The sequence below is a fragment of the Geotalea sp. SG265 genome (assembly GCF_022808985.1).
Lineage (GTDB): Bacteria > Desulfobacterota > Desulfuromonadia > Geobacterales > Geobacteraceae > Geotalea.
On the sequence record NZ_JAKZFT010000017.1, the window covers coordinates 1 to 57,671 of the forward strand.

Annotated in this window: 52 protein-coding genes and 1 tRNA gene (1 of these 53 running past the window's edge); 14 read left to right on the plus strand and 39 right to left on the minus strand. The window is 54.5% G+C overall.

All coding sequences use genetic code 11. The annotated features are described in order from the left end of the window. Window positions 1-64 precede the first annotated feature (64 nt). From ML541_RS16020 to ML541_RS16035, 4 genes are all read right to left on the minus strand, one after another. Entirely contained in the window at window positions 65-1,201 is a 1,137-nt protein-coding gene (locus tag ML541_RS16020) for a hypothetical protein (protein WP_243374400.1), read from the minus strand. A gap of 13 nt (window positions 1,202-1,214) precedes the next feature. Beyond that, entirely contained in the window at window positions 1,215-2,408 is a 1,194-nt protein-coding gene (locus ML541_RS16025) for a hypothetical protein (protein WP_243374401.1), read from the minus strand. Window positions 2,409-2,504: 96 nt separating this feature from the next. After that, on the minus strand, window positions 2,505-2,840 hold the full coding sequence (locus ML541_RS16030) for a hypothetical protein (protein ID WP_243374402.1): 336 nt from the start codon (window positions 2,838-2,840) through the stop codon (window positions 2,505-2,507). Between the two features lie 2 nt (window positions 2,841-2,842). Continuing rightward, window positions 2,843-6,562: an RHS repeat-associated core domain-containing protein gene (locus tag ML541_RS16035; RefSeq protein ID WP_243374403.1), complete on the minus strand. Its 3,720-nt coding sequence runs from the start codon at window positions 6,560-6,562 to the stop codon at window positions 2,843-2,845. 596 nt (window positions 6,563-7,158) lie between these two features. Between ML541_RS16035 and ML541_RS16040 the strand changes: the two genes are divergently transcribed. The 5 genes from ML541_RS16040 (at window position 7,159) to ML541_RS16060 (ending at window position 11,508) form a co-directional block, all read left to right on the plus strand. After that, the gene (locus tag ML541_RS16040) at window positions 7,159-7,428 is read left to right on the plus strand and encodes a DNA polymerase III subunit beta (RefSeq protein ID WP_243374404.1); all 270 of its coding nucleotides are present in this window, start codon (window positions 7,159-7,161) and stop codon (window positions 7,426-7,428) included. Window positions 7,429-8,316: 888 nt separating this feature from the next. Continuing rightward, complete coding sequence (locus ML541_RS16045) at window positions 8,317-8,520, plus strand: hypothetical protein (RefSeq protein WP_243374405.1); 204 nt, start codon at window positions 8,317-8,319, stop codon at window positions 8,518-8,520. A gap of 63 nt (window positions 8,521-8,583) precedes the next feature. Beyond that, entirely contained in the window at window positions 8,584-9,426 is an 843-nt protein-coding gene (locus tag ML541_RS16050; RefSeq protein WP_243374406.1) for an integrase domain-containing protein, read from the plus strand. Window positions 9,427-9,626: 200 nt separating this feature from the next. After that, complete coding sequence (locus tag ML541_RS16055; RefSeq protein WP_243374407.1) at window positions 9,627-9,917, plus strand: helix-turn-helix domain-containing protein; 291 nt, start codon at window positions 9,627-9,629, stop codon at window positions 9,915-9,917. Between the two features lie 79 nt (window positions 9,918-9,996). Further along, complete coding sequence (locus ML541_RS16060; protein WP_243374408.1) at window positions 9,997-11,508, plus strand: DUF3596 domain-containing protein; 1,512 nt, start codon at window positions 9,997-9,999, stop codon at window positions 11,506-11,508. A gap of 12 nt (window positions 11,509-11,520) precedes the next feature. On the opposite strand, the gene ML541_RS16065 is transcribed toward ML541_RS16060, so the two are convergent. The 9 genes from ML541_RS16065 to miaB all read right to left on the minus strand — a co-directional run bounded on the left by ML541_RS16065 (window position 11,521) and on the right by miaB (window position 20,426). Beyond that, window positions 11,521-11,595, minus strand: a tRNA-Gly gene (locus ML541_RS16065). A gap of 17 nt (window positions 11,596-11,612) precedes the next feature. Beyond that, window positions 11,613-12,956, minus strand: a complete 1,344-nt coding sequence (locus tag ML541_RS16070; RefSeq protein ID WP_243374410.1) for a CCA tRNA nucleotidyltransferase — start codon at window positions 12,954-12,956, stop codon at window positions 11,613-11,615. Window positions 12,957-13,041: 85 nt separating this feature from the next. Continuing rightward, a complete protein-coding gene (gene flgM, locus ML541_RS16075; protein ID WP_243374412.1) occupies window positions 13,042-13,356 on the minus strand; it encodes a flagellar biosynthesis anti-sigma factor FlgM in 315 nt (104 codons plus the stop codon). Window positions 13,357-13,441: 85 nt separating this feature from the next. After that, window positions 13,442-14,086 (minus strand): HAD-IA family hydrolase, encoded by a 645-nt coding sequence (locus tag ML541_RS16080; protein WP_243374415.1) that lies wholly within the window; start codon window positions 14,084-14,086, stop codon window positions 13,442-13,444. Window positions 14,087-14,130: 44 nt separating this feature from the next. Beyond that, complete coding sequence (gene guaA, locus ML541_RS16085; RefSeq protein WP_243374417.1) at window positions 14,131-15,693, minus strand: glutamine-hydrolyzing GMP synthase; 1,563 nt, start codon at window positions 15,691-15,693, stop codon at window positions 14,131-14,133. A gap of 173 nt (window positions 15,694-15,866) precedes the next feature. After that, window positions 15,867-17,336, minus strand: a complete 1,470-nt coding sequence (gene guaB / locus ML541_RS16090) for an IMP dehydrogenase (protein ID WP_243374419.1) — start codon at window positions 17,334-17,336, stop codon at window positions 15,867-15,869. 109 nt (window positions 17,337-17,445) lie between these two features. Further along, window positions 17,446-18,516 (minus strand): M42 family metallopeptidase, encoded by a 1,071-nt coding sequence (locus ML541_RS16095; protein ID WP_243374421.1) that lies wholly within the window; start codon window positions 18,514-18,516, stop codon window positions 17,446-17,448. Between the two features lie 50 nt (window positions 18,517-18,566). Beyond that, window positions 18,567-19,064 (minus strand): bifunctional nuclease family protein, encoded by a 498-nt coding sequence (locus ML541_RS16100; protein WP_243374423.1) that lies wholly within the window; start codon window positions 19,062-19,064, stop codon window positions 18,567-18,569. 39 nt (window positions 19,065-19,103) lie between these two features. Then, window positions 19,104-20,426: a tRNA (N6-isopentenyl adenosine(37)-C2)-methylthiotransferase MiaB gene (gene miaB / locus ML541_RS16105; protein ID WP_243374425.1), complete on the minus strand. Its 1,323-nt coding sequence runs from the start codon at window positions 20,424-20,426 to the stop codon at window positions 19,104-19,106. 300 nt (window positions 20,427-20,726) lie between these two features. Here miaB and ML541_RS16110 point away from each other — a divergent pair, with 300 nt between their 5' ends. The 4 genes from ML541_RS16110 (at window position 20,727) to rpsT (ending at window position 25,228) form a co-directional block, all read left to right on the plus strand. After that, window positions 20,727-22,433: a DUF3373 domain-containing protein gene (locus ML541_RS16110; RefSeq protein ID WP_243374427.1), complete on the plus strand. Its 1,707-nt coding sequence runs from the start codon at window positions 20,727-20,729 to the stop codon at window positions 22,431-22,433. 112 nt (window positions 22,434-22,545) lie between these two features. Continuing rightward, window positions 22,546-22,872, plus strand: coding sequence for a hypothetical protein (locus ML541_RS16115; protein ID WP_243374429.1), 327 nt, complete (start codon window positions 22,546-22,548; stop codon window positions 22,870-22,872). A 135-nt stretch (window positions 22,873-23,007) separates the two neighbouring features. Next, a complete protein-coding gene (locus tag ML541_RS16120) occupies window positions 23,008-24,372 on the plus strand; it encodes a multiheme c-type cytochrome (protein ID WP_347710812.1) in 1,365 nt (454 codons plus the stop codon). 592 nt (window positions 24,373-24,964) lie between these two features. Beyond that, a complete protein-coding gene (gene rpsT / locus ML541_RS16125; protein ID WP_243374433.1) occupies window positions 24,965-25,228 on the plus strand; it encodes a 30S ribosomal protein S20 in 264 nt (87 codons plus the stop codon). Window positions 25,229-25,300: 72 nt separating this feature from the next. Here rpsT and holA read toward each other — a convergent pair whose 3' ends face one another. The 21 genes from holA to rnc form a co-directional block, all read right to left on the minus strand. After that, on the minus strand, window positions 25,301-26,293 hold the full coding sequence (holA, locus tag ML541_RS16130; RefSeq protein ID WP_243374435.1) for a DNA polymerase III subunit delta: 993 nt from the start codon (window positions 26,291-26,293) through the stop codon (window positions 25,301-25,303). A gap of 8 nt (window positions 26,294-26,301) precedes the next feature. After that, a complete protein-coding gene (locus ML541_RS16135) occupies window positions 26,302-26,814 on the minus strand; it encodes an LptE family protein (RefSeq protein ID WP_243374437.1) in 513 nt (170 codons plus the stop codon). A 10-nt stretch (window positions 26,815-26,824) separates the two neighbouring features. Continuing rightward, window positions 26,825-29,299 carry a leucine--tRNA ligase gene (leuS, locus tag ML541_RS16140; RefSeq protein ID WP_243374440.1) on the minus strand — a complete coding sequence of 825 codons (2,475 nt, stop codon included), beginning with the start codon at window positions 29,297-29,299 and terminating at the stop codon, window positions 26,825-26,827. 131 nt (window positions 29,300-29,430) lie between these two features. Further along, the gene (locus ML541_RS16145; RefSeq protein ID WP_243374442.1) at window positions 29,431-31,587 is read right to left on the minus strand and encodes a cytochrome c3 family protein; all 2,157 of its coding nucleotides are present in this window, start codon (window positions 31,585-31,587) and stop codon (window positions 29,431-29,433) included. A gap of 51 nt (window positions 31,588-31,638) precedes the next feature. Next, window positions 31,639-32,016 (minus strand): response regulator, encoded by a 378-nt coding sequence (locus ML541_RS16150; protein ID WP_243374443.1) that lies wholly within the window; start codon window positions 32,014-32,016, stop codon window positions 31,639-31,641. A 75-nt stretch (window positions 32,017-32,091) separates the two neighbouring features. Continuing rightward, entirely contained in the window at window positions 32,092-32,913 is an 822-nt protein-coding gene (locus tag ML541_RS16155) for a GAF domain-containing protein (RefSeq protein WP_243374448.1), read from the minus strand. A 27-nt stretch (window positions 32,914-32,940) separates the two neighbouring features. Then, complete coding sequence (locus ML541_RS16160; RefSeq protein ID WP_243374449.1) at window positions 32,941-34,008, minus strand: chemotaxis response regulator protein-glutamate methylesterase; 1,068 nt, start codon at window positions 34,006-34,008, stop codon at window positions 32,941-32,943. Then, window positions 34,005-34,880, minus strand: coding sequence for a protein-glutamate O-methyltransferase CheR (locus ML541_RS16165; protein WP_243374450.1), 876 nt, complete (start codon window positions 34,878-34,880; stop codon window positions 34,005-34,007). The genes ML541_RS16160 and ML541_RS16165 overlap by 4 nt, the downstream gene beginning before the upstream one ends. Continuing rightward, window positions 34,880-36,895, minus strand: coding sequence for a HEAT repeat domain-containing protein (locus ML541_RS16170; RefSeq protein ID WP_243374451.1), 2,016 nt, complete (start codon window positions 36,893-36,895; stop codon window positions 34,880-34,882). The genes ML541_RS16165 and ML541_RS16170 overlap by 1 nt, the downstream gene beginning before the upstream one ends. 30 nt (window positions 36,896-36,925) lie before the next feature. After that, a complete protein-coding gene (locus ML541_RS16175; RefSeq protein ID WP_243374452.1) occupies window positions 36,926-37,915 on the minus strand; it encodes a response regulator in 990 nt (329 codons plus the stop codon). A gap of 27 nt (window positions 37,916-37,942) precedes the next feature. Further along, window positions 37,943-38,425, minus strand: a complete 483-nt coding sequence (locus ML541_RS16180) for a chemotaxis protein CheW (RefSeq protein ID WP_243374453.1) — start codon at window positions 38,423-38,425, stop codon at window positions 37,943-37,945. 48 nt (window positions 38,426-38,473) lie between these two features. Beyond that, the gene (locus ML541_RS16185; RefSeq protein ID WP_243374454.1) at window positions 38,474-38,848 is read right to left on the minus strand and encodes a response regulator; all 375 of its coding nucleotides are present in this window, start codon (window positions 38,846-38,848) and stop codon (window positions 38,474-38,476) included. 16 nt (window positions 38,849-38,864) lie between these two features. Continuing rightward, window positions 38,865-39,797, minus strand: a complete 933-nt coding sequence (locus ML541_RS16190) for a chemotaxis protein CheW (protein WP_243374456.1) — start codon at window positions 39,795-39,797, stop codon at window positions 38,865-38,867. A 14-nt stretch (window positions 39,798-39,811) separates the two neighbouring features. Further along, window positions 39,812-40,612, minus strand: a complete 801-nt coding sequence (locus ML541_RS16195; protein ID WP_243374458.1) for an AAA family ATPase — start codon at window positions 40,610-40,612, stop codon at window positions 39,812-39,814. Continuing rightward, window positions 40,612-42,651 (minus strand): chemotaxis protein CheA, encoded by a 2,040-nt coding sequence (locus ML541_RS16200; protein WP_243374460.1) that lies wholly within the window; start codon window positions 42,649-42,651, stop codon window positions 40,612-40,614. Before ML541_RS16200 ends, ML541_RS16195 begins: the two co-directional genes overlap by 1 nt. Before the next feature lie 50 nt (window positions 42,652-42,701). Next, a complete protein-coding gene (locus ML541_RS16205) occupies window positions 42,702-43,067 on the minus strand; it encodes a response regulator (protein WP_012647241.1) in 366 nt (121 codons plus the stop codon). Next, on the minus strand, window positions 43,064-44,782 hold the full coding sequence (locus ML541_RS16210) for a response regulator (RefSeq protein WP_243374462.1): 1,719 nt from the start codon (window positions 44,780-44,782) through the stop codon (window positions 43,064-43,066). Before ML541_RS16210 ends, ML541_RS16205 begins: the two co-directional genes overlap by 4 nt. Before the next feature lie 78 nt (window positions 44,783-44,860). After that, complete coding sequence (der, locus tag ML541_RS16215; RefSeq protein ID WP_243374465.1) at window positions 44,861-46,186, minus strand: ribosome biogenesis GTPase Der; 1,326 nt, start codon at window positions 46,184-46,186, stop codon at window positions 44,861-44,863. Next, the gene (gene era / locus ML541_RS16220; RefSeq protein WP_243374466.1) at window positions 46,183-47,076 is read right to left on the minus strand and encodes a GTPase Era; all 894 of its coding nucleotides are present in this window, start codon (window positions 47,074-47,076) and stop codon (window positions 46,183-46,185) included. The genes der and era overlap by 4 nt, the downstream gene beginning before the upstream one ends. Before the next feature lie 56 nt (window positions 47,077-47,132). Continuing rightward, window positions 47,133-48,206 (minus strand): radical SAM protein, encoded by a 1,074-nt coding sequence (locus ML541_RS16225; RefSeq protein WP_243374470.1) that lies wholly within the window; start codon window positions 48,204-48,206, stop codon window positions 47,133-47,135. Continuing rightward, window positions 48,203-48,919 (minus strand): ribonuclease III, encoded by a 717-nt coding sequence (rnc, locus tag ML541_RS16230; RefSeq protein ID WP_243374471.1) that lies wholly within the window; start codon window positions 48,917-48,919, stop codon window positions 48,203-48,205. The genes ML541_RS16225 and rnc overlap by 4 nt, the downstream gene beginning before the upstream one ends. 157 nt (window positions 48,920-49,076) lie before the next feature. On the opposite strand from rnc, the gene tmk reads away from it, so the two are divergent. Genes tmk through metG form a run of 4 tightly spaced genes read left to right on the plus strand, consistent with a single transcriptional unit; the run spans window position 49,077 to window position 53,219 of the window. Next, window positions 49,077-49,721, plus strand: coding sequence for a dTMP kinase (gene tmk / locus ML541_RS16235; RefSeq protein WP_243374472.1), 645 nt, complete (start codon window positions 49,077-49,079; stop codon window positions 49,719-49,721). A 3-nt stretch (window positions 49,722-49,724) separates the two neighbouring features. Further along, window positions 49,725-50,687 carry a DNA polymerase III subunit delta' gene (gene holB, locus ML541_RS16240; protein ID WP_243374475.1) on the plus strand — a complete coding sequence of 321 codons (963 nt, stop codon included), beginning with the start codon at window positions 49,725-49,727 and terminating at the stop codon, window positions 50,685-50,687. A gap of 52 nt (window positions 50,688-50,739) precedes the next feature. Beyond that, window positions 50,740-51,693 (plus strand): stage 0 sporulation family protein, encoded by a 954-nt coding sequence (locus tag ML541_RS16245; RefSeq protein WP_243374476.1) that lies wholly within the window; start codon window positions 50,740-50,742, stop codon window positions 51,691-51,693. Further along, entirely contained in the window at window positions 51,690-53,219 is a 1,530-nt protein-coding gene (metG, locus tag ML541_RS16250; RefSeq protein ID WP_243374477.1) for a methionine--tRNA ligase, read from the plus strand. The genes ML541_RS16245 and metG overlap by 4 nt, the downstream gene beginning before the upstream one ends. Window positions 53,220-53,246: 27 nt before the next feature. On the opposite strand, the gene ML541_RS16255 is transcribed toward metG, so the two are convergent. Continuing rightward, the gene (locus ML541_RS16255; protein ID WP_243374478.1) at window positions 53,247-53,843 is read right to left on the minus strand and encodes a YdcF family protein; all 597 of its coding nucleotides are present in this window, start codon (window positions 53,841-53,843) and stop codon (window positions 53,247-53,249) included. Between the two features lie 104 nt (window positions 53,844-53,947). On the opposite strand from ML541_RS16255, the gene rpmB reads away from it, so the two are divergent. After that, complete coding sequence (gene rpmB, locus ML541_RS16260; RefSeq protein WP_012647230.1) at window positions 53,948-54,139, plus strand: 50S ribosomal protein L28; 192 nt, start codon at window positions 53,948-53,950, stop codon at window positions 54,137-54,139. 124 nt (window positions 54,140-54,263) lie between these two features. Here the strand turns inward: rpmB and ML541_RS16265 are convergent, their stop codons facing one another. The 4 genes from ML541_RS16265 to gmk form a co-directional block, all read right to left on the minus strand. Continuing rightward, window positions 54,264-54,647, minus strand: a complete 384-nt coding sequence (locus tag ML541_RS16265) for a RidA family protein (protein WP_243374480.1) — start codon at window positions 54,645-54,647, stop codon at window positions 54,264-54,266. Window positions 54,648-54,778: 131 nt separating this feature from the next. Then, on the minus strand, window positions 54,779-56,929 hold the full coding sequence (locus ML541_RS16270) for a bifunctional (p)ppGpp synthetase/guanosine-3',5'-bis(diphosphate) 3'-pyrophosphohydrolase (protein WP_243374482.1): 2,151 nt from the start codon (window positions 56,927-56,929) through the stop codon (window positions 54,779-54,781). A gap of 143 nt (window positions 56,930-57,072) precedes the next feature. After that, complete coding sequence (rpoZ, locus tag ML541_RS16275; protein WP_243374483.1) at window positions 57,073-57,282, minus strand: DNA-directed RNA polymerase subunit omega; 210 nt, start codon at window positions 57,280-57,282, stop codon at window positions 57,073-57,075. 135 nt (window positions 57,283-57,417) lie between these two features. Then, window positions 57,418-57,671 carry the final stretch of a guanylate kinase gene (gene gmk / locus ML541_RS16280; protein ID WP_243374485.1) on the minus strand. It continues 355 nt past the right edge of the window, so 254 of the gene's 609 nt are visible here — the last part of the coding sequence; the start codon falls outside the window, past its right edge; the stop codon is at window positions 57,418-57,420.

Genomic DNA, 57,671 nt, shown 5'->3' on the forward strand with positions numbered 1-57,671 from the left:
TCAGATTGTTCTTCAAACCCGCGCATACTTTTTCTCCAGCAATATCAAAGAATTATGCGCAGCATCATAACATAAAACTGTACCTACTGGGGCTCAAATAGTAATAGTTTTTCAAAGACCTGATATACTGAACTTCTTTCAATGTCGGCAGGCCTTCGGGGGCAGGAAGGTCGTATTCGACAACCAAGGTGCGGGTCTCAGCGTTGTAGTCCAAGTCCCATTCCTTCGGGAAGTAATCTGGGTAAATGGAATTGCTGAGAACGGAGTCACAGTAATCGAGGACAGCGCCCTGGTCCTTTGCCAGATAATCCTGATAATTTTTGTCTATGGCTGCATTAGTCAATTTTTGCTGCTCGTAAAACTTTTCCCTTCGCTGTTCCCACTCTTTCACTGCTTTTTCATGCTCAGCCCGAAGGTTTTCGCAGCTTTTCTCCCAGTAGGTTCTTCTGTTTTCGTTTTCGATTTTTATCCTTTCAACTGTTCTCGCCCAGTCTGCACGTGTTGTGGCATTTCGGCTTTCAATTTGTCCCTTCCTAGCCTCCCATTTCATAAGCTCATTAGCATCCTCCTCGTCAAGCTTCTTACACTCAGTAGTATATGCCGCATAGTCGCGTATGAAGAGTTCCTCTGCAACTTTAACCTTGCTGGCCTTGCGCGAAGTGAAAAACCGATCCAGAAAGCCAAAGGTTGGCTGATACTTTTCAGCACTTTCTTTCGGAGGGGCAGGTCTAATTGCTGGCTTTGGTTTAGGCGGAACTTCCGATGGGTGCGGCTCAGCTGGTGTAGGTTGGCTTTCGGGTGCTGGTATGAGTATAAGTTTCGGAGGAAGCTCGTTAAAGGAGCTTTTATCTTTGAGTTTGTTCCAATCTATGGCGTCATTTATGTAAAGGGTATGGTTGAGGACGTTTTTTAAAGCCTCTATGGTCTTCTTAGCTTCAGTGTCTCTTTCAAGGGCTTCTTCTGCCCTTTCTTCCTTATATCGCTGTGCCTCTTCTTTTTCGGCCGCTCGTTGCATCGCAGCGCTCTGCCGCTCTTGAGCGCGAAGGTCTGCTTGTAGTTTACGTTGCCACTGCTCATCCCATTGCTGTTTCTGATACGCCGCCTTCTGCTCGACGACATATGGGTCTGAACCGCGGATATTTCGATACTTGCCCAATCCTTCGTGAGTTACTTCTACTTCCCACATCATTCGGTATGCCATGGTATCCTTCCGGCTATTTAATAGTCAATCCATCAGTAGTTACCGTTCCATCTGTAATGCTCAAAGAACCGTCCAAAACAGTATCCCCAACAATCGTTGAATAGGTGCTATCAAACCCGCCTTGCAACGTGACAGAGATAGGTAGATTGCAGCTTAAGGTTTCAGTATAACTGATAGCCCAAAGGTTGAGAGTTGCTCCGCCTGCTGCGGCGTTATAGGCGCTTTGAATGCTCGAATAGTAATTGTTGGTGCCATCATTAATTTTAACCTGATGGGTGGCATCGTAATCAAAGGCTGCGGTTACGGTGGTGTCGGTATTCAGGGTCAGCAGACAATCCCCTGTCCCGCTGCATGCTCCGTTGGCCCAACCGGTGAATAATGAGTACGCGGAAGGCGCCGGGTGCAGTGTTACCTGTGTTCCTGTCGAGAACTGAGCATCGCAGCTGGTGTTACAGGCGATTCCCGCGGGCGTACTGGTGACAGTGCCGCTCCCTGTGCCGGAGAAAGCTATACTCAAGGTGTTGTTGGTCGGCTGTGATACGTCCACGAACTGGAAATACCGCCCTGCCAAAGAATAGACGTTCCCGTATTCGGTGGTAACGCTAAGGTAATGGGTGCCATCATCCTTCGATATACCGGAACCGAAATCCTTGACGTTCCCTGCCTGAAAGTCCCTGTAGTCGATGCGAATCTTGCCGTCGGCAAAAAGCACGACTTCGAAATCGTTCAAGAGAGTGCTTCCCTCGTCGGTGAAGGTCTCCGTCTGCCACTCGATGACCACACGTTCCGGATTGCTCTTATGTTGGATAAAAACCCCGCCAGCGGCATAGGATGACAGGTCGCTGTTCCAAGCAGAGATGACCGGTCCTTTCCCGGCTAAGGGCAAGCTGAAGGAATAGGCTGAACCGGCATAGCCAAACCAGATATTGCCGTTCGTGTCTACGGCAATCTGGCTGTATGGTTGGCGGTAGAAGGTGAACCCCGAGAATGAGGCTGGGAGGGTGTAGGTCAGGTAGGCATCGTCGCCGAATACGGCATCGTAATCGGCGGTGGGAGCCTGCGGCAGCACGGCATCGGTGCCGTCCCATGCTTCTGAGGAGGTGACTTCGGTTAACTGGTATATGCCATCTGTGGCGGCAAAGGCAAGGTCAGCGACTGTCAGAACCGAACAAAGGATCAATGCCACAACCCCAAAAATACTCTTCATGTTATTCCTCACCGAATTTGATGACATATGGAATCGCTGATTACGCCATGCGTAGGCTTTCACAACAAAACCAACTCGATATTTTTTTAAAAAAATCTATAAATCATTATCGACCATCGAATAAATATCAACCAAGCTTCGCTTCTCTAACCCTATTAACTTTTTACCTTTTCGCCTAGCGAGGTTTAACAAACATGACCTAAGTTCTTGTTCAAATGTTTGCTGACTTCTTTCAAAGGAGCTGGTTCCATTTGTTAAAAATTGTTTTCCAAATATCAATTGATAACCATTCTTATCCCAAAATTTGAAGTCGGTTGACAGAATATCTAAAAACTCTTCAATTAAAATCTTGAGATTGATTTCATCGTTTATCAACTTAATATCACCAGTCTCAATTTCTAACACAAAAACAGGGAATAGGATTGGACTCATGGCTACCACCCTCCTTCCCATGGCCTGTGTTTTCCAATTCCCGGTCTTCTATGAAAATGGGGTAAATTTCTGCCAGCTCCCGGATAATTACCTCTCGGGAGTCTATGCCAACCTGTCCTAAAGTCATCTGACCACTTCTTTTCAAACCCTTTTGCATTAGGCATCCATCGCCAGCCAGTAAAGGCAGGCCCTACAGTTAGGCATACCAAGGAACCTCCAATCGCGGCTCCTCCTATGGCATTCTCACATGGATCATTATGAGGGTTCACATGGCAGCGAGTAACGGGGTTTGTGTCATTTATCCCGCCACCCGGAGTTCTCGGGTCTAAACCTTCGGGGTCAGTCCAATTTTGGGGGTCATTGTCGGTGTAATTATAAACATTTACCCCGCCTTCAAAACCAATGGGGTCTTTTTGGATAAATCTGCCTTCTACCGGATCATAGTACCTTGCCCTGTAGTAGAAAAGCCCTGTCTCTGGGTCTCTTTCCCTAGATGTGTATTGATAGTTGTTCTGGAAGCTCGTCGTGGGTCGCGTATTGCCGAACGAATCATAGGTGTAGCGCTGGACAACGTTCCTGCTGACGTCGGTGATGGCGGTAACGCTGCCAAGGCCGTCGGCGTGATAAAAGTAGAACTGGCCGTTTCTTTCCAAAACCAACGGCTCATCATTGCCGGGGCCATGGATGTAACGGTTCGTGGTGGTTGTGGTGCCATCATTTGTGATTTCGATGGCAATGTCTTCGTCATCGTAGACATAGGTGGTCGTGGTGGTCTTGGTGACACCATCGATAATGCTGGTGAGGCTCTTCTCGATTCTCCTGCCGAACGGGTCGTATTTGAAGGTGATGGTCCGCTTCTCTGTTCCCTTGATGCGCTCCATCTTGGCCAGTCGGTTCTCGTAATCCCAGCTTAGCGTCCAGTTCTTGTCAGGGTTAGCGGTCGTTCTCGTTAGCTGGTTGCCGTTGTTATCGTAGGTGTAGGTGTACTGCCGCCCTTTGGTCATACGGTTGGCTGCGTCGTGCTGGTAACTCGTGTCTCGTGGACCGGGGCCGCTGAGACGATTCCCCACGGCATCATAGGTGAAGTTTTCCGCTCCCCTGGGAGTGACCGCCTGGAGGATGCGGTAGGTGCTGTCGTAGGTGTAGGTTTCACTGCTGGTGCCGGTCTTGGCGGTGCGGTTGCCGACGTTGTCGAGGGTGTAACCGGCGCTGGTGACAACTGAGCTGTCGGAGCGGAGGTGAGTGAGGCCGGTAAGCCTCCCGCTATCGTCGTAGCTGTAGGTGGCGGTTATCTGGTTAGGGTAGGCGAGCGAGGTTCTTCGGTTGTTCAGGTCGTAACCGAAGGTGAAGAGTCCGGCAGGGGTGGTCATGGTGGCCAAGCTGCTGCCGTCGTCATAAGTATAGTTGATGATACGCTCGTTGGCGGTACCCGGCTGTAGGGCCAGCTTGGTTCGATTGCCGTTACCGTCGTAGTCGTAATTTATAGAGTAACCGCGATTATCCGTTGCAGTTTTAATGCGGTTTGCGCCGTCATAAGTAAAGGTGTAGGAAATATTGGCATTGGTGGCTGTCAAGATGTTGTTCCGGCTGTCGTAAGTGTAGCTTTCCGTGGTGGTATCGGGATAAGTCTTTTGAGTGAGTCTTTGCAGGTTATCGTAGGTATAGCTGGTTGTGGCGTTGTTGGCATCGGTCTTCGAGGATGGACTTGGCGTTACACCGTAAGCAAAGCTGGTTGTCTTGGTGAGCGGATCGGCTTCTGTTGTCAGTCGCCCAAGCTTGTCGTAAGTCCAGCTTGTCTTCTGGGTCTTGGCATCGGTAAGTGCAGTCAACTGATCAACGCCGGTACAGGCAGGGCACCCGGCAATGCCATAGGTGAAGCTGGTAATGTTATTCAGGGCATCCTTGACGCTGGTAAGCTGCTCCTGGAAATCGTAGGTATATGTCGTGACCTTGTTATTGGCATCGGTCTGGGTGGCCGGATTGCCGTTCTTGTCGTAGGTGTAGGTGGTGACCTTGTTGAGCGGATCGGTGACAGTGGCCAGTCTGTTCCTGCTGTCATAGGTATAGGTCGTGACCTTGTTGGCGGCATCGGTCATGGTGAGGATATTGCCGTCTGCGTCATAGGTGAACTGGATGATCCCAGTAGTCGGCAGGGTTATGGAGGTCAGATTATTGGTTGCGGCGTCATAGGCGAGCGTCGTCACCTTGTTCCGTGCATCGGTGATGGTGGTAAGATTCCCTTTGCTGTCGTAGCCATACTGGGTGAGTGCTCCACTCGGGTCTGTGGTGGTGAGGAGGTTCCCCTTAGCATCGTAGGTATTGGTGGTGTTCCCCGGTGCGCCGGTTATGGTTAGTACCTGGTTTAAGCTGTTGTAGGTGTAGGTGGTAGTCTGGTTGAGCGGGTCTTTCAGGGTCAGGATGTTTCCCTTGGCATCGTAAGTATAGGTGGTGGTGCCGATGCCCGGTTCGGTTTTGGTGAGCATGTTCCCCTGGTTGTCGTAGGTGTAGCTGGTGGTGTTATTGAGAGGGTCGGTCTTGCTCTTGATGGTTTCGGTCAGGGTGTCGTAGACGTAGGTCCAGCCGTTGCCGTCCTTTTCGGTGAAGACGAGCTGTTTCGGTGGAAGCACGATGACCGGGTATGGATCAGGTATCTTGCCGGTGTTGGCGGCTGGAGCAGGGAAACCGTAACTGCGGCTCTTTCCGACCGGGTCGGTTGTGGAAGACATACGGTTGTTGGTGTCGTAGCTGTAGCTGACGCCGTTATTCTCCGGGTCGGCTTTAGTGGCCATGAGGCCGTTGGTGCCGTAGGTGTAGACCCATTGGCCGGTATCCGGATGGGTAACGCTGGTCAGGCTGCCGCTGGTGTAGGTGAAGGTGTAGACGTTATTCTTCGGATCTGTGACGGTGTAGAGCTTACCGTTGCCGTCGTATGCAAAGGTGGCGATTCGCCCGTTCGGGTCGGTGACGCTGGCCAGTTTGCCGCTGGTGTAGGTAAGGGTGAGCGTGTTGCCGTTGCAGTCAACGATAGTTGTGGCCGTTCCAGCAGTGTCGAAGTTGCGCTTTAGGCCATCCTTCTCGGTGATAGTGAAGGTGTTGTCGCCATTCTTGGCCAGGGTTGAGAAATCTCCTCTTGGCGAGATGTAGGTGCCGTTGTAGTTGTTGTAGATACGGCGCGTTCCCTGATACCAGAAGACCTTGCTGTTTCCAGCCCCGTTTTGCAGGGACATTTCATAACTATGGCTCCAACCGTTGCCGATAGCGCTCGGGGCAAACTGGATGCTGCGGTAATAAAGGGAAACATTGAGGGCAAGCGGTTGGGTGCTTTTGGTGGCGAAGAGTTCCTGCCCATGGGAAAGACGACCACTCTGCATGTTGACGGTGGAGTTGCCGCACTGCTCCATGGGCGGCCTGTTGGCATCGCCGCCTTTACAATCAGGAGTCGGAGGGAGAACAAAGCCTTCCTTGAACACATCGGTATAAACCTGTCCGGTCGCGTAGCTTGACATGCTTTTGCCATCAATGGTGCCGTTGTAGTAACTGTTGATCGCGACAATGTGCGTCCCTTCCTTGTTACGGAAAACCTTGTATCCGGCACTTTTCCAATAATTTATAAGCGATGCCGGAGACATCTGATCATCGCCGTATGATGCCTCCGATGTGACTGTGGGGTCACTGCACTGGACCATGGTATCGACATAATGAGTTATTGTGTTGTCATTCATGCCTTCAGGGACACATTGGTCTGCAACCATTTCTATGCCGAAAGAGGTGACACCCCCAAAAGAATTGCAGGCGGTGGCTGCTAGGCAACTAGAAGACTGAAAAACGGTCAGGACAAAAAGAGCAGGCCATACAATCCAATAGCAGGCAGAATTAAATATTCTTCTCAGCATTTATTTTGACTCCTTGAATAATTCGCAAGGTGGCGTGCCACAACTGGCACAAATTACAGAGAGGTGTAAAAAAATTTTACAGGTGTAAAAATTTTTTACACCTAATTGATTTTATTACATAAATTTGTGCCAATATATTAGGTTTGGGAGGAGCTTTTCAACTTGTTTATGAATATAATCATCTAATGAGGAAGGTTTGGACTGCGGAAGAAAGTTAGAAACGGGGGAATATTCAATAATTGAGAAAATGGAGATTCTAGACGATTGGTTATACGATGCAGGTATATTGTACTGACTTGCAGGGGAAGAATAACATCCCGTCCGCCTTCGTTTAGTGCAGAAATGAGCTTCCAAATGCGGATACAGGTTGCGCTTTTGTCGGACCGGCGCAATACTCACACTCACAGGATGAACGGAGGTATGCAATGGCCTTCAATCAGGCACAGTTGGATAAAATTACGGCCCTTGCCAAAAGCTACGGTGCAACTCGCCTGATCCTTTTTGGTAGCGCCCACGAACATCCCGAAGCTGCAAGAGATATTGATCTTGCCTGTGATGGTGTCCCTGGCTGGAAGTTGTACGAGCTTGCTGCCCGCCTCGAGGATGAGATTAATGTCCCGCTTGATCTGATTCCGCTCACTCCCCCCAATCGTTTCACCCAAATGATAGAACGCAGAGGAAGGCGGCTGATATGACACTGGAAGCTGTGCGAAGAAACCAGCATTGAGCTGGAATGATGGGAACACCTTTCAGGAAGCCGTCTCGCTACTCAATGATCTTACGCAGAGAACCGACTGTCTAAGCGTGACTGGATTGACGGTATAGCCTTTGGACAAGATGCTCATGGAAAATCTTTGTGGCCCACTGGCAGCAAGCGCACATGGTGTCAAAATAACCAGAAAAAAGACTCTTGACTTTCATTAAAGAGAGGCAGAAAATATCCCCATATTCTCTACGACTCCCGATTTTTGGGACCATATTCACCGGCTACGCCCCGGTGTCTTAACGCTCCGATGGCAAGGAGAAAACGTCAGTGACGGTATGAAGTGGCGACCTTCTTGAAAGGTTTAAAAAAGCTGCCCGCCGATCACGGAGAACGAGGGCCTGAAGGGTCTCACGCCGGTACCAGGGTGGACTCATGATGACCCGGAACCAGGCGAAGGGTTGTTCCAACCTTCCCGACTCCACACTGTTCAGCATCTTGCTGAACCCCTTCAATGCGAGGCTGCAACTCTCGTTGCGCCCGCCACACGAATGAGGCAAACGGCCCCCCTTGCGCCTACGGTACAAGGGGCTTTTTATTGCCTTACATTCCTTCACCAATTCCTGTGACAACCACACTGTTCCCGTGGGACAGAGAGCAGCAGGTGCTGACTCTACGCACGTCTGTATAGGGACGCCGGGATCAGAGAAACACCTGCTGCAATGGTGAAGCGCCTTTCTTCCGCGTCACTTGCGCGGTTTTTACCGCAAGTGACGCGGAAGGATTTTACATAAAATCCAGCCATCTCCACCCCACTTTCCCCAATGACGTGCCAGTGACGGAATTTGCATTCCGGCATTGGCGGCCCCGCCAGGGGCCTATGGCGAAAGCTATCCCACCACCATCCCTCCATCGTGCGATGAATTCCCCAGGGATCATCGGCACTGTCCACTTCACCCTGTCGGCCTTCGACAGGCACACTGGCGGAGCAGACGCTCTTACCCAGGTGCAGCCGTGGAGAAGACCTGTCACCCCGACTGCCAAGGCATCGTCGGTGTCAGATCGCCCTACCCTTCACGGGTAAGGAGGACGCCTACACTCAACCGGATTCGGCGCACACGAGCGCCACTACAAGGAGGGTGAGACTATGGGAAAACCACTTTCGACGCAGGCTCTCAGCACAATCGGCAAACAATGGGGGAAAGCAAAGTTGACGCGGGAAGCAAACCTGCAGCATCTGAAAGGTTTTGCACACTGGGTCCAAAACAGGTACGGGCTGGAACGTATAGAGAATTTGAAACCAGCGATGATAGCCGCATATGTCGATGATTTGAAGACTCGCGGCGCCTCCAACGGAGCCATATGCAACCACCTGTCGGCAATAAGAATGCTCGCTGCAGCCATTGGGAAGGCCAATATTGTGCCGAAGACCAATGGTGAGTTTGGCGTTGCTCGGTTAAGGATGAGGCCGGTGATAGCCAACTACGAAAAAGTGCAGGAGATTAGGGCTGAGGTGGCGGCAATGGCTGGAAAAGGCGACAGGGTAGCCATGATGATGCATGCCGCTGCAGAATTGCGGGAGGCCTTTGGCTTGCGGGCGAAAGAAAGCCTTCTATCCAGGGTAGGGTCCATGGATGGCAAGCTCTATCTGCAGGTTTCCGGTGCAAAAGGAGGCAGGCCGCGTGCCCTTGAAGTCCGGACTGACCAACAATTGAAGGCAGTCCAGATTGCCGATCAGGTCGCCACTGCCCTTGGTTCCAAGAGCGGGAGAATCATGCCCCCTGAGTTGACTCTCAAAGAGGCGTATGACGCACAACGCACCATGTGGCGTAACCTTGGCGGTACCAAGGAAAACAAGGCCCACATGCATAGTATGCGTCATACATACGCCCAAGAGAGCGCAAAGCACGGAATGTCCAAGCAGGAGTTGATGAAGGAGCTTGGACATGGTGAAGAGCGATCGCCCGGTTTCTATATACCAAAAAACTGATCCCCGCCCGACAGGGCGGAAGAAAAAAGCCCCGTAGTGGCATTGCCGCTACGGGGCTTTTTTTTATGGCCGCGATCAAAAACCAATCATCTTTTGCCGTCCACCCCGCTCCAGCGGCTGCTCTATAGCTGGTTTGCCTCCATTTTTGTCTTACGCCCTGCACATACCATATGTAAAGAATTGCACGACAGGGTTTGATGATGGCAAAGGATACAGCTCCCCACATAGGCGGCAATGAGCCGCAACTGTTGAATCTGGCTGAGTATGCTTCACGCGTAGGGCTCTGCGTTAACACGGTGCGGGAGATGATCAGAAACGGCAGATTGGTGCAAGGGCGGCATTTTGCACGGCAAGGGAGACGATACCTCTTTCTCTGGGACACGGACCAAGCGGAAAAGCTCATCAGGGATCTGAGCCCGGAGCCGCCCCCTCCCCGGCCGCACCTTGTCAGCCGCAAGGGGAACCGGGTGGGCATCAAATACAAAGCTTGAAATTTTTGCAGAAAGGGCTATCGTTTTTCCCGCAAACGAAAAATCAGCCGGAGGGAGGTAGCCTATGAAAGGATCATAGATGGCGAAGAATAAAGTTGTTTGTGACGGTAGTAAACCGTGGCATGTGAAGCCTGCCTTTGGCAGCCTGTACACCATGAAGGACTCCCGGTACATCTACATCTCCCTGAACTACTATAAACAGCGCCTGCGGTTTCCTACGGACAAATTGGATACTCCTGAGAACTGGGAGGAACTGTGCGGGTTTCTGACAAAGGTTGGGGAGAAGATCAAGAGAAGGACCTTCTGCTTTGCAAAGACCTTCTATTGGCTGGATGATGCCACTAAGGCGCATTTCAGTGCCCTGGAGGGGCATGAATATCACCCGGAGCCGGAGGATGTGCTGTTCGGCGATTACGCTTTTTCCTGGATGGAACGGAAAATTCCGACGTTTGCTTCGGTGACCAAACAGCGGGATTATCGGGAAGCGCTGAATTCCCGGGTGCTCCCCCACTTTAAGGGGATGCCGTTCAGCCGAATTACGGCGACGGAAGTGGAACTGTTCATTGACAATCTGAAGCGGTCTTACCGGAACGGTAGGAAGACGAAGCCTCTTTCGGTGAAACGGGTGAAGAACATTCTGGCTCCTATGATGAAGATCTGGGAGGCTGCGTGCAATGACCACAATTGGCAGTTGCGAAGCCCCTTTTCGGCGGTCTCTGAGAAGTACAAGGAACTCAAAGACCGGGCTTTACAGGAAAAGGAGCGGCTGTTGGTGGTACATGGGCTCTCGGAGGAGACTGTATCGAGCAGGGAGGTGTTTCTCCTGGCGGAATGGCAGCGCCTACTCTCTTTCGTTGATCCCCACTACCTGCCGGTAATGGAGCTGCTTCTGCTGGGCTTGATTGGCTCGGAGCTTGAGGGGTTGCAGAAGCAGCATGTGGCCCAGGATGCTCTGCGCGTGCGTTGTTCGGTGGTAAAGGACAAGGCGGGGCTTCAGTATCTGAAATTCAAGCCGAAGAACTGGTTCCGCAAAAGGGAGATTCCCATGACAAGGAGGCTGGAAAAGCTCCTTGACCAGGCAATGGCTGCTTCGCACTCAGGGATGCTCGTGGAGTTCGCCAACGACATCACTCTTCCGGCAAACAGCTTTGTCCTCACCATGAAGGACGGCAGGCCGTTCAACTACGACTCTTTCAGAAAAACAGTCTGGGACAGGGCTCTAAAGCAAGCGGGGCTGCCGGCGAGGGTTCCTTATGCCTCACGCCACACCCTGGTGCAGTGGTCCCTGCTGATCGGCATGACCAAGACCAGGCTGGTGGACCTGATGGGGCATTCGACGAAGAAGATGATCGACGAGGTTTACGGGGCATACCGGCAGGGGTTGGTGGATGAGAAGGAGAATATCCTCAACTTCTTGGGGGAGGATTTCCTGGCGCTAGAGGAGTTAAAGCTTGCCTTTCCTGAACGGTACCAAAGAAAGATGGCTGTGGAGCCAAGACCCGTAATGGCAAAAGCCCCTGCCCTTGCCGCCACTTTTGGTCAAAGTTTTGGTCAAAGCCAGGGGCTCTATGCTGATAACTACTTGAAGTAGTTGATTATTTGCTGGAGCGGGAAACGGGATTCGAACCCGCGACCTTCAGCTTGGGAAGCTGACACTCTACCACTGAGTTATTCCCGCTTAATGGAAAGATATATTTAGCCTATGGGCTCCTCTTTTGTCAACAGGTTTTTGCTGAGATATGCCTCTGCTTCGGCTCTGGTGGTGACGATGCCGCGGCTTTCCGCTTCACGCAGCAGCTCCAGTGCCGCGCCTACTGGCTTGCCGGGCGGGATTTCCAGGAGATGCATAACCTCCCCCCCGGAAAGGAGGAGATCGGCGGCTCCTGCTTCGTATTCGTTAAGGAAATAGGAGGCGAGGCTCCGGCAGATGGCCGGCGATGCTTTTTCCTCGGCCAGGGCAAAGAGCACGATCCCGGGGCCAGCAGGCTCGTTGTCCCGAAAGAACCGGAACATGGCCCGGCGGTTGCCGAAAGCAGGAATGGCCGCGGGAAGCTCGCTCCTTTCAGTCAGAAATTTCAGCACCCGTTGAGTCATGTTGCTGAGCCGCAACCGCGCTGCAAGATAATCAAGAGTGCCGGGAAAGGCGTTGCCGTCTATGAAGGCTGCCAGCTTCACCAAGGACAATACCGTCACCCCCGCCTCAACCTCCCTGTTCAACTGTCCCATGAACCGTTCCTGCTCTTCTGGGAATAAACGAGAAAGGTCGGCGACAACTTCCTCCACCCGCCTGGCTTTGCCGATCCGCTCATCGATCCGGCCACGTCCGGCCACGCCGGCGGATAAAGGGTCGTTCAGCAAAGCAAGGGGAAGCAGCCCGTGGAGAAGGCCGGAATCGAAAAGCATTGCCAGCCAGGTGTGGATGCGCGGCGCAGCAAGAACCTGGAACAGCTCATCCCTGAGGCGCTCTCCCGCCACCCGTTCGAGAAGATTGCTTTGATCGGTGATGGTCTGCAATGTTTCCCCATCTATTTCATAGCCGAGGGTCGCGGCAAATCGTATAGCTCGCAGGAGGCGCAGCGGGTCATCAATAAAGGTGTCATCCTTACAAGCCCGAATAATGCCCCTTTGCAGATCTCTGAGCCCCCCTGTCGCGTCAATAATATCTTCGGCATTTCCACTAAGGGGGCGGGCCAGGGCATTAATGGTAAAATCGCGCAGCAGCAGATCTTTCTCGATTGAACTGCCACGCAGGAGGGCAAAGTCGCAGGTCGCCATGGTGCCGGAATTATTCACCACCCGGGCCTGCTGCCGCGGTTCGTCCAGCCAAAAGAAGGCGGCACCCATTTCGCCGGCAAAGCGCCGTGCCACCTCGCCGCATGCCGATGACAGGGCAAAGTCCAGGTCCTTGACCTCTCGCCCCAACAAAGCATCGCGTACAGAGCCCCCGACGAGATAGGCATCGATGGATAATTCTTGGGCCAGACGCGTTATAGTCTGTACCCCCTCGCTCCGCAAGATGTCTTTAAGTGCTGTAACCATATGCTCAAGTTTACCCAACACTCCCGTTGGCGGCAATAAAAAAGCCCGCTTTGGGCGGGCTTCTCCAGGCTATGGTGCCGGGCTGCTATTTTGTTTTTGACAGGGAGGCGATCAGTTTCTCAGCGACCTCACGGCCGCTCACCTTATAGGTGCCTGCTTCGATCTGCGATTGTATTTCCGCCACCTTGTCGACGCGGAAGCTTTCGGGACCCTTCAGGGAGAAGCTGGTTCTGTTAACCCGCTCCGCTCCGACGCTTATGTTGACCGTATCGCCACTCTTGTCTGTTTTGGCAGCAGCCTCGGCCTCTTTTCCCATCTTTGTACTGGTCTGGGCCTGCTCGACCTTCTGGTGCTTGAGGAGATCGACCCCGGTAGATGGGCTGTTGTCTTCGATTTTCATGAACTTTGCCTCCGTTTGTAGAGCTATCCTTGAACTTTTCGGCAGCAGTTGATGAAACTTTAGCGAAATTTTTGAGAAAAGTAAATTAAAGGGGTAGCGCCAGCAGCCGGGAAAAGGAATCGATTGTCATATCGGCCGATTTGATCTCATTCTCATTGCCATAGCCATAGAGGCAGGCAATGGTCGTTACGGCAGCAGCCTTGCCGGCTTGCAGATCATGAATGCTGTCCCCGACCATTACCGCCTCGCCGGCCGGGATACCGGCATCCGCCATGACCTTCAGGAGCGGGTCGGGATAGGGCTTGCGCAAAGGAAGCGTGTCGCCGCCAACTATATCGATGAAGTACCTATCCAAAGCAAGCTCGGCGAGGAGTTTTCGGCACAAAGCTTCGGCCTTGTTTGATACCACGGCCATCTGCCGCCCCTGGTCATGGAGGATGGCAAGCGTCTCACGCACGCCGGGATAGGGCATGGTCTTATCGGCGATATGGGCGCTGTTGTAGGCGATGAAGTTCTCCAGCCCCCTGCGCAATTCGGCGGGAGATTTACCGGGAAGGGCGCCACGGACCAGGTTGGCGGCCCCCTCCCCCACCAGTTGCCGTACCTGCTCCATGGTCAGCGATCCCAAGCCGAATTCGGTGCGCATATGGTTGACGGCATCGGTGAGATCTTCCAGGGAATCGCAAAGAGTGCCATCCAGGTCAAACAGTATGAGCTTCTTTTTCTCCATATTCCCTTCCAAAGATCAAAAAGGGCGCACAAGGCGCCCTTCCATTATTCCCACTCGATTGTTGCCGGTGGTTTGGAACTGATATCGTAGACTACCCGATTGATGCCCTTCACCTCGTTTATGATACGGCTGCTGATACGGGCCAGATCCTCGTATGGGAGCGGGTACCAGCCGGCGGTCATGAAGTCCTTGGTCTCGACGGCCCGCAGGGCCACCACATATTCGTAGGTCCGGCCGTCCCCCATGACGCCGACGCTCTTCACCGGCAGAAAGACGGCAAAGGCTTGGCTGATCTTGTGATAGTGGTCAGCGGCGTAGAGCTCTTCGATGTAGATGGCGTCCGCCTGGCGCAGGATGTCGGCATATTCCTTCCGCACCTCGCCCAGGATGCGCACTCCCAGGCCCGGCCCCGGAAATGGATGGCGCCAGACCATCTGGTGTGGCAGCCCCAGCTCTTCCCCGATTGCCCGCACCTCGTCCTTGAACAGTTCACGGAGCGGTTCCAAGAGCTTCAGCTTCATGTGCTCTGGCAGTCCCCCCACGTTGTGATGGCTCTTGATGTTGTGGGCCTTGCCGGTCTTGGCACCGGCCGACTCGATCACGTCGGGATAGATGGTCCCTTGGGCCAGCCAGCGGGCATCGGTGATCTTGTTGGACTCCTCCTCGAAGATCTCCACGAAGAGGCCGCCAATTATCTTCCGCTTCTTTTCCGGATCGGTCACCCCGGCCAGGGCGGACAGAAAGCGCTCTTCCGCGTCCACGCGGATAACCTTGACACCAAGGTTCTGGGCAAAGGTAGCCATTACCTGATCCCCTTCAGCTAAGCGGAGCAGGCCGTTGTCCACGAAAACGCAGGTAAGCTGTTCGCCGATGGCTCTGTGGATCAGGGCTGCCGCCACCGACGAATCCACGCCGCCTGAAAGCCCCAGAATAACCCGCTCGCTCCCCACCTGCTGCTTGATACGGGCCACAGCATCCTCAATGATCTGTCCCGGAGTCCATTTGCCGGAACAGCCGCAGACCTTGCGGACAAAAGTGTCGATCAGCAGCTCACCCTGGGGTGTATGGTTCACCTCCGGGTGGAACTGGACGCCGTAGAGGTTGCGGGCCAGGCTCTGAATGGCGCAGACTGGCGCGTTGGCGGTACCGGCAACCACTTCAAAGCCCTCGGGCACTCGCGAGACATGGTCGCCGTGGCTCATCCAGACTGGGCTTTTTCCCTCGACGAAGAACCCGTCGAAGAGCGGCCCCGGCGTTCCCTGTGCCAGCAGCTCCGCATGGCCGAACTCCCTTTTTCCCGCCGGCACCACTTCACCGCCAAAGTGGCGGCTCATGAGCTGCATGCCGTAGCAAATTCCCAGCACCGGCACCCCCAGCTCGAAGAGCTCCTCGGCTACGGCAGGCGCGCCCTCATCATAAACGGACTTGGGACCACCGGAGAGGATGATGCCGCTTGGAGCAAAGGAACGAATCGCCGCCATTCCCATGTCGAAAGGATGGAGCTCGCAGTAGACATGGGCTTCCCGCACCCGCCGGGCAATCAACTGGGTGTACTGTGAACCAAAATCGAGGATCAGTATTTTTTCCGCATGTATATCAACTGCCATATTAGTTTCAGTCCTTAAAAGGTTTATCAGTGGGAATTGTCACCAGAATTACGAGTGTGAGAAAGTCTCCAGCTGCAAGGCTTGCGAGCCCGAAGGAATGAGGCGTAGCTGCGCTACGCCGCAGTGACTGAGGGGAAGCGTAACGCAGCAGATGGACCTTTATCGCACTCGCACTATTTTTCGATGCGGTAGTTGGGTGCTTCCTTCGTAATCATAACATCGTGCACATGGGATTCCTTGAGCCCGGCGCCGGTGATCTTGACGAAACGACCGCTCTGCTGGAGTTCCTTGACGGTCCTGCAACCGGTATAGCCCATGCCGGCCCGAAGCCCACCCATCAGCTGGTGAATGTTGGCGGAAAGTGGCCCGCGCAGGGGGACCATGCCCTCAATGCCTTCCGGTACCAACTTGACTTCACTTTCCACATCACTCTGGAAATAGCGGTCCTTGCTCCCTTCCTTCATGGCACCGATGGAACCCATGCCGCGGTAACTCTTGTAGGCACGACCCTGGTAGAGGATGGTATCGCCCGGCGATTCCTCGGTCCCGGCAAAGAGAGAGCCGACCATGATGACATCGGCACCGGCGGCGACAGCCTTGGTAATGTCGCCGGAGAACTTGATGCCGCCGTCTGCAATGAGGGAAACGCCGTGTTTGCGGGCCACCTTGGCGCATTCGGCTATGGCGGTTATCTGGGGGACGCCGATACCGGCAACGACCCTGGTGGTGCAGATGGAGCCAGGGCCGATCCCCACCTTGATGGCATCGACACCGGCCTTGATCAGAGCTTCGGCCGCATCGGCGGTGGCGATATTGCCGGCGATCAGCTCAATGCCGGGGAAATTATTCTTGGCCTGCCGCACCGCGTCGATAACGCCCTGGGAATGACCGTGGGCGGTATCGATGACGATGGCATCAGCGCCGGCCTTCATCAGTGCATCGATCCGGGCTTCCATGTCGACGGTCGGCCCGACGGCACCGCCGACCCGCAGGCGGCCAAGGCTGTCCTTGCAGGCATTGGGATACTTCCGTACCTTCTCAATGTCTTTGATGGTGATGAGCCCTTTGAGGTTCTTGTCGCTGTCAACCACCAGCAGTTTTTCCACTCTGGTGTGCTTGAGATGTTCCTTGGCCTGCTCAAGGGTGGTCCCCACCGGCACCGTCACCAGGTTACGCTTGGTCATACGCTCGGAAATGGGCAGATCCAGGTTGGTCTCGAAACGCAGGTCCCGGTTAGTGAGGATGCCGACCAATTTGCCGTTGCTCTTGGTGATGGGCACGCCCGAGATGCGGTACTTGGCCATGATCTCCAGGGCCTCGCGAATCTTCTGGTTGGGGCGCATAGTTATAGGATCGACGATCATCCCCGACTCGCTCTTTTTCACCTTGTCCACCTCCATGGCCTGATCGGCGATGGAGAAGTTCTTATGGATGAAGCCCATCCCCCCTTCCCTTGCCATGCTGATGGCGGCGCGGGATTCGGTGACGGTATCCATGGCCGCGCTGACCAGGGGAATATTCAGTTGGATATTGCGGGAAAGCTGGGTGGAGAGGTCCACATCGCGGGGGAGAATCTGGGAATGGGCAGGTAGAAGCAGCACGTCGTCGAAGGTCAGACCTTCAATGATGCTATTGTCTAACATTACGAACTCCTTTGCTCAAAAGACGTCTAAATATTAACCAGACAAGCTAGTACACCCCCCCCATCAAGTCAAGTTAAAAGGGTTTAAAGGAGGTGTATGTCTTCGGCGATCACCGAGGGATGAAAGCCTCTTTGTCCTTGATTTTGCCGAGCGTTGCGACAATGAGCCGGACGGCATTTTCCAGGTCGGAAAGTGAGAGTACCTCAACGGGGGTGTGCATGTAACGCAGGGGAATTTTCACCAGGGCAGTGGCGACCCCACCCCTGGAGATCTGCATGACGTTGGCATCGGTGCCGGTGGCTCGGGGAAGGCCGGTGAACTGGACCGGGATATTCTCTGCGGCCGCCGTTTCTGCCAGAAGTTCGAAAAGGGCTGGGTTGATATTGGCGCCACGGGGAAGAATGGGTCCTTTGCCGAGCTTGACTTCGCCGTTGTGTTTCCTGTCCACGTCGGGCTGGTCGGTTGCAAAATCGACCTCGACACAGATGCCGATATGGGGATTGACCGTATAACTGCTGGTGGTGCCGCCGCGAAGACCCACTTCCTCCTGGACCGACGAGACGCCGTACAGGTCCACCTGGAGCTTGTCGGTCAACTCGGCAACCCGGCGCAGTACCTCGGCCACGACAAAACTCCCCGCCTTGTCGTCGAACCCGCGGCTGGTGACGCGATCCCCCTGAAGTTTGCTCAGCCCCACGGCAAAGGTCACCGGATCACCCACACGAACAAGGGCTTCCGCCTCTTTTCTGCTGGCAGCACCGATATCGATGTACTGGGCATCCAGCTTGACCACCGTTTCCCGGTCCTTGGGCTCCATGAGGTGAATGGGCTTCTTGCCGATGACACCGGAGATAATGCCGTTGCGGCTATGGATATTGACCCTCTGGCCGGTGGAAAGATGGGGGTCGACACCGCCGATGGCACCGAAATAGATAAAACCGTTATCGTCCAGGTATTTGATCTGGAAGCCGATCTCGTCGGAATGCCCCACCAGCATGACCCGGGGGCGATCCTCACCGACCCCCTCTATGGCACCGAAGACATTGCCCATGACGTCGGTGGTGACCGAAGCAAAGGGCTCCACATAGGACCGGAAGATTCGTTGGGCAGGCTGCTCGTAACCGGAAGGACTGGGTGCCGCCAGAAGGTTCTCCAGAAACTCAAAGGATAGATCGCGCATCAGACACCTCCATAAAACCTTAGTTATCAACCATCAGCTATCAACCGCCTTTACATGGGATACTTGCCCATTGCGGCAGGATCCAATTTCTCCAGGAAATCGACGAATCGCCGGGCGTCGTTATCCGGTTTGAACTTTCCTTCCTTCAGATCCAGCAGGGGCGCTTCCCTGACCACATCTTCATGGACCATGACCGGCAGCTTGTATTTCAAGGCGGCAAGCATGGCTTCGGTCACTTTGACCTCTACCCGGTGCATTTTCCGTTTGCCCCTGAACCTGACCGATGCGTTGAAGATGCCTTCCTTAAGGCTTTCAACGGCAATATACTCTATCTTCAGCTGCAGTTGCTGCATCAGTGCCGTCATCAGATCCCCAGAGCCGGCACCTAGCAAATCCCTGTTGATAAGTTCCAAGGCTACTGGCACCGATTCCTGCTGGCTTATCCAGATCGGCAAGGAATTTTCCCCAGCCTCATCCTTGAGGATTATGACCGGCATCTGGGCGATGGAGTCCAGTGCGAACCCGTATATTTTCATTTTATAGTACATGTGGCTCCCTTGCAGGTTTCGGTATTCTTTCCGGCTCGATCAGCTGCACAACTCTCCCTGCAGCGAGTTCTGATAGGCGGTGGTAATGGCCACCCGGACCATTTGCCCGACCAATGCGGGGTCTGCTGCAAGATTGACGATCCTGTTGCCGGAAATACGCCCGTAAAGCTGTCCCCCCCGGCGGCTTTCCCCCTCCACGAGCACCTCCTGAACGGTACCGACAAAGCTCCTGTTGTTTTCAAGGGTTATCTTCCGCTGCAGGGCCAGTAACCGGTCCAACCGTGCCTGTTTTTCTTCCGCATCCACGTGGTCCTGATAGCTCGCCGCCCTTGTTTCCGGTCTCTTCGAGTAGATGAAAGAAAAGACGTCAGTGTAGCGGACCTCTTCGAGAAGGGAGAGGGTTTCCTGGAAATTCGCCTCCGTTTCGCCGGGGAACCCGACAATGATGTCGCCGGTGATCTGGATGCCGGGAGAAACCTCCTTAAGGCGACGGACCAGGGACAGATACGCCTCTCGGGTATAGCCCCGGTTCATGGCGGAGAGGACGGCATTGCTGCCCGCCTGGGCAGGCAGGTGAACATGTTTGCATAATTTGGGCAGTTCGGCAAAGCAATCGATGAGCTGCAGCGAAAAATCCTTTGGATGGGACGTAGTAAAGCGCAACCGCTCTATGCCTGAAACCTCGCAAACTTTTCGCAGCAGCGTGACGAAATCCATTTCACCACTGTTTTTCAAACCATAGGAATTGACGTTCTGGCCCAGAAGCGTGACTTCCTTCACCCCCTTAGCGGCAAGGAGAGATATTTCCTCGATGATCTCAGCCGAACGACGGCTGATCTCCCGCCCCCGCACATACGGCACGATGCAGTAGGAGCAAAAATTGTCGCACCCCTGCGTGACGGTAACAAAACGGGAAACACCCGTATTAGCCGTATCAGCGGGGAAAAGGTCGAGGCGCTTCTCGTTGTCGATGAAGCTCACTTCTGCCAGGCGCTCCCCCTTCTCGGCAGAGAGGACCAGTTCGGGCAGCAGGTGCAGATTATGGGTGCCGAAGACGAAATCCAGGTGGGGAAGAGTACAAAGCAGCCGCTCTCCTTCCTGCTGGGCCACGCACCCCCCGACCCCCAACAGCACGCCGGGCTTCTTGCGTTTCAGGCCCTTGTACTGGACAAGGTGATTGTAGACTTTCTCTTCGGCCCGGGCCCTGACACTGCAGGTATTGAGAATGATCAGGTCGGCCTGGGAAGAGTCGTTGGTGGGGCGATAACCGATGCCTTGCAGCAGCCCGGCGATCTTTTCGGAATCGCTGACATTCATCTGGCAACCGAAGGTTTGCAGATACAGCAGTTTTTCTTTGGACACGTTAATCCTTCAGCGGTGATTTGGCTTGATATTACTCAATTATTCAGCACATCGTCAATCTAATTCCCCCCGCACCGCTTTCCGTAAAATGGCGCAGCCATAAAACCAGTTGCAAAAAAAAACGAGTCGTGTCTAAATATCTATGTTTTTGAATATAAAGAACTATGCATCTTTGGGCCCATGTTTTGCATCGATAAAATCGAATATATGATTAAGTAAATTTTAAATTAAAGTTAACCGTTCATCTGCCGATAAGGCCTCGTGAGGTCTTGCCGGACAAAAAAAACAAAAGGAGAAGACATGAAAGCGATGTGGAAGAGAACCTTGCTAAGCTCGTTGCTGTTGGCACTGGCACTGCCGATGTCAGCAATGGCAGCAGACCAGGACCTGCAGCAGAGAGTGGATGCCCTGACCAAGGAACTGGACGCCCTCAAGCAGCAGGTAAACAAAACAGAAAGGAAATCCCTGGGAAATTGGCTGACTATCGGCGGTGATTACCGGTTCCGTGTGGACAGCATCCGTGGTGAAACAGCTGCATACACCAATGCTGCGACATTCATGGGGGCCGCACAGCAGGACCCGAAAACCCAAGGTTTCTTTTCTACCGCACTGGCACAAGGACTTTTCAGCGCCACCAGCTACGGGCAGGTCGCAGGTCTCACACCAAACGCCATGATGGGCAATCTCGTCACTTATCTTACCGCACCTGGAATGCCCTATGCCGGGGATCCAGCTGGCGCCGCTGCCTACCTGACTTCATTAGGGGGCAAAGCTTTTGTGCCGAGCTACAAACCAAAAAACGACACCCTCTATACCAACCGTCTCGGTCTTGACCTCCATGCCAAGGCAACCAAGGACGTAACGGTCAATGTCCGTCTCCTTGCCTATAAGACCTTCGGTTCCCAGGATGATTCAGCCGTCACCAACGGTGGCAGCTCACCCTTCTTCGCCGATCGTGTCGGGGTGTTCGACGGGACGCTCGGACATATTCCCTCCACAAGCCTCCTGGACGTGGATCGCGCCTATGCCACCTGGTCCAACATCGCCGATGAGCCGATCTGGTTCTCTGTTGGTCGCCGTCCATCCACTAACGGGGCTCCCTCCAACCTGCGCATGAACAACGAACGCCCGGGCAACGGCGGTACTCCGGCCCTCCTGGTCGACTATGCCTTTGACGGCTTCACCCTCGGTTATGCACCGGACATCGACGCCCTTTCCGGCGCCTACGCCAAGATCTGCTACGGCCGGGCCTTTGACAGCGGCTTCTCTTCACCGACCAACAGCCTGCGCGACACCGATATGCTCGGCGTGGCTGTCATCCCTTACGACACGGACGCGCTCCGGATTTGGACCCAGTGGAACCACGCCTTCAACATCTTCGATTTCCCGGTCATGAACAATACCGCCTTCGGCAACACACACGTCAAAGCTGATCTTGGCGCCATCGACTGGTACGGCATCGGCGCCATGAGCACCCTGAAAAATGTCGGCCCCGGCAACGTCAATTTCTTCGGTGACTTCGGTTACAACGTCATCAAGCCTAACAACAACGTCTCTGCACAGGCCGGTTTCCAGGGCCTGATGACCGGCGGTTTCTTGGCACCTGAAGCCCCCCACCAGAAAGATGGCTGGGCCACTTACGTAGGCGCTCGTTACGATTTCGCTCCCACCGCCACCAAAGTCGGCTTCGAATTCAACCACGGCTCGAAAAACTGGATGCCCTTTGACCCCGCCGCAGATGACATCCTCACTTCCAAACTGGGAACCCGCGGCAACGTCTACGAAGGCTACCTGATCCAGGAACTCAAGCTGCAGCCGATCTCCTCCTACCTGAGCAAGGTATTCTTCCGTCTCGGCTACCAGTATTACGACTTCGAGTACACCGGCAGCAACAACTGGGTCGGTGCACCGGTCAAAATCGCAGACATCAAACCGGATGCTATGATGCTTCTGACCCCTGTGAAGAAAGCCCAGAACGTCTACGCCACATTTGAAGTCAAGTTTTAGTACCACCGGAACCTGAAGCGGGGGGGAATCCCCCCTCGCTTGCCCGTAACAGACGAAAAAGCGCCGATACACAGAGAAAAGGCGCAATCCCCCCAAAAAAGGAGCAACAAAAATGAAAAAGCTGGTTTCAGTGATGATCGTCTTAGCAGTTTTCGGCATTGCCTGCCTATCCTTCACCTCTTCGGCCAGTGCCGACGAAATCAAGATGGTCGGCGTTATTACAAAAATCGACATCGCCGGTAAGGATGCAAAAACAGCCACCGCTACCCTGAAGGACAACAAAAGCGGCAACCCCATTGAAATCACAGTTAATGACGACCTGACCCTGGATAAATTCAAAGACCACCGCATTGTGGAAGGGGACGAGATCCGTTGTAAATATGAGGTCATCGACGGCAAGAATGTCAGCAAATACTTCAGAAAGACGGCAGGCTGTTGATGCTGTCCATCTAATTATGCCTGTGAAATCGCTGTAGTTGCATAATTGCAGCGTTTTTCTTTCAGTCAAACATTATATTATTAATATATATCATATATTGATAATTAAATTACCAAAGGAGACAGAACGATGACAATGAAGGGTTTGCTGGCAACTGTTTTGTATGTATCGCTCGGCGCCGCCCAGGTCATGGCAGCCGACCATCCAGGCAGGGAAACAATCGAAAAAAACGGCTACAAGGGACCGGAAACCTGTGAAGAATGCCATCCCGGCACAGCAAAAAATTTTCTCAATACCGTTCACTGGAAACATGCCTCAAAAGTGACGAATGTCGATAATCTTGACCCAAAACAGGAATATGGGATGAAGAACAGGATTTACACCTTCTGCAACGGCAATGACATCGTCAACAACCTCAAGGCTACGCCAAAAAATGAGAAGGGCAAATCTAAGCTGACAGGATGCAACACCTGTCATCCCGGAGATCACCTGTGCGACGTAGGTAGTTGTGGGACAAAAGCTGAAGCGGCAGTCGATTGCCTGATTTGTCACTCTTCAGAGTATGACTACAGCAAAAGGAAGCCCTATACAAATGAAAAGGGACAGGTGGTAATGTCCCAGGACAGAAGCACGAAAGCAGCACTGGCAATCGGCAAGCCTTCGGTAAAAAACTGCATGACCTGCCATGAAACTGCGGGTGGCGGTTATCTCATCAAACGCGGATTTGCCTTTAATGCGGAGAACGATGTTCATGCCGCGAAAAAAATGGTGTGCGTCGACTGTCACAAGACTAAGGACCACAAGATTCCCACTGGCTTCGATCCCAACAACTGGGCTAATGATGGTGTAAGGCTGAACTGCTCCGGATGCCATGGGGAAAAACCCCACAAGGATGCCGATTTCAACCGCCATGTAGCCAGGATCGCCTGCCAGACCTGCCATATCCCCACTACCGGTGGCGCCTACTCAAAGGATTTCACCAAATGGACGAAGCTTCCGGATGGATTTTATGAGCCGACTACCCTGCAGAAGGATCCGAACAAGTTAAAACCGGTATACGCCTGGTACAACCAGACAGTGAAGAACGAGCCGCACTTTATTGGCCCAAAAGGGAGCAGGAAAGACAAGAACAGCAAGATTTATCCTTTCAAGGTCTATCAGGCAAAAGCTTATTACAACAAACTGAACGGCCAGCTTCTGTCCATGGATTTTGCCCCTCCCATGGCAACAGGTGATACGCTGGCAGGCGTTGCATCTGCCGCTAAAACACTGGGCATCAAAAAATATGAACCGGTTCCCGGCTGGCAAACCATCTATTTCGCCAACAGCCACTTGGTAACCAAGACGAAGGCATTGACCTGTGAAAACTGCCACGCGCCAAATGGTGTGCTGGATTTCAAGCAGCTTGGCTATTCGGGCAAGGAAGTGCAGAAACTGACAAGTCCCACGATTTATTTCGATAAGGCTGTTCAAAAACAAAAAGAAAAAGAAGAGTGGTAATAAATCCTCATGTGTTAACGGGGCCGTGCCACACGGCCCCATTTTTTGTGAACTTCCCCGTGGCAGCAGAATTGTTGCTCCAGTTAACGGGCAATCGATTGATTTCATGCATATCACATAATCACAGAGCGCAACTTTGAGACCAGGTGCGGCATCTTATGGAGCCCCTATGGGGAAAAGGGAAAATAAGGGTTTAGTATTTTTGTTCATCATCTTGTCTTTAATTGTGGCTCCCCGCCTTTGCCGGGGAAATAACGAGCCCTTCTGTCGGAGTTGCCATGGGAATTCCGGCATGATGCGCAAAATGGGGTATTCCCGGCTGGTTGTCAGTGAGCAGGAAATGGCTCTGCAATCCAGGATGGCAACCATGTGCCCTGATTGCCATCCACGATTCCCTTCATGTAAAGACAAAACGAAAATGAGCGGACAGGTACGGCAAAAAACCGTCAGAAGAGCAAATGAATGGCAAGGCAAATAAAATCTCTTTTTTGTTTGCGGAAAAAGATATTCTACTTGACAGGGCCTTCGTATAAGTGCTATAGATTTACCTTTCGAAAATTCACAGTCTTTTTCAAATAAATGGAGGTGTAGTTTGGCAAACCATAAGTCGGCTCTAAAGAGAATCAAGCAAACGGAAAAAAGGACAGAAAGAAACCGTCACGTCCGCTCCACCCTGCGGACTTTCATAAAGCGCGTTCGTGAAGCAGTTGCCGCAAAGGATGCAAATCTTGCCAAAGAAGCGCTCGCAGCAGCAATTCCCGTGATCGACGGAGCAGCATCCAAAGGTGTTATTCACACCTCCAATGCTTCCCGCAACGTTTCGCGCCTCACCAAGCTTGTCAATACCCTCGGCTGATCGCCGCCACACAACTACTGTTAAAGAAAGGGATCCCGTATGGGGGTCCCTTTCTTGTTTCCAGACACCTTGTTACTTGCCGCAGACCTCCATGGTGAACCGCTCCAGCAAGACCACAGGTTTACCTCCACTTGACTTCATCGCCAGATCAATTTCGAGCAGGCGCTCGAAAATACCCTTGAGTTCACCGGTCCGGTAGTTTCGCGCCTGATCCATGACCTTTTTCAGGAAATAGGGATTGATGCCGGCGGCCTTGCCGATCTCGGTACCGGGCATTTTACGGTCCATGAGCTCGCGTACCCGCCAGAGCTGGCGGAAGTGTCTGGCAAGCATGGCAAGGAGCATCAGGGGCGCTTCTCCGTCACGCAGGATCGTGTACAGGGTGCGCATTGCTTTGGCCAGGTTCTTCTCGCCAAAGGCATCGGTCAGTTCGAAGACCGTGTCAACCTTGGTGTCGGAAACAACAGCCTTGACGTCATCCATGCCGATACTTTCCCTGCCGCCGCAATAAGTAACCACTTTCTCGATCTGGGACGCCAGTTCCTGGAGATTGGTCCCCACCAGATATGCCAGCAGTTCGGCGGCGGCCGGGTCGATACGCTTGCCGCAAGCCTTAATTTCTTCGCGGATGAATGCCCCCAGCTGGTTTTCATAGGGGCGCTTGAATTCCACGAGGCCGTCAGCCTTTTTGATTTCCGCAAAGAACTTCTTGCGCTGATCTATTTTCTCTCCCTGAAAAATGAGACAGGTGGCAGGAGAAGGATTTTGCAGGTAAGCCTGAAGGATTTCGAGGGCAGAGACGGAGAGATCCTGGCTCTTCTTGACCAGGACAGCGCGCCGTTCAGCGAACATGGGCAAGGTCTGGGCCGCAGCAAAAACTTCATCCCCCTTGCACTCATTGCCGTAAAAAACATTGAAATTGAAATCGCGGAAATCGGGGGAAACAATCCGCTCAAGGAGCCGTTTTACCCCTTTTTCTATGAGGTAGGGCTCGTCGCCATACAGATAGTAAAAGGGAGCAATGCTCCCTTTCTCCACAGACCTGGTGAATTCTTCGGGCTTCATGGTATCACCTAGAAATCTTCCTGCATCTTTTCATGTAACTGTTCGGCCAAGCGCCTCGATATTTCGGCGATGGCGGCAGACTCCCTGTTCTGCTGCAGGGCGATGTCCGGACTTGCAGGAAAATCACGATTCCCGGACACCTCCCCTTTCCAGACAATCTTCCCTGTCTGGCGCTCTGTGAGCGTTGCGGCAATCTTCAGTGCAGCCCGATAACCGGCAACGCGGTCGGCGGCGGTGTAGGAAACAGGGTCCACCGTATACGAAAGCACGGTACCGCTCAAAACAAGACGAGCGGCCCCTTCAGCCACGGCGTTGCCACCGCTGTGCAACGCATATTCGTCGATGAGGCTCTGGGTCACCACTGTTTCCAGACCGGCCCGATAGCTCTTGTTGGCAAAGATCCGCACATGAATGCCATCAAGCCCCCGTGCCGGGCTGCCAACACCCTGCAGATGATGATAGCCGCATCCGGAAAAGGTCACCCCGAAAAACAACAGAAAAAGGAGGATAAGTCTTCGCATATATCCGCTTTTAGCCGGCAACGATGTTCACCAGCTTGCCCGGCACGTAGACTACCTTTTTGACGGTCATGCCTTCGATAACCTGTCGGATACGGTCATCGGCGAGGGCAGCTCCCTTGACCTCCTCGTCGGAGGCGCCCGCAGCAACCGTTACCTTGCCGCGCAGCTTGCCATTCACCTGGACCACCACCAGCAGCTCCTCATCAACTGCCGCGGCAGGATCGAATACAGGCCAGCCGGCTTCGATCAGGCTCTTCTCATGGCCGAGTCCTTCCCACAGTTCCTCGGCAAAATGAGGTACGAACGGCGCCAACAGCAGAATCACCGCCTCGATCGCTTCCTTCAGCACCGGGGCATTGGCAGGGAGGTTCTTCGGTTCGAAAGCCTGCAGAGCATTGACCAATTCCATGACGGCAGCAATGGCCGTGTTGAAATGAAAACGATCCTCGATGTCATCGGTAACCTTGCGGATCGTCTTATGCACCTGGCGGCGCAGGGCTTTGCCCTCTCCGGTCAGGGATTCAATATCCAGGGAAGCTGCGGAGCTCAAGAGCGGCAGGCACTCGTAGACCAGCTTCCAAACCCGGTTGAGGAAACGGAAGCTGCCGTCAACCCCCTGATCGCTCCAGTCCAGATCCTTTTCGGGGGGAGCTGCAAAGAGCGAGAAAAGCCTTGCCGTATCGGCACCGTATTTTTCTATCAGCGCATTGGGATCAACAACGTTCCCCTTGGACTTGCTCATCTTCGCCCCATCCTTGATGACCATCCCCTGGGTCAGGAGATTGGTGAAGGGCTCATCGATGTTGCAGTATCCCAGGTCGCGCAGAACCTTGGTGAAAAAACGGGCATAGAGCAGGTGCATGACCGCGTGCTCGATGCCACCGATATACTGGTCCACGGACATCCAGTATTCGGCCTTCTCCTTGTCTAGCGGACCATCGGCGAAGTCAGGGCAGCAGTAACGGAGGAAATACCACGAGGATTCGACGAAGGTATCCATTGTGTCTGTTTCCCGGCGCGCATCCTTGCCGCAGATCGGACAGGTGGTCTTGACGAAGGATTCGACCTTCGCCAGAGGATTGCCTCCTTCGCCGGTAAAGGTGGCATCCATGGGGAGAACAACCGGCAGATCCTTTGCCGGCACAGGCACGGTGCCGCACTGATCGCAGTAAATAACCGGAATCGGGTTGCCCCAGTAGCGCTGCCGGGAGATTCCCCAATCACGCAGACGAAAATTGACCGTTTTCTTGCCAAGCCCTTCCTGCTCCAGAAAATCGGCGATCCGCTCCTTGGCAATGTTGCTGCTCAGACCGTCGAAGCGGCCCGAATTGACCATGATTCCCTCGGCGGTATAGGCTTCGGTCATGGCAGTCGGTTTCAGTGCCTCCCCTTCAGGCTGAATCACCACCTCCATGGCAATACCGTATTTGCGGGCAAACTCGAAATCGCGCTGGTCGTGGGTCGGCACGGCCATAACCGCGCCGGTGCCGTAATCGGTCAGGACGAAGTTGGCCAGGTAGATTGGCATACGGCGCCCGTTGACTGGATTCAGGCAGTAGGAACCGGTAAAGACTCCTTCCTTTTCGAAATCCTCAGCGGTGCGCTTGATCCGGTCGGTTTTCTTCACCTTGTCCATGAAGGCAGTGACGGCAGCCCTGTTTTCTGCAGTCGTCAGCTGGAGAGCCATGGGGTGCTCGGGGGCCAGGGACATGAACGTGGCACCGAACAAGGTGTCCTGGCGGGTTGTGAATACCTTTATGGAGCCTTTGTCGTTCTCTACGGCGAAGTCAATCTCGCAGCCGGTGCTCCTGCCGATCCAGTTGCGCTGCATGGTCAGGACCCGCTCCGGCCAGCCTGGCAACTTATGGGTGTATTCTAGAAGCTCCTCGGCATAGTCGGTGATCCGGAAGGACCACTGCTCCAGCTCCTTCTGCTCGACGACCGTATCGCACCGCCAGCAACAGCCATCCTCAACCTGCTCGTTGGCAAGGACCGTCTCACATTTGGGACACCAGTTGACCGAAGAAACCTTCTTGTAAGCGAGCCCCTTTTCCAGCATCTGCAGGAAGATCAGCTGCTCCCACCGGTAATATTCCACATTGCAGGTGGCCAGTTCCCGGTCCCAGTCGTAGGAAAAGCCCATCTTTTTCAGCTGGCCACGCATGTAGTCGATGTTTTCGTAGGTCCACTTTGCCGGATGGCTTTTATGCTGAATGGCGGCGTTTTCCGCCGGCATGCCGAAGGCATCCCACCCCATGGGATGAACGACGTTCAAGCCTTTCATCCTCTTGAAGCGCGCAATGACGTCGCCGATGGAGTAATTGCGCACATGCCCCATGTGAATACGCCCCGACGGATAGGGAAACATTTCCAGCAGGTAGTATTTTTCCTTGTCTGCGACCTTTTCTGCCTTGAAGCTCTTGTTGCGCTCCCAGAACTGCTGCCACTTCTCTTCAACCCTTTCGGGAAAATATTTCTCTTCCACATCAACCTCCTGCCCATATCCGGGACAAAATTTTGCCACGGAAACGGCGGCACCCGCAATTATTCCCTCACCTGAATGGCTGCCGGAAAATCAACGGAGCCATGCTTCCATGGCCGTAGTAATATTCTTGCTTACAGCGGAGGGACGCCCCCTTCCTGGAACGACGGGTTATCCCCCGCCTTCCCGCTGTGACACTTGCCGCAGCTGCGCGGGTCCCTGACACTGAAGGCCATGGCGGCGCCATGGCAGCCGCCGCATGATTTCCCCTCTTCCATGTCCTTCATCTTTAAGGGCTTGCGCATGACTCCCGCCTGAATCAGGTTGTTGTGACAGTCGCCGCAATTGTACCCCTTGGAAATATGCACCTTATGACTGAACAGGACACTGCCGGTACTTTCCGGCAGTTCGTATTTTACCGCCTTTGTTACATTATGGCATTTATTACAACTGCCGGTAACGGCAAAGGCCGTGCTGGAATCGTGACAGGCGCCGCAGGATTTCCCTTTTTCCATTTCCACCATGCTCACCCGCCGGTTCCCCTTGCCAGGAATGAAGAGTTTCGTGTGGCAATCATTGCAGCGATAGAGCCCCAGATGAAACTTGTGGCTGAATAAAGCGCCCGATTCCTTGAATGGTATCTCCTTTACCGGGTGGCACTTCTCACAGTTCTCCTTGACCGTAAAGGCGGTTTTCCCGTCGTGGCAGCTGCCGCATGACTTGCCTTTCTCCATGTCGGCCATGGTGTAGCGTTTTGCCGCTGCACCGGTCGTAAAAATGCCGTTATGACAGTCTCCGCATTTGTACATGCCCGTATGGAAAGCGTGGCTGAACGAGGTTACCCCCGTTTCCGGCACCTTGAAGGCTATTTCCATGGTCGATTTGTGGCACTTGTCGCAATCCCCCTTGACGGAGAAACCGGTGTTCCCTTCGTGACACGCCCCGCAGGACTCTCCTTTTTCCATGGCAGCCATGGACCGTCGTTTGTTATCAGGTCCGGCGACAAACAATTTGCTGTGGCAGTCGGCACATTTGTACATGTCCAGATGCTTTGTATGGCTGAAGCGGGCATCGTCGGCAAAGGTGACATCCTTGACCGGATGACATTTACCGCAATTGGCCGAAGCAGTAAAAGCGGTCTTCCCATCGTGACAGGCGCCGCAGGATTTTCCTTTCTCCATCTCCGCCATGGTGAAGCTTTTCCGCGAAGCGCCGGTGGCAAATACCTGATTATGGCAATCGTCGCACTTGTACATCCCCAGATGCAGGCCATGGCTGAAGGCGACGCTGCCGATATCCGGTATCCTGAAGGTTATGTCCTTGGTGCTTTTGTGACACCTGCCGCAGTTGCCGCTGGCCGTAAAGGCGACATCTCCCTCATGGCAGGCGCCGCAGGATCTCAGCTTTGCCATGTCCGCCATGGTATAGCGCTTGCTGCCGGCGCCACCGACAAAAATGCCGCTATGGCAGTCGCTGCAGCGGTAGATACCCAAGTGGAATTTGTGGCTGAAAACCGCATCGGTTTCCTTAAATTTTATGTCTTTCGTAGCAGTATGGCACTTGCCGCAATCCCCTTTGACGCTGAAGGCGGTGCTGCCGTCATGGCAACCGCCGCACGACTGCCCACCTTCCATGTCGCGCATGGAATGGCGCTTACTACCCGGCCCAGCAATGAAGAGTTTGCTGTGGCAATCGCCGCATTTGTACATTTCCAGATGGAATCTGTGGCTGAAGAGGGCATCGGCAGTAAAGGCAATATCCTTGACGGCGTGGCACTTGGTGCAGTTCTCCTTGACGGTGAAGCCGGTCTTCCCATCGTGGCAGGCACCGCAGGACGCTCCCTGCTCCATCTGCTTCATGGAGACATGGGGATTACCGGGTCCAGGTTTGAAGATCTTGTTGTGGCAATCTCCACAGCCATACATGCCAAGATGGAAGTTGTGGCTGAACGTCAGGGTGCCGAACTGCGGTATTTCTATGGGTACTTCCTTGACCACATGGCATTTCACGCATTCGCCGACGCCGAAGGCCTTGGTCTTGTTATGGCAGGCACCACAGGACTTGCCCTGCTCCATATCGGCCATGGTGACCGGCGGCACATTGGTGGATACGGGAAATATGGATTTATGGCAAGCGGTGCAGTTGTTGCCCAGCTTTTTCAAGTGAGGGTCGTGATTGAAGACCACCCTGCCGGCATTCTCAGTCTTGAAGGTAACGACCTGAAAATCCATGGCAAAAAGAAGCACAGGAATAAAAAGCAGGAACAGCAACGGCAACAGAAAGCGTTTCACTGATTGACCTCTGACGTGCATGGTTATACGGAGGAAGTTCTGCCGGCAGCTCTAAGCGATTTTCAGGAGCTTTCTGGCAACGTCCAGGATGTTGTTGGGCTGTATGGGCTTGGTGATATAGGCATTGGCACCCAGAGCCAGCGCCCGCTCCCGGTCCTCCTGCGCCCCTTCTGTCGTAATGACGACAATGGGGGTTGCCTTATAGTTGGAGTCGGTCCTCACCAGACTTACCAGCTTGAGACCGTCCATGATGGGCATGTTGATGTCGGTGAAGATCAGGTCGAACTTCTCTGCGGAAAGTTTTTTCAATCCGTCGACCCCGTCGTTGGCTTCAACTATTCTCACAACTCTCAATCTCTTGAGGGCAAAAGAGATAAGCTGCCTCATCGTCGGGGAATCTTCAACGATCAGAATATTGTATGGCGGCATGACATTCTCCTCTTACGTTTCCCTTCATTGCCGATCCGGCATAGAACCCGGCTGTGCGGGCATCGGGGGCTTTTCTCACTTGGTCAGAAGATCGATGAATCCCTGGATGGTCGAGAGCTTTCTTTCTGAATCGCTGTACAGCCTGGAACTGAAAATGGCTGTTGCGGCATGCCCGGCCAAAAGCGTAAAAAGTTCGTAGTCCACCGCGGCAAATGTCGTCTTCTGCACGAGCAGCTTGTAAATGACCAGGACACCGATTACGTGCTCCTTTATCTTGAGCGGGATGCAGACCATGGGATTTTCCAGATCCTGCACATAACCGCTCACATCCTCCACAAAGAAATTCTCACCGGTCTTCGCCACCTCACCGATAACTCCCCGCCCAAGTTTCACCGGCGGAATATTTTCCCGCTGGATTCCCTCGCAGGCCACGGCCTGAATCTCATTGGTTTTTTCATCCAGGAGCATGATGGAGAATTCCTCAGCACCGATGAGATTGATGATGATCTCGGTGATGATCTGCAAAACCTCTTTAAAGTCCAGCGTGGAGTGGAGCTGATAGCTGGCGATATAGAGATTGGCCAGGTTGTTGTTTTCCTCTTCTATCTCGATATATCTGGCGGCAAAATTCTGGTTTTCCGCCTCCACCTGTTTGATGCGGTTGAGTATTTCCTCTTTCTCCCGCTCAAGTTCCTCGATCCGCTTGGACAACCGGGTGTGCTCGTCGCCCAAGGACGCCCCCTCCCTGTTGGGCAGCGACTCCTCCAGCTCGATAATCCGGTAGCGAAGCCTTTCATTCTCACGCATCAAGTCCTGGGTGAATTCTGCCCCCTTTTTGAAGACCTGCAGGAATTCTTCCGCCCTGCCGTGCATGCCCTTATCTTCTTCCCTTGACATATCTCACCTCTGACTTTGTGGTAGGTTCTATCTGCACTTGATTCCGCAATATGATAATATCTCGCCGGACATTTTGTCTATGGTGGCGATCCTGTCCACAAGACCTGTGGCTATGGCCTCTCTCGGCATGCCGAATACCACCGCCGATTCCTCCGATTCAGCAAAAACACCGCCTCCCGCAGCCTTGGCCGCCTTGACACCGCGGCTCCCGTCATTGCCCATTCCCGTTAACACCACTGCCAGCATCTTCGGCCCATAGATCCTGGCACATGATGCAAACATGGCATCCACCGACGGTACATATTTGTCTTCCGGCCGGGGGGCGACCACCCTGGCAATGACCGATCCGTCGACCCTGTCGAAGATCAGATTGCGGCCACCGGGTGCAATAAGTACGCGGCCGGGGGTCACAGTATCGCCGTCTTTGGCTTCCTTGATCTCAAAACCGGAGGTCCGGTTCAGGCGTTCGGCAAAGGCCTTGGTAAAACCGGGCGGCATATGCTGCGAAACCACCATGGCCACAGGCAGAGGCTTGTCGAAAGCGGAAAAGATGCTCTGCAGCGCCGGCGGTCCGCCGGTCGACGCGCCGATTGCGATGATATCGATCTGGGATTTCTTGCTCGGCGTTATGGAAAACGGCTTTTTTTCCTTTTGGGCATCCTGGCTGAGAAAGGCCTCACGCCGCTTGATGCCGGCCATGTTCAGGTTAAAGACGCTCCGCACCTTTTTCTGCAGGTCATCCTGTATCTTCAGGAGTTCATCGGAAATGGTCCTGGTCGGTTTTGCGATGAAATCCACAGCGCCCAATTCCAGCGCCTTGAAAACCTTTTCGTCGTCGCTTCCTGCACTGATGACGATGACGGGAGTCGGGCAGCTGTTCATAATGATGCGTAACGTGGTGAAGCCGTCCATCTTCGGCATTTCCAGGTCCAGGGTGACAAGGTCCGGAGTGAGATCGATCACCCGCCTGATGCCCTCCTCGCCGTTGACGGCATAACCGACCACCTCCACCTCGGGAATTTCCTCGAGCATCTTCGTAATTGTGCGCCTATTGTATGCGGAATCATCTATGACAACGATTCTCACTTTTTTCATAAAAAAACTCCGGTTCCGGCAGACGGCGGTTTCTGGTACACCATGTCGTTTTTCAGGTGCTTCAGGGCAAACGCCGTGGAAATGTTCATCAACGATTCGGAATGCCCGAGAAGCAGGTATCCTCCCTCGCGAAGGACTTTGTAGAAAGATTCGACAACCCGCTTTTTGGCAGCCTGATCAAAATAAATGATGACGTTACGACAAAAGATCACGTCCATTTTACCCAGGAGCGCAAGTCGGTTATGATCGAAGAGGTTGAGGTGGCTGATGGTCACCAGTTCCTTGACCTCGTCGTTGATCCGGCAGAGCCCTTCCTGGTTCTGGAAAAAACGGTTGATATATGTTTCATCGGTGGAACGAAACGAGGTTTTACCGTAGGTGGCTTTCCTCGCCTGGTGCAGCACTCTCTGGCTGATGTCTGTACCGACAATCTCTACACGCCAGTCCTTCGGTACCCCCATTTCGATGAGCAGCATGGCAATGGTATAGGGTTCCTCTCCAGTGGAACAGCCGGCACTCCAGATACGCAGGGAGCGGTCCCCTCTTTTTTCCTTCGCCGCAATCAGTTCAGGGATGATTTCACCGGTAAAGGCCTTCAGCTGGAAGGATTCCCGAAAAAAATAGGTCTCATTGGTGGTCAGGACATCCATGATGTCCGACAACTCCTGATCCCTCTTCCGATCGTATTTCAACAGATGGTAGTAATCCCGGAATTCCTTGATCTGATGCTGGGATAACCGGCGACCCAGCCGCTTTTCGAGAAGATACTTGGAATCGTTGTCGAAATAGAGGCCGCAGTGGGTATAGATAAGGTCCCGTATGAGGCGGAACTCTTCATCGGTCATTTGCACTTCAGGGTCTGAATAAAACATTAAAGAACCCGTTCCATCAATTCAACGATCTGTCCCTTGACCAGTTCATCGGTCTCGGTCTGAAGAGCCTGCCGCAGATAGGGAAATGACTTCTCGCCCAGCCGCGATACCATGGTCTTGATGAAAGTGCTGCGCACATCCCAATGGGCATGGCACAGGAGCTTTTCGCGGTAGGTATACACCCAGCCGTCCCCGTCCTGGGACAGTATGCCGATTGCCGCCTTGACCACCTCTTCGTCTGGATTGTCCAGCGCCTTTTCCACAAGGGCCGCTGATTTCTCCCCACCGATTTTCGCCACGGCATCCAGAGCAGCCAAAAGCACCAGTCCGGCGTCGGCGACTTCGAAAAGCTGGAATATGGCCGGCAATGCCGCTTCGCTCTTCAGGGTACCGAGGCTTTTCAGTACAGCACACTGCACCCAGGGATCTTCATCCTGCAGGGCCAGCAGAAGCGGTTCTACTGCCTCTTCGCTACCCACATCCCCCAAGGCGCCGGCGGCAGCTATGCGGACATCCGGATCCTCATCGACAAGAGCCATCACCAGGTGTCCGGTACAGGCAGCCGATTTAAGGGTGGCAAGGGAATTTACCGCCGCCTTACGTACCGTAGCGTCCTCGTCCTTGACCAACAGCGACAGTTTCTCCGTATCGGCAAGGGCTGTGGAGAGTATGGCCGCACTGCGCCGCTTCTCAGCCAGATCGGAACAAGCCAGTTTACCGGCAATCCTTGCCACCGACTGCCTGTCGGTTTCGGCTAGGCGATAGAGCGCTTCCACGGCATCGCTTCTCACTTCCTGCTCGGGGTCTTCAAGCAGATGGGCCACCTCGTTGACAAAAACCGCCAGGCCGGTCTTTCCTGCAGCTTTAACCGATACCGCACGGAGTTGAGGATTCAGGTCCAGCATACCTTCGGTCAGAAGCGGTACCGCTTCACGGCAACCGAGTTCTCCGCATAGATAGATGATAAAAGAACGCTGATCATCATCTGCGGAGGTAAACACTTCGAGCAGAGAGGCTGCTGCAGCATTGCCGATTCTTTTCAGTGCCTGAAGACAGAGTCTCCGCAGCACGTCGTCATTGCAGCCCAACAGAAGAGGCTTGGCTGCCCGCTCATCGCCGATGAGCCCAAGGATGAGGGCAAGGGCCTCTTTCACCCCACCTTCGGCATCGTTGAAGGAGCTGATCAACTCCTCCACGTGGGGGGTACCTTTGAGCCCCTGGAGTCCGCCAAGGAGCACCTCCTCGGCAAACGGAGAAGAAATGCGTTTTCTCAGGGCGGCAAGTCCTGTTGCAGCAGCTCCGCGGGCTTTTTTCAGGCGGTCCTTCAATCCATCCAACAAGAGCGGAATGGCATCCAGATCACCAATTGCGCCAAGGCAGTCGTAAACTGCCTTCTTGAGGAGGTTGTCATTTGCAAGGGGAGCAATGGCTGAAACGGGAACAGGCTGACCGATACGTCCCACCGCCTCAAGAATGGTGAATTTCAGCAGAACATCGTTCTTTGCCAGGGTCTCAAGAAGCTCCGGCAATGCGCGTTCATCCCCTATCTTGCCGAGATTTTCGGCAGCTGCAGCTCGCGCATTGGCATCGGGATCATCCAAAGCGTTGATCAGGGCGGGGACAAAAGCCGGGTCACCGATATTACCCATGATGTCGATGATGAACTTACGGACCTCGTGGTCTTCATCGGCAACATGAAGACAGAGGATCCTCGTAGCTTTTCCCCCTAATTTCTCCAGGGATTCCACCGCAGAATTGCGCAGCCCGGCGTTGTCCTGGGAGTGGAGCATCTTCACCAGCTCCTCCTGCAAGAAATCCCCTTTTTCACCCTCCGCTGCCACGACAATGATGTCTACAGCTTCTTTGCGCACTCGCCAACTGGTATCGCCCAGGGCAAGAAACAGGCTGTCCAGTACCTGGTCGAGGGGGTAATCCCTCAATCCGACCACAGCCAGCCTTCTCTTCTCCTCGCCGCCCGAACGAAGGGCCTCGATCAGCATCTGCAGTTTATCCACTACGCTCTCCAATATGAGGGCAGGACGAGCTCACAGCTTCAGTTCCTGCTTCTTCTTTGCGATCAGGTCCTCGAATGCCGCCTGAAGGAAGGAGGTATCCTTCCTGATTTCTTCTGGTACCCGGCGCTCGTAGAGTGCCCGTCCCTCACGGATATCATCTTCCAGAAGGGTGTAAAAAGTACCGTTTTTTATTCCCTCTTCCACCTTTGCCTGGTTGTAGAGCATGATATCGGAAACGATTATCCGAGCAAGCCGTTTGGCCTTCTCATGGGCCTGGGAAGATGCCTGGGCAGCAGGGGGCGCAACCTGGGGCATGGTCTCCCGCTCTTCATCGGCCTGTATCTGCCGGCGTGCATCAAGCTGGGCATCCACTTCCTGCCGGTTCAAGTACTGCGGCTTGACCAGGCCCTCGCCGGCAGTGTTCCCCTCTTCTTTTGCAGATTTTTCCACCGGTTTCTGATTCGTCACGTGGCGATATATCATGGACACCAGAGAATCGGGTATGTGGTGCTTCTCGATATAGTCGTCTGCCCCATACAAGGAAGCGGGGGATCTTTTATAGCGGGTCTTATCGTAAATAGCGGCGATGAGAATGATTTTCACTGCTGCAAGGGCAGGATCCTGCCTAATCCGTTCGCATACCTCAAAGCCGTACATGGAAGGCAGCGCCACGTCCAGCAGGATTACATCCGGGCGGACACGTTGCACGGCCTCGAATGCTTCCTTGCCGTCGTTGTAAGTTAAAACTTCGAAAGGCTCCGGCTCCAGTATCTTCGCCACTGCCGCACAAAAGGAGGCACTTTCATTGGCTATGACAACCTTCACTTTCTGTGCAGCCGGAGCTGCGGCCGTAGGCGGTGCCGGAGGAGCAGCGACAGAAACCGGGGCGGGATTTTCCACCTTCCGGGAGATGCTGAAAATCGTCCGGCACTTGCTGCAACGAAGCTTTATGCCTTGAGGGCCGATCCTCGAGTCGTCGAAACTGAACCTTGCCTTGCAGCTGGGACAAATGATAAGCATGTCAGCCTTTCCTTAACGGAGTAAATCTCAACCTTCACCATGGACGGAACCGATCAGCCCCAGTTCGGAAGCCTCTCTGGCAGTAAGTACGGTGTCGATGTTCAACAGCATGATCAGGGATTCGCTTGACAGGCAGACCCCGAGGAGGTATTCGGCACCGATGCCGCCTGCTATCTGCGGCGGCGGCTTAATGTCCCTGGCTGGAACGGTGATGACCTCGGTGACATTATCGACAACAAAGCCTATCAGCTGCTTTGCCACCCGCACGATCAGCAGCCTCACGGCGCTGTCCATCTCCCGCACCGGCAAATCGAACCGCTTGCGCAGATCTATGACCGGAATGACCGAGCCGCGCAGATTGATGACCCCCTCCACATACGGAGGGGCCTTGGGCAAACTGGTCAGCTTCTGAGGCTTGATGATTTCCCTGATACGCATTATATCCACGGCGTAAGTATTCTCATCAAGGGTAAAACAGGCGACCTGTATTTCACTGTTATCGGAGTGCATGGATGTTCCTTGTTCCATTCCGTTGGGTTTGAACGGGCAGCCACCTGTCTAATGGCCGCTGATTAGGCTCTCAATCACTTCTATGACTTTCGCCGACCTGAAAGGCTTGGTTATGTAGGCTTCGGCTCCCGCCTGTTTTCCCCGCTCCACATCATTGTTGCTTTTCTTAGCGGTGAGCATGACGATGGGAATGCCGCTGGTTTCCGGATTTTCCTTGATGCGCCGGCAGACCTCGAAACCGTCCATTTCCGGAAGCATCACATCCAGAACCACCAGATCCGGACGATTGGATTTTACCTCCTGGAGGGCGGCGTTACCGTCCATGACACCGACCACCGCATAGCCTTTGGATGAAAGAAGGATGCTCTCCAATTTCAGCAGACTCTCTTCGTCCTCAACAATAAGAATCTTTTTACTGTGCATGTCCATCCCCCATCATTCAGTAAAGGGTAATATCCAGAATCTTGTCCATATTGAGCAGAATCAGCATGCGGCCATGGAAGCGGCCGATGCCGCTGACAAAATCACGGTCGATTCCTTCGAGAACCGCCGGCGGCGGCTCCAGGAACCGGTCCTCGATGCGTACCACCTGGACGACCTCATCCACAAGAATTCCGCTGAATCCCTCCTCGCCGCTCTTGACAACGATAATCCGCTCCTTGCCGGTGGAACCTTCCTTGGAAAGCCCGAGCCTGGCGTTCATGTCGAAAACAGGGATGATTATGCCGCGCAGGGAAAGCACCCCGGAGACAAAAGAAGGCACACGCGGTACCTCGGTAACCTCCCGGGGCTTGATGATCTCCTTGATCTCCATGATACTGAGGGCGTATTCCTCGGTAGCGACCCGGAAGCAGAGCAGTTCCTGGGAATCGGCCGTAGCGATCTCCTGTCCGGTTGCAGGGCCGATGAATGCATCGTCATCGCGGCCGGCCCTGGTCCGTCCTTCAAGCATGACCCGCAGTGGATCGAAGCCTGAAAAGGGTTCTTTTTCTTCTATCACCGGTGCAGAAACCGTTTTCGGCACGCATGGTGACGGTGAAGTAAGCTCCACCCCAGAAACGGCAGGATCTGCAAAATACTCTGCAATATCTTCGGGGAAGATATCCTCGGGAGCAATGAATCCTTCGCCCATGACTGCAGAGTCGCCATCCGTGACCATGGCCGGCGCTTCCAGGACAAAAGACTCGTCCGGCTCGCACGATTCGTCCGCTGCAAAATATGCATCCCCATCGGCAAGCATTCCGCCGAAACCTTTGGATAGTTCGTCTTCCCCTTCGAAGGATTCGGCGGCATCATCCTGCAGTTGGGCCAGGGCGGCCTGCAGGGCTTCCTTTTCCTGCTGGGCTTTCTTTCTTATCTCGGCTAAGTTCATAGTTGGCCTGCTGATTAAATGATGAGTTCACTCTTTATGTCTTCGATTACTGTGGCGTCGATCCATGCCAGATCCTTGGCGAAACCGGTGAGCAGGGCATTGGTTGCCAGGGTGTTGATTTTCCGCGGCACGCCCCCAGTCAACTCGTAAATACGCTGCACCGCATCGGGTGCGAAAAGCCCGGCGCCTCCGCCAGCCACGATCATCCTGAAGTCCAGATATTCCTGGGTTTCTTCAAGGGTCAGGGGGAGGAGGTGGTACGCCATGGCCACCCGCTGCCGGAAGGGCTCGAAAAGCGGCACCGAGACGATCCTGCGCAACTCAGGCTGCCCCATGATGATGATGCTGAGCAGGTTCTGATCATCCAGTTGGAAGTTGGTCAGAAGCCGTATCTCGTCGAATATTTCCCTGTCGGGGATCAACTGCGCCTCATCGACAACGACCACCAGACAGCGGCCGTTCTCATGGAGGTCATACAATGCCTGGGTAATCTCGCCCAGGAGGAAATCCTTGGCCGTGGAAGGTTTCTCCACTCCCAAGTTCGCCGCAATGACGCGCAGGAATTCAACGGCGCTCAACCGGGGATTAAAGATGAAACAGAAGTGGTAAACATCCCCCATGGTATCCATGAGCGCACGGGAGATGGTCGTTTTTCCGCAGCCGATATCGCCGGTCAGGATGGCGATCTCCCGCTCTTCCAGAACATACTGGAGCCGTGCAAGTGCTTCGCGATGGCCAACACTCATGTACAGAAAGCGTGGATCGGGCGTTTTGCTGAAAGGCTTTTCACGGAAGCCGTAAAAGGTCTTGTACATTAAGCCCCGCTCCTGACCGCCTCGTTGATGATGCCCCCCACGTCGAGAACCAGAATGGTCCGCTGGTCGCCAAGATCGGCAGCACCGGAAATTCCCTTGAAATTCCTGAAAGTTTCACCCATGGATTTGATGACGATATCCTGTTGCCCCATCAGATCGTCGACAACTATGCCCAGGCGCTTTTCGGCGGCACCGACAACAACCACATAGAAGCTCTCCCCCTGTTCGGCCTGGGTCTGGGTTCCGAAGAACCTCCCCAACCGGAGCAGGGGCAGGGTCGTCTCCCGCAACTGTATCACTTCCTTCTTTTCCACGGTCAGAACATCCTTCCGTTCCACCATGATGGTTTCCAGGACGGAGGTAATGGGCAGGGCGTAGACGCGGCCTACGGCAGAGATAATAAGTGCCTTGATGATGGCAAGGGTAATGGGCAGGGTGATGATGATGCTGCTCCCCTTGCCGGGAACGCTTTCCACATCCACCATGCCGGAGAGGGCGGCGATGTTGGTCCTGACCACGTCCATGCCCACACCGCGGCCGGATATTTCGCTCACCTCATCACTTGTGGAGAAGCCGGGGAGGAAAATCAGGTCCAGCGCCTCCTTGTCATGGACCGCCTCGATGCTAGGTATCAGACCTTTGGCGAAGGCCTTACGGCGCACCTTGTCCACATCGATACCGGCGCCGTCATCCTCCACCTGGATAACCACATGGTTACCCTTCTGGTAGGAGGAGAGCTTGATGACCCCCTTCTCATCCTTCCCTGCCCTGACCCGGTCGCCTGGAGCTTCGATCCCGTGGTCGATGGCATTGCGGATGATGTGCATCATGGGATCGGATATATCCTCGATGATGAGCTTGTCCAGCTCCGTGTCGGCGCCGAACATCCTCAGTTCCACCTTCTTCCCCTGCTCGCGGGAGATTTTCCGGACGATGCGCGCCATCTTGTCGAAAAGCTGTCCCACCGGGATCATGCGGATTTCCATAACCCCCTTCTGCAGCTCGGTCAGCTTCCGCTCCAGTCCCTTGGCGGCCTTGGAAAGATTTATAGCCGGGGCAGAATATCCGTCAAGGCGCATGCGATCGCCTATCTGACAGATTGTGGAGTGGGACAGCACCAGCTCTCCGACGATGTTCATCAATTCGTCCAGCTTGCTGATATCCACCCTGACGGTACGGCTCATGCTCTTTGCCGTCAGGGAAGCTTCCGGAGAGGGCTCCGGTGGTGGCGCCGGTGACTCTTTTGCGGTTTCGGCCTCTGCTTTTACCGCGGCAACAGCCGGTTTGCCCCCACCCAGTTGGTTTACGGAAATGTTGTCCCGGTCGATAAGGAGACCGATTTCGGCACTTTCCTTTTCGGAGCCGAAGAGGATCTCGAAATTTATGGAGGAATCGAGCCCCCCCCCGGCACTGGGCAGGGTACTGATCACTTCTCCGGCACCTTTGAGAAGCTCGGTGAGCTCCCCCAGGTCCTGATCGAAGGTGGCAAGGCTGAACGATGCCTGGATGGAAAAGATGTTCCTGTTCTTTTTCACGTTCTCCAGCAGGCGATGTTCTTCGTATTCGGTAAGGGAGCCGAGCACCCGCTCGGATAACCCAAGCTGGGCAAGGGGAGATGGCCCATCATTTTTTTGCACCGAAGCGACACAGTCATTGATGAGTGAAATGGCCCGTGATATGTCGGTTTTCCCGGCATCGGCTGATCCCGCTCCACGGACCAGCGTTCCCAGTACCTCCATGGAATCGAAAAGGACGCTGATGGTGCTCTGGTTCAAGGGTATCTTCCCAAGGCGCAGGGAATCCAGGAGATTCTCCATGTTGTGGGAAAGTTCCGCAATATCGGTAAAACCGAACATGCCTGCAAGACCCTTGAGGGAATGGGCACCGCGGAAGATGGAATTGACCAGATCAGGATTGCAGTCGCCACTGTCGGCACAGTCGCTGAGAGAAACCAGATCGAGGCTCAGCTGGTCTATGATGTCTTCGGCTTCTGCAAGAAAATCGTTGGCAGCTTTGCTTATACTCGTGTCACCGGCCATAAACTCTCACCAATTTTGATTTTACTTCCCTGAAGGACAGCTGCGGCATCTTAACCAAGGTATCTGCCGATCAATTCCTGCAGCTTGACCGGATCGAATGGTTTTACCAGGTATTCGTTCGCACCGAGGGCGAGTCCCTTCTCGAGGTCCTTATCGCTGCTTTCCGTCGAAATGATAAAGAGGGGGATATCCTGATAATTGGGGTTGTTTCTCACATAGCTTATCAGTTCAAGGCCGTTGATATCGGGCATGTTGATATCGGTGATGATGAGGTGAACCTGTTCGCGGGGCAGCAGACGAAGGGCTTCGAAACCGCTGGCTGCCTCGACGATCTCATACCTGTCCATGGAATCTATGGTCGAGATCAGCAGGGAACGCATGGTATTCGAGTCTTCCGCTATCAGTATCTTTTTCACAGCTCCTCCCGGCTTTTTTCCTTTAATCTGCGCTGCAAAAGGGCCTTTTCCATGGCCAGGCCGGCCTGGGAAAGGAAGATTTCCAGAGAGTCCGTATCCCCGACGGGTTTCGCTTCGGGAATGTTGTCGCCATAGAGTACTGCAACCACTTTACCCTCGCTGACGATCGGCCCCAGGAAAAATTCAGCAGGCACCCCTCCCCCCAGCTGTTCCACGAAATATCGGGTCCATTTGCCCGAGTCCGGTTGTGCCTTTACCGGCAGCTGGCCATCTATCACCTCGCTGAAAAGGGAGTGTTCGTCCCGGGGGATGCGCATGTTTCTGATTTTAGCATCGGCATTACCCTCGCTGTCGCTTATGCCGAACTGCCCCAGGCCGGCAATCTCGTCCTTTTTGACGATGAGAATGACGGCACGGTTCATGAACTCGGAAGCAAAACGTAGCACCAGCAGGATGATGCCCCCCCCAAGGGTGGGATTGTTCAGTTCGTCCAGCATGCCCCGCAGCAAGGTGATACCGGTGCTCTGCGCCACCGGCTGCTCGCGGACCGGCGTATCGTCCCCCATTTCGAGCCGCAGCTCGTCGCCGATATTGATCTTGTCGGTGGGTATTGCCTGTCCGCCGCACGATTCGACTCTCGCTAACTCGCAGAGGAAAACGTCGCCGAAGGAATGAAGGGTGGCTGCATCGACAATCTCGGTTTTCTTCGGCTTCAGCATCACCGGAAAACCCATCCCCCTCACCTTGCGCTCCGCATCGCTGTTGTGGTAATCGGTCAACACCAGCACTGGAATGGAAGGGAAGTTGTTGCCGATCAGTTCGAGCAGTTCAAGCCCTCCAAGAATGCCTGAACCGTCCATGCGGGGCATGATCAAATCCACCACAACCGCGGGATCCCGCCCTTCGCGGCAGAAACTGTCCAGCTTTATCAGCGCATCCTCGCTTCTTTCTAAGGCGACTGCTTCATAGCCATCGCTTTCCAGGAGGGAACAAACGGCAGTGCGCGTCTCTTCATCGTCATCCACGAGCAGGACCAGCCGTTTTTTCTGCTGAGCGGACAGGACGGACGACGGTTCCGATTCAGGTGCCGGTTCCTCCTTCCCCCCCGGCACATGCAGGAGATCGAAGGCCATATCGACAGTATCGGCGGGATGGGGCGGGACATCTGTGGAGACGTTTTCATCAAGGGATTCGCCCCGGTGCCGTTTTTCATCGATGATCCTGGAACCTTCCATGGCAAGAAACTGGGGGTTCAGCCCCTGCTCCAGCATGAACTGCAACGGGTCCATCTTGGTTTTATCGACCGCCTCGGCGGTATCCTGAAGCTCAAAATCGAAGTTGCCTTCCGCCCAGGCAAAGAGGGAGTAGATGACGGATTCAATCTGTTCCCGGACCACATCTTCTATGGTCTCGGTACTGACGTTGAAATGCCTGACCAGGATCGTCCCCAGAAGTTCGGAGCCCCCCGCCTCCTTCTGGATATTGAGGGCCTGCTTGAGGGCGCTCAGGTCGATGACCCCCTTCTGGATCAGGACCTCGCCGAGATTTTGCTGATTCGAACTGGAGTTTGCCCGGATAACCTGGCCGTTGCGAAAGATGATCCGCGCCTCTCTGCCGCGACTGTGAAGAGCGAGGACACCGGACTTCCGGCTCAGGCTGACTATCTGCAATATCTCGCCAAGGCCGAGATCTTCCAGGTTTCCGACAAGACTCATAGAAATATAACTCAGTTATGGGTTTTCAATAACGGGGATTCATATTAAACCATAGATGTATCTAAAGTAAAGGAAGATTTACCCCCTTTTGCGCCCTTCCCTACCCTTGAAAAGCAGGCGCATGGGGGTACCGGTAAAGCCAAAGGCCTCCCTGAACCGGTTGACGATATACCGCTCGTAGGAGAAGTGCACCCCTTCGGGGCGATTGGTGAAGATGACGATGGAGGGGGGCTTGGTTCCCACCTGGGTGGCAAAATAGAATTTCACCCGGCGTCCCTGATAAAGGGGCGCATGGTGCTCTTCGACCGCCTTGCTGAAGACCCTGTTCAGATCCGAGGTGCTGATGCGTCTGGAGAACTGCTCCATGACCGCATCCACCTCGGTCATGATCTTGCCCAGCCGCTGTCCCGTCTTTGCCGAAACGAAGACGATGGGGGCAAAGGGGAGGTATTTGAATTCCATGCGGATTTTCTCGACGAACGTGCCCATGGAAGCATTGTCCTTTGCGATGGCATCCCACTTGTTGACGACGAAGATACAGCCGCGCCCCGCTTCAAAGGCATAGCCGGCGATCTTGGTATCCTGTTCAGTAACCCCCTCCGCCGCATCGATGACGATCAGAACCACATCGGCCCGTTCTATGCTGCGCAGGGAATCGACGACGCTGTATTTCTCGATCTTCTCGGTGGTCTTTCCCTTGCGCCGGATGCCCGCCGTATCGATCAGCAGATAACGCTTTTTGTTGCAGTTGAAATAGGTATCGATGGAATCCCTGGTGGTGCCGGGGGTGGGATTGGCAACAACCCGCTCCACACCAAGCAGGCGGTTGACCAGGGTCGATTTGCCAACGTTGGGGCGGCCGATGACGGCGATCCTGGTTACATCCTCGTCGGCTGCATGGGCAGTTTTTTTCGGCAGGGCACCGACCACCTCTTCCATCAGATCATTAACGCCGCGGTTATGCTCTGCTGAAATGGTGAAGATCCGCTCCACTCCAAGGCTGTAGAAATCTCCTGCGGCAGATTCCTGGCGCTCCCCGTCGATCTTGTTAATGACGTGGAAAACCGGCTTGTCGACGCGGCGAAGCATCTCCACCACCTCCACGTCGGCAGGGGTCAGTCCGTCCCTGCCATCCATGACGAAAAGGATCAGGTCCGCCTCGTCCATGGCCAGCTGGGACTGCTCCCGCATCTGCTGCAGCAGCCGGTCGCTCGTTTCCGGCTCGAAGCCGCCGGTATCGATGAGGATGAAGGGGACATCGAAACGGTCCACGTCCGCATAGTTGCGGTCGCGGGTCACCCCCGGCATGTCGTCGACCATCGCCTTGCGCCGGCCAACCAGACGGTTGAAAAGGGTCGATTTCCCCACATTTGGACGCCCCACTATCGCTATCAAAGGTTTCATTCGTAACCAAACTCCTTCAGCATCTGCTTATTTTCGCTCCACTCCCGGCTGACCCGGACGAACAACTCAAGGAAGACCTTCGTATCCAGCAGTTGCTCGATCTCCCCCCTTGCCTGGATGCCGATCTTCTTCAGCATCTCCCCCTTCCTACCGATAATGATCCCCTTTTGCGAGTCCCGCTCCACATTGATCACGGCGGATATGGCAACCAGCCCGTCAGGACGCTCCTTGAAGCTCTCCACCACCACCGCAACCGAATAGGGAACCTCATCATGGGTCAGACGGAAGACCTTTTCCCGGATTATCTCGGCGACGACAAATCGTTCCGGCACATCGGTCAGTATGTCGTCGGGAAAATAGGCGGGGCCTTCCGGCAGCAGCTCCCGCACCACCTGGACCAGCTTGTCCGTACCGTCTCCTGTCAGAGCAGAAACCGGGACCACCGCCCTGAATGGGTAAAGAGAGGAATAGGCCGCCATCTTTTCCAGCAGGGATTCCTTTGCCACCAGATCGGTTTTGTTGATGACGAGCACCACCGGAGCATCGGCATTGGCCAGCGTGTTGAGGATCGTCTCCTCCTGATTGGCCGGCTTGGTATCCGCCTCCACCAGAAAAAGGATCACGTCCACTTCCTTGATGGAGGAAAGGGCCACATCGACCATGTATTTGTTCAGCCGGGATTTGGCGCGATGAATGCCAGGCGTGTCGATAAAGACAATCTGGCAGCCGGGCAGGTTGTGGATGCCCTGGATGCGGTTCCTGGTGGTCTGGGGCTTATCGGAGGTTATGACGATCTTGTCGCCGAGAATCCTGTTGAGAAGTGTCGATTTTCCCACGTTCGGCCTGCCGATAATGGATACGAAGCCGGAGTGGAACTGCTGTTCAGCCAAAGGGACCTCCTGGACCTTGATTGGGGGGTAAGTACCTGTAATGGGTATACGGGATTTCATGATTCAATGAAAGAAAGAAATTCTCCCCCATCCAGATCATCGAGCAGATGCCCCTGCAGTCTCTCTCCCCCTGTCTCCACAACCATCCGGAAGGAAGAGAGAGCGGCATCGCCCTTGATTGCAGAAACTCTGACGCCTTGCCGGGACAAGCGGTCGATGTTGGACCTTTTATGGCCGCTGACGGTCGAAATCCGGCAAGGGGCGCAAGTTATCCGCACCGAGGTACCGCGTGCCATGCCGCTCACCAACCGGGCAAGGAGCCGAAAGCAGAGCTCCGATTCCACCAGGTAGCGGAATGCTGGATGATAGGGGCCCGCCAGGACCGTGCCTGTTGTCTCAAGCTCGGCAGTGGGTTGCAGCCCCATACGGATTACCGGCAATCGGGCTTGCCAGGCTCGGTGGAGCATCACCATGCAGAGCGTGACTGCATCTTCCAAGGTCAGAGGCTCATAGGATCCCTGGCGGAAAAGGTCGGCCAGGGGCGTGCCCGCGATGACGAGCGTCGGGTAGATGCGAAGACAGCTGGGTTCAAGGGCTATGATCCGTTCCAGGGATGCCATGGATCTGGTGGGGGAATCCCCCGGAAGCCCCGGCATGAGCTGGGCGCCCCATGGCAGGCCCGCTTGCCGCAGGACATGGGCCGCCTGTTCCACATGGAGAGCGGAATGTCCCCGCCCCGACATCTCCAGGACATCGTCCGCCATGGACTGGATCCCCAATTCGACGATCCCGACACCCCTGTCGCGCAGGAACCGGGCACTGTCCCGATCCACGCAGTCCGGCCTGGTGGAAATGCGCACAGACTCGACCGTGCCCGATGCAAGCAGCGGTTGTAGCGGTTGCAGCAATGCTTCCTGGTCGGTTTGGGGCAAGGCGGTAAAGGTGCCACCGAAAAAAGCGACCTGCACGGAGTCGCCCCCACTGGAACGGCGATAGGCATCGATACTGTTAAGTATCTCCGCCTTGTCCGGTAAGCTGCCGCCGGTCCCGGCAATTTTGTGCTGATTGCAGAATACGCATTGATGGGGACAGCCGAGATGGGAAATGAAGAATGGAACTGTAACGCTCATGGAGCCTGGCGTTTTTTCAGCAGGGCGATTCCCTGTCGCGCAGCTGCCTGTTCGGCTTCTTTTTTGCTCTTTGCCGCCCCTTCTCCAAGAAGCTCCTCGCCGAGCAGCACCGCGACGGAGAAGATCCTCTCATGATCGGGGCCGGAAACACCCTGCAGCTGATAGCGCGGGGCGAGACCGCACAACCGGTGGGCCAGTTCCTGGAAGTCGGTCTTGAAATCCCTGCCGGTGGTTCTCATCTCCCCATTCTCCACAAGAGGGGCGAAATGACGTTTAACCATGGACGCCGCCGGTTCCATACCGCCGTCCAGGTAAATTGCAGCCACCAGCGCTTCGTAGGCATCAGCCAGAAGCGAGGGTTTGTCGCGACCGCCGCTCTTTTCCTCGCCGCGCCCCAGGCGCAAAAAGGCGCCCAGGTGGATTTTCCCGGCAAGCAGGGCCAGAGAGGCTTCATCAACCAGCGACGCCCTCAGCTTTGTCAACTCCCCTTCCCTGCTGCCGGGAAAGCGGCTGAAAAGCTCATGGCTCAGGATGAGGCCGATGACGGCATCCCCTAGGAATTCCAGGCGCTGATTGTCCTGCCGGACTTTACCACCGCTTTCGTTGACAAAGGATGGATGGGTCAGGGCTTCGTCCAGCAAGCTCCTGTCGGTGAAAATATAGGAGACGATCTGCTCCAGATCGGCGATTGGCTTGACCGTTTCGTCGGGCATAATTCCTTCGGTTTCAACAGAGATACACTGCGCTGATCACTATAAACAAATGGCCTGGTTCTTTCAATAGATATGCCATTTTGACATGATTTTATCTTGATTAATTCACCCCTCTCCCATATAATTTATCGATTTTTCACCGTACGGAGCGCTCGTCATGGGCTGTTTCATCACATTCGAAGGCATTGAAGGGTGCGGCAAGACCACCCAGATCAGACTTCTTGAACAGCACCTGACCGAAAAGGGCTTCAAGGTCCTGCTGACACGGGAACCCGGAGGCTGCCCCATCGCCGATCAGGTCAGGGCCATCCTCCTTGATGCGGCGAACATGGCCATGATCCCCTCGGCCGAGCTCCTTCTTTACGCAGCCGCCCGCGCTCAGCATGTGGAAGAGGTCATCAGGCCTGCCCTGGCCGAGGGACGGATAGTCCTCTGCGACCGGTTCACCGATGCCACCCTCGCCTACCAGGGGCACGGCCGCGGTCTCGACCTGGATACCATCGACTATCTGAATCGGCTGGCCACCTCCGGGCTGAAGCCGCAACTGACCGTACTGATCGACTGTCCGGTGGAGGTGGGGCTGCAACGGGCATTGGCCCGGATCGACAGCATCGCCACGGGGGCACGTGAGGAGCGCTTCGAACTGGAATCGGCACGGTTTCACCAAAAGGTGCGGAACGGATACCTGCAATTGGCCGAAGAAGAAAAGAAACGCTTCATCATCGTTGACGGCAGCAAAAATGTAGAAGAGACGCGGATTGCCGTCACCAATGCCGTGCTCGACAGGCTGGACGGGAAGTAGATCATGTCCTTTGCCGAAATTCTGGGCCAGGATGCCCCCATCGGCATTCTCAAGCGTTCATTGACAACCGGCAGGCTTGCCCATGCCTATCTCTTCGAAGGGGTGGAGGGATGCGGTAAAAAAGCAACGGCACTTGCCCTCATAGAAGCAGCATTCTGCAGCACAAGCGGCGGATGCGGCCTTTGCTCATCCTGCCGCAAAATCCGTTCACTGCAGCACCCCGACATGCATCTGATCGAACCTGACGGGGCCTTCATCAAGATAGACCAGATCAGAAGCCTGCAGAAAGAACTTGCCTACCGCCCTTTTGAAGCGCCGAAAAAGGCATGCATTATCGACGGCGCGGAGCGGCTCAACCAGGCGGCCGGCAACGCACTCCTCAAGACCCTGGAGGAGCCTTCGGGCAATGCCCTGATCATCCTGATAACTTCCCAGCCGTCCGGAGTGCTGCCGACCATACTGTCACGCTGCCAGCGACTCTTTTTTCACGGGCTCCCGGAGGAAATGATCACGTCATATCTGGTAAACACCGGTATTGACGGTGAATCGGCACATCTTGCCGCGTCCCTGGCCGGCGGCAGCATGAAAAACGCTCTAGAGATCACGAAAGGTACCGTCATCTCCGAAAGAAAGCAGCTTCTGACCAGGCTTTTCGGCCTCTCAACGGGGGACATAACTCCACTCTTTCAGGCTGCTGAAGAACTGGCCGCTGAAAAGGAAAAAGCACTGGAGACCATCGAAGTGCTGACCTCATTCCTGCGCGACTTGCTGCTGCTTGGGGCGGAAGGCACCGACATCGTCAACACCGACCTTTTACCGCTCCTGGAACAACTGGGAAAAGGTCTAAACCGGGCCAGGATCATGGAAAAGATCGAAAACGTTGCTTCGGCAAAGACAGCATTGCTGCGCAACGTCAATACCCGCCTCGCCCTGGAAGTACTCTTCATGAGGCTGGCAGAGCGGTAACGACACCGGAATCAATCAACAGAAAAGGGAAGCGATTTCCCGGAGGAATATATTGATCAAGATTGTGAAAATTCAGTTCTCCCCCGCCGGCAAGCTGTATGATTTCAATGCCAACAACATTGAGCTGAAAGTCGGCGACAAGGTCATAGTGGAAACGGAACGGGGCAAGAGCATGGGCTCAGTGGTCGTCCCCCCCCGTGAACTCCCCGAGGCACACCTCCACGAGGGATTGAAAAACATCCTCAGGAAAGCCGATCAGGCGGATCTGGCAACGGTAGCGGCAAATGCCGCCAAGGAAAAGGAAGCCCACCGCTTCTGCCTGGAAAAGATCAAGGAACGGGGCATGGAAATGAAGCTGGTGCGGGTCGAGTACCTTTTCGACGGCAGCAAGGCCATCTTCTATTTCACAGCCGACGGCAGGGTCGATTTCAGGGAACTGGTGAAGGATCTGGCCCATGCCTTCCACACCCGCATCGAGATGCGCCAGATCGGGGTGCGGGACGAATCGAAAATGGTGGGAGGGATCGGCATCTGCGGCAGGGAGCTCTGCTGCTCCTCCTATCTGAGGGAATTCGAGCCGGTATCGGTCAAGATGGCCAAGGAACAGAATCTGGCCCTCAATCCCACGAAAATCTCCGGCCAATGCGGCAGGCTGCTCTGCTGCCTCTCTTACGAATTCAACACCTACTGCTCATTGAGAAAATGCCTGCCGAAATGCGGTAAACAGGTCAAGTGCGGTTCGGTTGAAGGGGAAGTGGTAAAACTGAACGTGCTGCAGGGCACGGTCACGGTCAAGTCGGAAAGCGAAGGCCTCGTCACCATCAAAGGGGACGACATCAAACCGGAAAATATTTCCGACCGGCAGAAGAAACCGCAGAAACAGGAAGGGGAACAGCAGGTGAAGGGGGAGGCAAAACCGACATCAGCCCCGGGCCAAGGGGGCAAGGGCCGCAACAAGGACCGCCGGAACAGAAACAGCGACAAGCCCAAAAAGGAGAAACAATGAGCCGCGCCTTTTATGTTACCACGCCCATTTACTATGTTAACGACGTTCCCCACATCGGGCACGCCTACACGACGCTGGCAGCGGATGTCCTGGCTCGCTACAAACGCCTTAAGGGCTATGAGGTTTTCTTTCTGACCGGCACCGATGAGCACGGGCAGAAAGTGGAAAAGGCAGCCAATGCGGCAGGCGAAACACCACAGGAACTGGCAGACCGGGTAATGAAGCGGTTCCAGGCGCTATGGGAAAAGCTGGATATTTCCTACTCCGATTTCATCCGCACCACCCAGGAGCGCCATAAAAAAGGAGTCTCCAAGATATTCGAGGATGTCATGGCAAAGGGGGACATCTATCTGGGAGAATACGAAGACTGGTACTGCACCCCCTGTGAAACCTTCTGGACCGAGACCCAGCTCATCGATTACAAATGCCCGGACTGCAACCGTCCCACGGAAAAGCTCAAGGAAGAATCCTATTTCTTCAGGATGAGCAAGTACCAGGAGCAGCTCCTGGCCCACATCGAGGCCAATCCCGACTTCATCCAGCCCAAATCCCGGCGCAACGAAATCATCTCTTTCATCAAGGAGGGGCTACGGGATCTTTCCGTGTCGCGCACCACCTTCTCCTGGGGCATCCCGGTCCCCGGCAACGATAAGCACGTCATCTACGTCTGGTTCGACGCCCTGGCCAACTACATCACCGCCCTCGGCTATCCGGACAGGTCGGGCAATTTCGAGAAATTCTGGCCGGTCGATGTGCACCTTATCGGCAAGGATATTCTGCGCTTTCACACCGTCTATTGGCCCACCTTCCTCATGGCAGCCGGGCTACCTCTGCCGAAGAAGGTCTTCGCCCACGGCTGGTGGACCATCGAAGGGCAGAAGATGAGCAAAAGCCTGCAGAATGTGGTCGAACCGAACATGCTGGTGGAAAAATACGGCGTAGACGCCGTCCGCTATTTCCTGCTGCGCGAGGTCCCTTTCGGCCTGGATGGCGATTTCTCCCACGCCGCACTGGTGCATCGCATAAATTCCGATCTGGCCAATGATCTGGGCAACCTGCTCAGCCGCTCCACGGCCATGATCAACAAGTATTTCGGTGGGACAGTGCAGGCTCCGGCCGAGTTCGCCGAGATCGATAGGGCATACCGGGACAAAACCGAGAAAATGGTGCAGCAGGTGGATACGCACCTGGAAGAACTGGCCTTCAGCAAGGCGTTGCAAGCCATCTGGGAGGTGGTCTCGGCCGGAAATAAATATATCGATGAAACCGCCCCCTGGACCCTGGCCAAGGACCCGGCACAACGGGACCGGCTGGCAACGGTCATGTACTGCCTGCTGGAATCACAGCGGATCATCCACCAGCTTGTCTCTGCGTTCATGCCCCAGACCGCGGCAAAGGCCCTGTCGTACCTGGGTGTCACCGATGCGCCAAATGAAAAAGGGCTGCAGTGGGGTGGCCTGAAGCCGGGGACAGCGATTTCCAAGGCCGAAGCCCTGTTCCCCAGGATAGAAGAAAAGACTGAGTAGAAGAAAAGCAGGGGAAATCCCGGGTTCCTATTTCACAGCAGACTGCAATTCGCTGGGGGCAAAGAGGAAGAAGACCCGGAACAGGCAGTACTTATAGAACTCACTGAAGAGGAGCCGGAAACTGCCGCGGTGGTTCCACCACTCCTCCTTCAGGTTTTTCGTGTCCACCGGATGGGGATAGATGCTCACCTCCTTCGGCAAGACGTGGCGAAAGATAAGGGTTGCCCGCTTCATATGGTAGCGGGAGGTGATAAGCTCTATGGAACTGATATTTCGCCGCACAATCATTTCCTTGGCATAGAGGGCATTTTCGAGGGTATTGCGAGAAACCTTCTCCAGCAATACCCCTTCGCCCCCCCGCTCCCCTTTCCGCTCGACGAAAAGGTCGCTTTTACGGACCGAGGGGTCTACACCGATCAGAAAGAGCCATCGGGCGCGGTTTTCCCGGTAAAGACGGCTTCCCTCTTCGATACGCCCCCGCCCACCGGCTAGAACGACGATGGCATCGCAATTCAGATCCCGTTGCCGCTGACTGAACGTTTTATAGGTAAAATCCACGAACAGCACGACAACCACCAGCAGAACGACAATCAACAACGAAAATATGCCACGAACTATGACCATGATATCGGTTATCCTTTTACAACGAGCGACGCAAAAATAGCTTGCATCGCGACAGGCTATTTGCTATAAATAGCAGCTTCAGTAAATTCGGAGGGTACAGAGATATGTCTAAAGTATGTGAAATATGCGGTAAAGGTCCGAGCTTCGGTAACAACGTCAGCCACGCCAATAACAAAACCAGCAGAACCTGGTACCCGAACCTGCAGAAGATAAAAGCCGTCAAAAACGGAACCGTCCGCAGCATCAAGGTCTGCACCCGCTGCATCCGTTCCGGCCACGTTACCAAGGCGCTCTAAAAAAAAAAGCGTTCGAAGTTCAAGGTTCGAGGTTCTATGTTTCAATCTTAAGCCGCCGCGGCTAATCGCTGGCGGCTTTTTTTCGTGGGCTTAGAAGCAGTGACAGGTAACAACTCTTCACTCTTCATCCTGCGTAAGCAATTACCTCTATCTCCACCAGCGCTCCCTTGGGCAGCCCTTTCACTTCCACCGTTGACCGTGCCGGCGGCTCATTGGCAAACCTCCTGCCATAAATCTCGTTGACAGCGGCAAAATTGGCGAGATCGGTCAGATAGATGGTGGTTTTCACGACGGAGGAGAAATCGAGCCCTGCGGCCCCCAGCATGGCACCGATATTATCCATGACCAGTTCGGCCTGCTCGGCGCAGGTAGCGCCGCGCATCTCCCCGGTCGCAGGATCGAGCGGGATCTGGCCGGAAAAAAACACAAAGCCCCCCGCCCTTACCCCCTGGGAGTACGGCCCAATAGCCTTCGGCGCACGGTCGGTCGCAATAATTTCTTTCTTCATATATCCCCCTTGAAGACGGTTCTAAGTTCTAAGTTCTAAGTTCTAAGTTCTAAGTTCGAGGTTCGAGGTTAAAAACGGTAACAGGTAACAGGTGACAAAAAGCACTCTTCACTCTTCACCGGTCACCGCCTCTAAGACTTGAGCCGGTCCACCTTGATGACTCCCTTGACCTTCATGACACTGTTGAAGACCCGGTTCAGGTGATCCAGGTCGGTCACGTCGACCTCGAAGGTATTGATGCCGCGCTTGTCCACGGTGCTTTGAATGGAGGCACTGACGATGTTGGCTTCGCAGTTGGTGATGGCCGTAGTGATATTGGCGAGGATCCCTTTCTCGTCGTGACAGGCGATGCGCATCTTTACCGGCAACGCTGTCTTCTTGTTCTTGCTCCAGGCTACATCGATGCGTCTTTGCGGGTCGCTATCAAGGGCGAAGGGACAGTCGGCGGTATGCACCGTCACGCCGCGCCCACGGGTGATGAAACCAATAATCTCGTCGCCCGGCAGGGGATTGCAACACTTGCCGAAACGGACCAGGACATCGTCCACGCCGCTGATCTGAATGGCGCTGGAGGATTTCCCCTTCAGCTTCTGCATGGCCTTGCCGACCCGCGATTCCTTGTGTTCCTGGGCCTCTTCGAACTTTTCAGTTGGGAACAGCTTGCCCAGGATCTGGTTGCACGACAGCTTGCCGTAACCGACCGCGGCCATAAGGTCGTCTTCGCTGACAAAGCCGAATTCGGTCACCGCCCGTTTCAGCTCGCCGCTTTTCTGCACCTTGGAAAAGTTCTGCGAATAGCGCCGGAATTCCTTTTCGCAGATCTCCCGGCCCAGGGTGATGCTGCGCAGGCGCTCTTCGGTCTTGATCCAGGCGCGTATCTTGTTCCTTGCCCGGGAGCTTTTGACGATCTTCAGCCAATCTTTGCTGGGGGTATGGTGGGGAGAAGTGATGACCTCGACGATATCGCCATTCTTCAACTCGTATTTCAGCGGCACAAGTTTGCCGTTAACCTTGGCGCCGACACAGCGATGGCCCACATCAGTGTGAACGCTGTAGGCGAAATCGATGGGGGTCGACCCTTTGGGATAGCCCTTCACATCTCCCTTGGGAGTGAATACATAGACTTCCTCCGGGAAGAGCTCCACCTTCACCGTGTTCATGAACTCCCGGGAATCGTCCAGCTCCTGTTGCCATTCCAGCAGCTGGCGCAGCCAGGTGAAACGCTTTACCTCTTTCTCGTCGTAGCCCTTGCCTTCCTTGTATTTCCAATGGGCGGCAATGCCTGCCTCGGCGACCCGGTGCATCTCCACGGTCCTGATCTGCACCTCCATCCTCTCTCCATAGGGACCGATGACCGTCGTGTGCAGGGACTGGTACATGTTGCCCTTCGGCATGGCGATGTAATCCTTGAAACGGCCGGGAATCGGTTTCCAGGTGGAGTGGATGATGCCGAGCACTTCATAGCACTCACGGATGTCTTCCACCATGACGCGGATAGCAATGAGATCGTAGATCTCGTCTATGTCCACGTTGCGGCTCTGCATCTTCCTGTAGATGGAATAGAGATGCTTGCTCCGGCCGGAGACCTCCCCTTTAATGCCGTGATCGACCAGCTTGGCCTTGATGATCTGCATCACCTCTGCCACGTAGGACTCGCGCTCTTTCTTCTTCTTGGTTACCTTGGATGCCAGATCGTAGTATATCTGCGGGTCCAGATAACGGAAGGAAAGGTCCTCCAGCTCGCTCTTGACCCACGATATGCCCAGCCGGTTGGCAATGGGGGCATAGATATCCAGGGTCTCCTTTGCGATACTGCGCTGCTTCGGTTCCGGCTGATACTGCAAGGTCCGCATGTTGTGCAGCCGGTCAGCCAGCTTGACCAGGATCACCCGGATATCGTTGGCCATGGCAAGCAGCATCTTGCGGAAATTTTCCGCCTGGCTCTCCTCCTTGGTCTTGAAATGGATCTTGCCGATCTTCGTCACCCCATCCACCAGCCGGGCGACCTCGGGTCCGAACATCCCCTCCAGCTCTTCGAGGGTCGTCAGGGTATCCTCGACCGTATCATGGAGCAGGCCGGTCACCACCGTCGGCACATCGAGCTTCAGCTCAGCAAGAAGTCCGGCGACCTCCATGGGATGCACAAGATATGGCTCACCCGATAGCCTGGTCTGCCCCTGGTGAACCTTGGCACAGAAGACATATGCCTTTCGCACCAGTTCCAGATCGCAGGAAGGATTATAGGAAGAAACCTTTTCCAGTATGTCGTTCAGCCTGATCATTAAAAGTCAGCAACCCCCAGTGAGGCGTAAGGTGTTAGGGGTAAAAGCTGTTTCTCTTCACTCCTCACTCTTAACTCCTCACCGTCTTTTGGAGACAAAAAAAGGGCGGAAGCGCAATGTTCCCCCCTTTGGTAGCCTTCAAATTAGCGGCTTTTGCGGCTGGCAATCTCGAAATTCACCTTACCCGCAGCAATCTCACGCAACGAAACCACCACGTTCTTGTTGGCAGCCCGGTTGTCGATGAGCGGCTTCGCTCCCTTGAAGAGCTGCTTCACCCGTTTCGACGCCAGCATGACCAGCAGAAAACGGTTATCGACCTTTTCCAAACAATCCTCAACGGTAACTCGTGCCATTATATGCTCCTTTAACAGATGTTCTATGTTCTATGTTTTGGGTTCGAAGTTCGAAGTTCGAGGTTCGGCGTTAAAACTTCACTCTTCACTCTTCACTCTTCACTCTTCACTCTTCACGCCTCACCAATCACCGCTCTAAATGTCGAACAGCTCCGAAACACCCGCCAGTACGCGCGTTGTTTTACATTGTTCGGCAATCAGCACCGATTTCAGCTCCTCGACCGCCTTGGAAAAGACATCGTTGACGATGATATAGTCATACCAGCGTGATTCTCTTATTTCACCGGCAGCGGCTTCGATTCGCCGGTCAATGACCTCAGGCGCGTCCAAGCTGCGGCAATCGAGCCGACGACGCAGTTCCTGGTAACTGGGGGGCAATACAAACAGGT

Excerpts from the sequence above, each read along its gene's own strand:
- ML541_RS16020 (WP_243374400.1), bottom strand. The coding sequence starts at position 1,201 with ATGGCATACCGAATGATGTGGGAAGTAGAAGTAACTCACGAAGGATTG.
- ML541_RS16025 (WP_243374401.1), bottom strand. The coding sequence starts at position 2,408 with ATGAAGAGTATTTTTGGGGTTGTGGCATTGATCCTTTGTTCGGTTCTG.
- ML541_RS16030 (WP_243374402.1), bottom strand. The coding sequence starts at position 2,840 with ATGAGTCCAATCCTATTCCCTGTTTTTGTGTTAGAAATTGAGACTGGT.
- ML541_RS16035 (WP_243374403.1), bottom strand. The coding sequence starts at position 6,562 with ATGAATGACAACACAATAACTCATTATGTCGATACCATGGTCCAGTGC.
- ML541_RS16040 (WP_243374404.1), top strand. The coding sequence starts at position 7,159 with ATGGCCTTCAATCAGGCACAGTTGGATAAAATTACGGCCCTTGCCAAA.
- ML541_RS16045 (WP_243374405.1), top strand. The coding sequence starts at position 8,317 with ATGGCGAAAGCTATCCCACCACCATCCCTCCATCGTGCGATGAATTCC.
- ML541_RS16050 (WP_243374406.1), top strand. The coding sequence starts at position 8,584 with ATGGGAAAACCACTTTCGACGCAGGCTCTCAGCACAATCGGCAAACAA.
- ML541_RS16055 (WP_243374407.1), top strand. The coding sequence starts at position 9,627 with ATGGCAAAGGATACAGCTCCCCACATAGGCGGCAATGAGCCGCAACTG.
- ML541_RS16060 (WP_243374408.1), top strand. The coding sequence starts at position 9,997 with ATGGCGAAGAATAAAGTTGTTTGTGACGGTAGTAAACCGTGGCATGTG.
- ML541_RS16070 (WP_243374410.1), bottom strand. The coding sequence starts at position 12,956 with ATGGTTACAGCACTTAAAGACATCTTGCGGAGCGAGGGGGTACAGACT.
- flgM (WP_243374412.1), bottom strand. The coding sequence starts at position 13,356 with ATGAAAATCGAAGACAACAGCCCATCTACCGGGGTCGATCTCCTCAAG.
- ML541_RS16080 (WP_243374415.1), bottom strand. The coding sequence starts at position 14,086 with ATGGAGAAAAAGAAGCTCATACTGTTTGACCTGGATGGCACTCTTTGC.
- guaA (WP_243374417.1), bottom strand. The coding sequence starts at position 15,693 with ATGGCAGTTGATATACATGCGGAAAAAATACTGATCCTCGATTTTGGT.
- guaB (WP_243374419.1), bottom strand. The coding sequence starts at position 17,336 with ATGTTAGACAATAGCATCATTGAAGGTCTGACCTTCGACGACGTGCTG.
- ML541_RS16095 (WP_243374421.1), bottom strand. The coding sequence starts at position 18,516 with ATGCGCGATCTATCCTTTGAGTTTCTGGAGAACCTTCTGGCGGCACCC.
- ML541_RS16100 (WP_243374423.1), bottom strand. The coding sequence starts at position 19,064 with ATGTACTATAAAATGAAAATATACGGGTTCGCACTGGACTCCATCGCC.
- ML541_RS16110 (WP_243374427.1), top strand. The coding sequence starts at position 20,727 with ATGAAAGCGATGTGGAAGAGAACCTTGCTAAGCTCGTTGCTGTTGGCA.
- ML541_RS16115 (WP_243374429.1), top strand. The coding sequence starts at position 22,546 with ATGAAAAAGCTGGTTTCAGTGATGATCGTCTTAGCAGTTTTCGGCATT.
- ML541_RS16120 (WP_347710812.1), top strand. The coding sequence starts at position 23,008 with ATGAAGGGTTTGCTGGCAACTGTTTTGTATGTATCGCTCGGCGCCGCC.
- holA (WP_243374435.1), bottom strand. The coding sequence starts at position 26,293 with ATGAAGCCCGAAGAATTCACCAGGTCTGTGGAGAAAGGGAGCATTGCT.
- ML541_RS16135 (WP_243374437.1), bottom strand. The coding sequence starts at position 26,814 with ATGCGAAGACTTATCCTCCTTTTTCTGTTGTTTTTCGGGGTGACCTTT.
- ML541_RS16150 (WP_243374443.1), bottom strand. The coding sequence starts at position 32,016 with ATGCCGCCATACAATATTCTGATCGTTGAAGATTCCCCGACGATGAGG.
- ML541_RS16155 (WP_243374448.1), bottom strand. The coding sequence starts at position 32,913 with ATGTCAAGGGAAGAAGATAAGGGCATGCACGGCAGGGCGGAAGAATTC.
- ML541_RS16160 (WP_243374449.1), bottom strand. The coding sequence starts at position 34,008 with ATGAAAAAAGTGAGAATCGTTGTCATAGATGATTCCGCATACAATAGG.
- ML541_RS16165 (WP_243374450.1), bottom strand. The coding sequence starts at position 34,880 with ATGTTTTATTCAGACCCTGAAGTGCAAATGACCGATGAAGAGTTCCGC.
- ML541_RS16175 (WP_243374452.1), bottom strand. The coding sequence starts at position 37,915 with ATGCTTATCATTTGTCCCAGCTGCAAGGCAAGGTTCAGTTTCGACGAC.
- ML541_RS16180 (WP_243374453.1), bottom strand. The coding sequence starts at position 38,425 with ATGCACTCCGATAACAGTGAAATACAGGTCGCCTGTTTTACCCTTGAT.
- ML541_RS16185 (WP_243374454.1), bottom strand. The coding sequence starts at position 38,848 with ATGCACAGTAAAAAGATTCTTATTGTTGAGGACGAAGAGAGTCTGCTG.
- ML541_RS16190 (WP_243374456.1), bottom strand. The coding sequence starts at position 39,797 with ATGAACTTAGCCGAGATAAGAAAGAAAGCCCAGCAGGAAAAGGAAGCC.
- ML541_RS16195 (WP_243374458.1), bottom strand. The coding sequence starts at position 40,612 with ATGTACAAGACCTTTTACGGCTTCCGTGAAAAGCCTTTCAGCAAAACG.
- ML541_RS16200 (WP_243374460.1), bottom strand. The coding sequence starts at position 42,651 with ATGGCCGGTGACACGAGTATAAGCAAAGCTGCCAACGATTTTCTTGCA.
- ML541_RS16210 (WP_243374462.1), bottom strand. The coding sequence starts at position 44,782 with ATGAGTCTTGTCGGAAACCTGGAAGATCTCGGCCTTGGCGAGATATTG.
- der (WP_243374465.1), bottom strand. The coding sequence starts at position 46,186 with ATGAAACCTTTGATAGCGATAGTGGGGCGTCCAAATGTGGGGAAATCG.
- ML541_RS16225 (WP_243374470.1), bottom strand. The coding sequence starts at position 48,206 with ATGAGCGTTACAGTTCCATTCTTCATTTCCCATCTCGGCTGTCCCCAT.
- rnc (WP_243374471.1), bottom strand. The coding sequence starts at position 48,919 with ATGCCCGACGAAACGGTCAAGCCAATCGCCGATCTGGAGCAGATCGTC.
- tmk (WP_243374472.1), top strand. The coding sequence starts at position 49,077 with ATGGGCTGTTTCATCACATTCGAAGGCATTGAAGGGTGCGGCAAGACC.
- holB (WP_243374475.1), top strand. The coding sequence starts at position 49,725 with ATGTCCTTTGCCGAAATTCTGGGCCAGGATGCCCCCATCGGCATTCTC.
- metG (WP_243374477.1), top strand. The coding sequence starts at position 51,690 with ATGAGCCGCGCCTTTTATGTTACCACGCCCATTTACTATGTTAACGAC.
- ML541_RS16255 (WP_243374478.1), bottom strand. The coding sequence starts at position 53,843 with ATGGTCATAGTTCGTGGCATATTTTCGTTGTTGATTGTCGTTCTGCTG.
- rpmB (WP_012647230.1), top strand. The coding sequence starts at position 53,948 with ATGTCTAAAGTATGTGAAATATGCGGTAAAGGTCCGAGCTTCGGTAAC.
- ML541_RS16265 (WP_243374480.1), bottom strand. The coding sequence starts at position 54,647 with ATGAAGAAAGAAATTATTGCGACCGACCGTGCGCCGAAGGCTATTGGG.
- ML541_RS16270 (WP_243374482.1), bottom strand. The coding sequence starts at position 56,929 with ATGATCAGGCTGAACGACATACTGGAAAAGGTTTCTTCCTATAATCCT.
- rpoZ (WP_243374483.1), bottom strand. The coding sequence starts at position 57,282 with ATGGCACGAGTTACCGTTGAGGATTGTTTGGAAAAGGTCGATAACCGT.